The 57,671-nt window shown below is 69.9% G+C and carries 47 protein-coding genes (1 of these 47 running past the window's edge); 19 read left to right on the forward strand and 28 right to left on the reverse strand.

Annotated elements, in window-relative coordinates:
* A partial coding sequence (locus ACFVH0_RS08525; protein WP_385818837.1) for a hypothetical protein occupies nt 1–519 on the reverse strand: 519 nt, incomplete at its 3' end.
* 356 nt (nt 520–875) lie between these two features.
* Here ACFVH0_RS08525 and ACFVH0_RS08530 point away from each other — a divergent pair.
* From ACFVH0_RS08530 to ACFVH0_RS08540, 3 genes are all read left to right on the forward strand, one after another.
* A complete protein-coding gene (locus tag ACFVH0_RS08530; RefSeq protein WP_385818838.1) occupies nt 876–1,595 on the forward strand; it encodes a class F sortase in 720 nt (239 codons plus the stop codon).
* A gap of 124 nt (nt 1,596–1,719) precedes the next feature.
* Nucleotides 1,720–3,213 (forward strand): VCBS repeat-containing protein, encoded by a 1,494-nt coding sequence (locus tag ACFVH0_RS08535; RefSeq protein WP_385818839.1) that lies wholly within the window; start codon nt 1,720–1,722, stop codon nt 3,211–3,213.
* Nucleotides 3,214–3,503: 290 nt separating this feature from the next.
* Nucleotides 3,504–5,276, forward strand: coding sequence for a coagulation factor 5/8 type domain-containing protein (locus tag ACFVH0_RS08540; protein ID WP_385818840.1), 1,773 nt, complete (start codon nt 3,504–3,506; stop codon nt 5,274–5,276).
* A 163-nt stretch (nt 5,277–5,439) separates the two neighbouring features.
* Here ACFVH0_RS08540 and ACFVH0_RS08545 read toward each other — a convergent pair whose 3' ends face one another.
* A complete protein-coding gene (locus ACFVH0_RS08545) occupies nt 5,440–5,988 on the reverse strand; it encodes a DUF3558 family protein (protein WP_385818841.1) in 549 nt (182 codons plus the stop codon).
* A gap of 168 nt (nt 5,989–6,156) precedes the next feature.
* Here ACFVH0_RS08545 and ACFVH0_RS08550 point away from each other — a divergent pair, with 168 nt between their 5' ends.
* A complete protein-coding gene (locus tag ACFVH0_RS08550; protein WP_385818842.1) occupies nt 6,157–6,765 on the forward strand; it encodes a TetR/AcrR family transcriptional regulator in 609 nt (202 codons plus the stop codon).
* Nucleotides 6,766–6,854: 89 nt separating this feature from the next.
* Here ACFVH0_RS08550 and ACFVH0_RS08555 read toward each other — a convergent pair whose 3' ends face one another.
* A complete protein-coding gene (locus tag ACFVH0_RS08555; RefSeq protein ID WP_385818843.1) occupies nt 6,855–7,610 on the reverse strand; it encodes an SDR family NAD(P)-dependent oxidoreductase in 756 nt (251 codons plus the stop codon).
* Nucleotides 7,611–7,911: 301 nt separating this feature from the next.
* Here ACFVH0_RS08555 and ACFVH0_RS08560 point away from each other — a divergent pair, with 301 nt between their 5' ends.
* Nucleotides 7,912–8,217 (forward strand): hypothetical protein, encoded by a 306-nt coding sequence (locus ACFVH0_RS08560; RefSeq protein ID WP_385818844.1) that lies wholly within the window; start codon nt 7,912–7,914, stop codon nt 8,215–8,217.
* A 54-nt stretch (nt 8,218–8,271) separates the two neighbouring features.
* Here the strand turns inward: ACFVH0_RS08560 and ACFVH0_RS08565 are convergent, their stop codons facing one another.
* From ACFVH0_RS08565 to ACFVH0_RS08600, 8 genes are all read right to left on the reverse strand, one after another.
* Nucleotides 8,272–8,883 carry a response regulator gene (locus tag ACFVH0_RS08565; protein WP_385818845.1) on the reverse strand — a complete coding sequence of 204 codons (612 nt, stop codon included), beginning with the start codon at nt 8,881–8,883 and terminating at the stop codon, nt 8,272–8,274.
* Nucleotides 8,880–10,058, reverse strand: coding sequence for a sensor histidine kinase (locus ACFVH0_RS08570; protein WP_385818846.1), 1,179 nt, complete (start codon nt 10,056–10,058; stop codon nt 8,880–8,882). The genes ACFVH0_RS08565 and ACFVH0_RS08570 overlap by 4 nt, the downstream gene beginning before the upstream one ends.
* A complete protein-coding gene (locus ACFVH0_RS08575) occupies nt 10,055–10,795 on the reverse strand; it encodes an ABC transporter permease (RefSeq protein WP_385818847.1) in 741 nt (246 codons plus the stop codon). Before ACFVH0_RS08575 ends, ACFVH0_RS08570 begins: the two co-directional genes overlap by 4 nt.
* Entirely contained in the window at nt 10,792–11,727 is a 936-nt protein-coding gene (locus tag ACFVH0_RS08580) for an ABC transporter ATP-binding protein (RefSeq protein ID WP_385818848.1), read from the reverse strand. The genes ACFVH0_RS08575 and ACFVH0_RS08580 overlap by 4 nt, the downstream gene beginning before the upstream one ends.
* 179 nt (nt 11,728–11,906) lie before the next feature.
* Nucleotides 11,907–13,793 (reverse strand): peptidoglycan binding domain-containing protein, encoded by a 1,887-nt coding sequence (locus ACFVH0_RS08585; protein ID WP_385818849.1) that lies wholly within the window; start codon nt 13,791–13,793, stop codon nt 11,907–11,909.
* 418 nt (nt 13,794–14,211) lie between these two features.
* Nucleotides 14,212–14,658: a DUF6113 family protein gene (locus ACFVH0_RS08590; RefSeq protein WP_385818850.1), complete on the reverse strand. Its 447-nt coding sequence runs from the start codon at nt 14,656–14,658 to the stop codon at nt 14,212–14,214.
* Entirely contained in the window at nt 14,655–15,554 is a 900-nt protein-coding gene (gene mshB, locus ACFVH0_RS08595; RefSeq protein WP_385818851.1) for an N-acetyl-1-D-myo-inositol-2-amino-2-deoxy-alpha-D-glucopyranoside deacetylase, read from the reverse strand. Before mshB ends, ACFVH0_RS08590 begins: the two co-directional genes overlap by 4 nt.
* Before the next feature lie 77 nt (nt 15,555–15,631).
* Nucleotides 15,632–15,826 carry a hypothetical protein gene (locus ACFVH0_RS08600; RefSeq protein ID WP_093896879.1) on the reverse strand — a complete coding sequence of 65 codons (195 nt, stop codon included), beginning with the start codon at nt 15,824–15,826 and terminating at the stop codon, nt 15,632–15,634.
* A gap of 223 nt (nt 15,827–16,049) precedes the next feature.
* On the opposite strand from ACFVH0_RS08600, the gene ACFVH0_RS08605 reads away from it, so the two are divergent.
* Nucleotides 16,050–18,182, forward strand: a complete 2,133-nt coding sequence (locus tag ACFVH0_RS08605) for a prolyl oligopeptidase family serine peptidase (protein ID WP_385818852.1) — start codon at nt 16,050–16,052, stop codon at nt 18,180–18,182.
* 24 nt (nt 18,183–18,206) lie between these two features.
* On the opposite strand, the gene ACFVH0_RS08610 is transcribed toward ACFVH0_RS08605, so the two are convergent.
* The 6 genes from ACFVH0_RS08610 to ACFVH0_RS08635 form a co-directional block, all read right to left on the reverse strand.
* Entirely contained in the window at nt 18,207–19,208 is a 1,002-nt protein-coding gene (locus ACFVH0_RS08610) for a hypothetical protein (RefSeq protein ID WP_385818853.1), read from the reverse strand.
* A gap of 197 nt (nt 19,209–19,405) precedes the next feature.
* Entirely contained in the window at nt 19,406–20,725 is a 1,320-nt protein-coding gene (locus ACFVH0_RS08615) for an ABC transporter ATP-binding protein (RefSeq protein ID WP_385818854.1), read from the reverse strand.
* Nucleotides 20,715–21,692, reverse strand: a complete 978-nt coding sequence (locus tag ACFVH0_RS08620; RefSeq protein ID WP_385818855.1) for an ABC transporter ATP-binding protein — start codon at nt 21,690–21,692, stop codon at nt 20,715–20,717. The genes ACFVH0_RS08615 and ACFVH0_RS08620 overlap by 11 nt, the downstream gene beginning before the upstream one ends.
* A gap of 13 nt (nt 21,693–21,705) precedes the next feature.
* Nucleotides 21,706–22,680 carry an ABC transporter permease gene (locus tag ACFVH0_RS08625; protein ID WP_385818856.1) on the reverse strand — a complete coding sequence of 325 codons (975 nt, stop codon included), beginning with the start codon at nt 22,678–22,680 and terminating at the stop codon, nt 21,706–21,708.
* Nucleotides 22,673–23,596, reverse strand: coding sequence for an ABC transporter permease (locus ACFVH0_RS08630; RefSeq protein WP_384755033.1), 924 nt, complete (start codon nt 23,594–23,596; stop codon nt 22,673–22,675). Before ACFVH0_RS08630 ends, ACFVH0_RS08625 begins: the two co-directional genes overlap by 8 nt.
* A gap of 126 nt (nt 23,597–23,722) precedes the next feature.
* Nucleotides 23,723–25,354 carry an ABC transporter substrate-binding protein gene (locus ACFVH0_RS08635; protein WP_385818857.1) on the reverse strand — a complete coding sequence of 544 codons (1,632 nt, stop codon included), beginning with the start codon at nt 25,352–25,354 and terminating at the stop codon, nt 23,723–23,725.
* 472 nt (nt 25,355–25,826) lie between these two features.
* Between ACFVH0_RS08635 and ACFVH0_RS08640 the strand changes: the two genes are divergently transcribed.
* The 5 genes from ACFVH0_RS08640 to ACFVH0_RS08660 all read left to right on the forward strand — a co-directional run bounded on the left by ACFVH0_RS08640 (nt 25,827) and on the right by ACFVH0_RS08660 (nt 31,931).
* Complete coding sequence (locus ACFVH0_RS08640; RefSeq protein WP_385818858.1) at nt 25,827–26,855, forward strand: ABC transporter permease; 1,029 nt, start codon at nt 25,827–25,829, stop codon at nt 26,853–26,855.
* A 74-nt stretch (nt 26,856–26,929) separates the two neighbouring features.
* On the forward strand, nt 26,930–28,711 hold the full coding sequence (locus ACFVH0_RS08645; protein ID WP_385818859.1) for an ABC transporter substrate-binding protein: 1,782 nt from the start codon (nt 26,930–26,932) through the stop codon (nt 28,709–28,711).
* A gap of 87 nt (nt 28,712–28,798) precedes the next feature.
* A complete protein-coding gene (locus tag ACFVH0_RS08650) occupies nt 28,799–29,779 on the forward strand; it encodes an ABC transporter permease (protein ID WP_385818860.1) in 981 nt (326 codons plus the stop codon).
* 71 nt (nt 29,780–29,850) lie between these two features.
* A complete protein-coding gene (locus ACFVH0_RS08655) occupies nt 29,851–30,816 on the forward strand; it encodes an ABC transporter ATP-binding protein (RefSeq protein WP_385819014.1) in 966 nt (321 codons plus the stop codon).
* A 26-nt stretch (nt 30,817–30,842) separates the two neighbouring features.
* Nucleotides 30,843–31,931 (forward strand): ABC transporter ATP-binding protein, encoded by a 1,089-nt coding sequence (locus ACFVH0_RS08660; RefSeq protein ID WP_385818861.1) that lies wholly within the window; start codon nt 30,843–30,845, stop codon nt 31,929–31,931.
* A 223-nt stretch (nt 31,932–32,154) separates the two neighbouring features.
* On the opposite strand, the gene ACFVH0_RS08665 is transcribed toward ACFVH0_RS08660, so the two are convergent.
* From ACFVH0_RS08665 to ACFVH0_RS08705, 9 genes are all read right to left on the reverse strand, one after another.
* Nucleotides 32,155–33,306 (reverse strand): ABC transporter ATP-binding protein, encoded by a 1,152-nt coding sequence (locus tag ACFVH0_RS08665; RefSeq protein WP_385818862.1) that lies wholly within the window; start codon nt 33,304–33,306, stop codon nt 32,155–32,157.
* Nucleotides 33,299–34,357, reverse strand: a complete 1,059-nt coding sequence (locus ACFVH0_RS08670) for an ABC transporter ATP-binding protein (protein ID WP_385818863.1) — start codon at nt 34,355–34,357, stop codon at nt 33,299–33,301. Before ACFVH0_RS08670 ends, ACFVH0_RS08665 begins: the two co-directional genes overlap by 8 nt.
* Nucleotides 34,358–34,371: 14 nt before the next feature.
* The gene (locus ACFVH0_RS08675; RefSeq protein ID WP_385818864.1) at nt 34,372–35,319 is read right to left on the reverse strand and encodes an ABC transporter permease; all 948 of its coding nucleotides are present in this window, start codon (nt 35,317–35,319) and stop codon (nt 34,372–34,374) included.
* Nucleotides 35,312–36,238, reverse strand: a complete 927-nt coding sequence (locus ACFVH0_RS08680) for an ABC transporter permease (RefSeq protein ID WP_366110449.1) — start codon at nt 36,236–36,238, stop codon at nt 35,312–35,314. The genes ACFVH0_RS08675 and ACFVH0_RS08680 overlap by 8 nt, the downstream gene beginning before the upstream one ends.
* A 149-nt stretch (nt 36,239–36,387) precedes the next feature.
* The gene (locus ACFVH0_RS08685) at nt 36,388–38,031 is read right to left on the reverse strand and encodes an ABC transporter substrate-binding protein (RefSeq protein ID WP_385818865.1); all 1,644 of its coding nucleotides are present in this window, start codon (nt 38,029–38,031) and stop codon (nt 36,388–36,390) included.
* 518 nt (nt 38,032–38,549) lie between these two features.
* Nucleotides 38,550–40,421 (reverse strand): translational GTPase TypA, encoded by a 1,872-nt coding sequence (gene typA, locus ACFVH0_RS08690; RefSeq protein WP_385818866.1) that lies wholly within the window; start codon nt 40,419–40,421, stop codon nt 38,550–38,552.
* Between the two features lie 546 nt (nt 40,422–40,967).
* Nucleotides 40,968–43,415: an ABC transporter substrate-binding protein gene (locus ACFVH0_RS08695; protein ID WP_385818867.1), complete on the reverse strand. Its 2,448-nt coding sequence runs from the start codon at nt 43,413–43,415 to the stop codon at nt 40,968–40,970.
* Nucleotides 43,416–43,705: 290 nt separating this feature from the next.
* A complete protein-coding gene (locus ACFVH0_RS08700; RefSeq protein WP_385818868.1) occupies nt 43,706–44,257 on the reverse strand; it encodes an isochorismatase family protein in 552 nt (183 codons plus the stop codon).
* A 357-nt stretch (nt 44,258–44,614) separates the two neighbouring features.
* Nucleotides 44,615–45,094, reverse strand: a complete 480-nt coding sequence (locus ACFVH0_RS08705; protein WP_385818869.1) for a MarR family winged helix-turn-helix transcriptional regulator — start codon at nt 45,092–45,094, stop codon at nt 44,615–44,617.
* 171 nt (nt 45,095–45,265) lie between these two features.
* Here ACFVH0_RS08705 and ACFVH0_RS08710 point away from each other — a divergent pair, with 171 nt between their 5' ends.
* Nucleotides 45,266–46,321 carry a LacI family DNA-binding transcriptional regulator gene (locus tag ACFVH0_RS08710; protein WP_385818870.1) on the forward strand — a complete coding sequence of 352 codons (1,056 nt, stop codon included), beginning with the start codon at nt 45,266–45,268 and terminating at the stop codon, nt 46,319–46,321.
* Nucleotides 46,322–46,358: 37 nt separating this feature from the next.
* Here ACFVH0_RS08710 and ACFVH0_RS08715 read toward each other — a convergent pair whose 3' ends face one another.
* Complete coding sequence (locus ACFVH0_RS08715) at nt 46,359–47,354, reverse strand: acetylxylan esterase (protein ID WP_385818871.1); 996 nt, start codon at nt 47,352–47,354, stop codon at nt 46,359–46,361.
* A gap of 253 nt (nt 47,355–47,607) precedes the next feature.
* Between ACFVH0_RS08715 and ACFVH0_RS08720 the strand changes: the two genes are divergently transcribed.
* The 5 genes from ACFVH0_RS08720 to ACFVH0_RS08740 all read left to right on the forward strand — a co-directional run bounded on the left by ACFVH0_RS08720 (nt 47,608) and on the right by ACFVH0_RS08740 (nt 53,832).
* The gene (locus tag ACFVH0_RS08720) at nt 47,608–48,855 is read left to right on the forward strand and encodes a sugar ABC transporter substrate-binding protein (protein ID WP_385818872.1); all 1,248 of its coding nucleotides are present in this window, start codon (nt 47,608–47,610) and stop codon (nt 48,853–48,855) included.
* Between the two features lie 25 nt (nt 48,856–48,880).
* Entirely contained in the window at nt 48,881–49,873 is a 993-nt protein-coding gene (locus ACFVH0_RS08725) for a carbohydrate ABC transporter permease (protein ID WP_385818873.1), read from the forward strand.
* Nucleotides 49,870–50,778, forward strand: a complete 909-nt coding sequence (locus ACFVH0_RS08730; RefSeq protein WP_385818874.1) for a carbohydrate ABC transporter permease — start codon at nt 49,870–49,872, stop codon at nt 50,776–50,778. Before ACFVH0_RS08725 ends, ACFVH0_RS08730 begins: the two co-directional genes overlap by 4 nt.
* An 87-nt stretch (nt 50,779–50,865) precedes the next feature.
* Entirely contained in the window at nt 50,866–52,068 is a 1,203-nt protein-coding gene (locus tag ACFVH0_RS08735; protein WP_385818875.1) for a glycoside hydrolase family 1 protein, read from the forward strand.
* A 288-nt stretch (nt 52,069–52,356) separates the two neighbouring features.
* Entirely contained in the window at nt 52,357–53,832 is a 1,476-nt protein-coding gene (locus ACFVH0_RS08740; protein WP_385818876.1) for a glucoamylase family protein, read from the forward strand.
* A 76-nt stretch (nt 53,833–53,908) separates the two neighbouring features.
* Here the strand turns inward: ACFVH0_RS08740 and ACFVH0_RS08745 are convergent, their stop codons facing one another.
* Entirely contained in the window at nt 53,909–55,015 is a 1,107-nt protein-coding gene (locus ACFVH0_RS08745) for a hypothetical protein (RefSeq protein ID WP_385819015.1), read from the reverse strand.
* A gap of 92 nt (nt 55,016–55,107) precedes the next feature.
* On the opposite strand from ACFVH0_RS08745, the gene ACFVH0_RS08750 reads away from it, so the two are divergent.
* Complete coding sequence (locus tag ACFVH0_RS08750) at nt 55,108–57,390, forward strand: TPM domain-containing protein (RefSeq protein ID WP_385819016.1); 2,283 nt, start codon at nt 55,108–55,110, stop codon at nt 57,388–57,390.
* Nucleotides 57,391–57,491: 101 nt separating this feature from the next.
* Nucleotides 57,492–57,671, forward strand: the start of a protein-coding gene (locus tag ACFVH0_RS08755) for a PspA/IM30 family protein (RefSeq protein WP_385818877.1). Its footprint extends 531 nt past the window's final position; only the first 180 of its 711 coding nucleotides appear in the window; the start codon lies at nt 57,492–57,494; its stop codon lies beyond the right edge, outside the window.

Consider the following 57,671-nt stretch of genomic DNA (forward strand, 5'->3'; position numbering starts at 1 on the left):
GGCCGCGGCGGCGACGACGGCGGTCGTGGCGGTGGCCGCGGTGGAGACGAGGGTGGCCGTGGCGGCGACCGCGGCGGCTACGGCCGTCCCAACGGTGGCGTCCACGCCGGCGGCGGCTTCATGGCCACTGTGATCACCGGTGGTGACACGGGCGGCGGCGACAAGGGCGGCGAGGGCGACCGCGGCGGCTACGGCGAGGGCCGTGGCGGCCGTGGCAACCACGGCGGTCCCTACGGCGGCGTCCACACCGGCGGCGGCTTCATGGCCTCCGTGATCACCAGTGACGACGAGGGCGGTCGCGGTGGCGACCGTGGCGGCGACGAGGGCGGCCGCGGCGGCGACGAAGGTGGCCGTGGCGGTGGCCGTGGCGGAGACGAAGGTGGCCGCGGTGGCGACCGTGGCGGCGACCGCGGTGGCTACGGCGACCGTGGCGGCGACCGCGGTGGCTACGGCGACCGTGGCGGCGACCGCGGTGGCTACGGCGACCGTGGCGGTGACCGACCCCGTGGTGGTGTGCACGCCGGTGGTGGCGGCATGGCGATGACCGGTGGCGGTCTGGCCGCCGGCTCGGCGCTGCTGCTCGGTGGTGTCGGCGTCGGCGCGTACAAGCTGCGCCGCCGCCAGTCGACGGGTGGCGCGATGGCCTGACCAGGCCGAACCACCGGCCGGTCGTTTCGTTGTCGCGGCCGCTGCCCCTCGGGGTGGCGGCCGCGGCGGCTGCTTTTCCTCCCTGATAAGCCCCGGATAAGCCCGGACCTCACCCGGGCCCCGCCGCTCCCCCCTCGGCTTCCCCCGCTCCTCCCGCTTTCCCCCGCTTTCCCTCTCCCCTCCCCCGTTCTCCTCCTCAACACCGCACAACCGAAAGGCACGTTCCCATGGCCGCCCCGCAGTCGACCGGCTCCACCCCCACCCGGACTGCCCCCCGAACCACACTGGGCCGCGCCCTGATGTGGCCCGCCGTGACAGCCGGGCTCGGCATGATCCTGATCTACAACTCCTTCGGCACCTCGGTCGACGACAAGCCTCCGGCCCGGCCCGCCGCCGTCTCGTCCGCCGCCCCCGAGGTCCTCGGCTCCCATGCCGCGCCGGCCCCCGTCACTTCGTCCAAGGCCACCCTCGGCCCGGCGATGGAGCGTTCCGTGCCGAAGCGTCTGCGGATCGCGGACATCGGCGTGGACGCACCGTTCACCGATCTCTCCATCGGCGCCACCGGGCAGCTGGACGCGCCGCCACCCAACGACAACAACCTGGTCGGCTGGTACAAGGACGGCGCCACCCCCGGCGAGCGCGGTGCCGCGATCGTGGCCGGCCACGTCGACACGATGACCGGCCCCGCCGTCTTCCTCCAGCTCCAGTACCTCCAGCCCGGCGCCAAGGTCGACATCACTCGCGCGGACGGCTCGGTCGCCACGTTCAAGGTCGACTCCGTCGAGCAGTTCAGCAAGGCGAAGTTCCCCGACGACCGGGTCTACGCCGACACCGACTCCGCGCAGCTCCGCCTGATCACCTGCGGCGGCGCGTACAACAAGACCGCGAAGGACTACGAGGACAACGTGGTGGCCTTCGCCCACCTCGACAGCTTCGAGAAGGGCTGACCGACGACGGCCGCCCGTGGCGGTGCGGCACAACCATCCGCCGGACCGCGAGGTCGTACGGGGCAGTACGGAGCTCATTTCCGTACTGCCCCGACTCACGTTCCGAGCACCGGAGTTGACCGACATGCCCGCTCCCTCCCACCGCCGCCGCCTGGCCGTAGCGACCGGCATCGTCCTGATCGCCGGGGCCGTCGCGGCCCCCGTGGGCCACGCCACCACGAAGTCCTCCGCCCCCGCGGCGAGCGCCCCCAGCCCGAAGCGGCTGCACGACGACTTCAATGGCGACGGCTATTCCGACGTCGCGGTGGGCGCCCCCATGGCCGTCCTCGGCGACCCGGAGGGCGGCGCGGGCGCCGTGAGCGTCCTCTTCGGCGGCCCCGGCGGCCTCTCCTCCGCCCACAAACAAGTGCTGACCTGGCCGGACCGCCCGGGCATCAGCAACCCCGGGGACGCCCGCTACGGAACGGAACTGCGCAGCGGCGACCTGGACGGCGACGGTTACGCGGATCTCGTCAGCCGCCCCTGGGCGTACCGGGCCAACGGTGACAAGGGCACGGTGCTGACCGTCAACTGGGGTGGCCCGTCCGGCCTTTCGAAGAACGCGATGCTCCTGAAGCCCATCCCCGGTGACCAGGCCTACGGCTTCGGCGACCTGGACGTGGGCGATGTCGACGGTGACGGCATCGCCGACATCGCGGTGGACGACGCGCGACTCGGTGGCCACATCCTGCACGGCCCGATCGACCGCACCGGCAAGTGGAGCAGGCTCGGTTCGTTCTCGGTCGAGGGCACCGACCTGCTCGACATCTCGGAGATCGCCACCGGCGAGGTGACCGGCGACGGCGTGGGCGATCTGGTGATCCTCGGCTTCGGCCCGGACGACCCGTGGCAGCAGCACACGTACCTGCTGAAGGGCAGCCGCACCGGGTTCTCCGCCCCGGTCGAGATCAAGGACGCGGACGGCGCCGGTGTCGGCGGCACCTCCGTGGGCATCGCCGACCTGGACAAGGACGGCCACGGGGACATCGTCATCGGGCACGGCGACGGATCGACGCACCTGAACAACCCGGCACAGAAGGGCGGTGCGCTGTTCATCTCGTACGGCGGACCGAAGGGACAGAGCACCGCCCGCAAGCCCGTCTGGATCAACCAGGACTCCGAAGGCATCTCGGGCACGGCCGAGGCCCACGACCTGATGGGCTACAGCCTGGCACTGGGCGACACGGACGGCGACGGCTACCCCGACATCGCCACGGGCCTGCCGGGCGAGGGGATCAACGGCATCCGCGAGGCCGGCCGGGTCCTGGTCCTCAAGGGCGGTCCGAAGGGCGTGAGCGGTGCGGGTTCCAAGGAGTTCGGCCAGTACACGGCCGGGGTTCCGGGGGTCGCCGAGGCGGGCGACCGGTTCGGCGCGGCCCTCGCGCTGGCCGACTACGACGGCAGGGGCCGCACGGAAATGGTGGTCGGCGACCCGACGGAGAACGGCGGCAGGGGCGCCCTGTGGATCTTCGGTACGGATGCCACCGGCATCATCGCCAAGGGTTCCGTCTCGTTCGGCGCGGCCACGATCGGCGCCCCGGCCGGCCCGTCCCATTTCAGCGAGACGCTGACGGACTGACCGCATGGGGAAGGGGCGGCCGTACGAGGACGGCCGCCCCCGTCCCGGGGCCGGCCGGTCGTCATCCTCTGAATCCACGTTCCCGGTGAACTGACCGCAGAACGGGTCAATTGCCTTTCTCCTGACGTCAGTTGTTGCGCACAGGCCGATCCGGCACCGCCACCGGTGCACACCTCTTGACGTTCCCCGCACGGCGGCGGAACCATCGAATCCCGCTGGGAGAGCGCTCTCAGAGCGCTCTCTCCGCAGTTCGTCGTGCACTCGAACCACGACTCAGGAGAAGTGTCCTCATGCATGCTCCCCCCACGTCACCCCCACGCCGCCGGCACCGGATCCTCGGATTCGCCGCGTTCGCCGCCGCACTGCTCATCTCCGCCCCCACCGCCCCGACCGCCTACGGTCAGGATGCGCGGGAGATCGTCGGCGGTGGCGATCTGGGCCCCAACGTCATGGTCTTCGACCCCTCCACACCCGACATCCAGGGCAAGGTCGACGAAGTCTTCAAGAGGCAGGAGCCGGCGCAGTTCGGTGACGGCCGCTACGCGTTGTTCTTCAAGCCGGGCACGTACGACAACATCAACGCGCAGATCGGCTTCTACACCTCGATCGCCGGTCTGGGACTGAATCCGGACGACACCACGTTCAACGGCGATGTGACGGTCGACGCCGGCTGGTTCGACGGGAACGCCACCCAGAACTTCTGGCGGTCGGCGGAGAACCTGGCGCTCAACCCGGTGAACGGCACGGACCGTTGGGCGGTGTCGCAGGCCGCGCCGTTCCGCCGGATGCACGTCAGGGGCGGGCTGAACCTCGCGCCCGACGGCTACGGCTGGGCCAGTGGCGGTTATATAGCCGACAGCAGGATCGACGGCCAGGTCGGGCCGTACTCGCAGCAGCAGTGGTACACCCGGGACAGTTCGGTCGGCGGCTGGAACAACGGCGTCTGGAACATGACGTTCTCCGGCGTCGAGGGTGCGCCCGCGCAGAGCTTCCCGGAGCCCCCGTACACCACGCTCGACACCACCCCCGTCTCGCGCGAGAAGCCGTTCCTCCACCTCGACGGGAACACGTACAAGGTGTTCGTGCCCGCCAAGCGCACAAACGCACGCGGCACTTCATGGGGCAACGGCACACCGCAGGGCGAGTCGATACCGCTGGACCGGTTCTACGTGGTGAAGCCCGGCGCGAGCGCGGAGACGATCAACGCCGCGGTGGAGCAGGGCCTGCACCTGCTGTTCACGCCCGGTGTCTACCACGTGGACCGGACCATCGAGATCAACCGCGCCGACACCGTGGTGCTCGGCCTGGGGCTCGCCACGATCGTCCCGGACAACGGGGTCACGGCCATCAGGGTCGGTGACGTGGACGGCGTGAAGCTCGCCGGTCTGCTCGTCGACGCCGGTTCCACGAACTCGGACACGCTGATCGAGGTCGGCCCGGAGGGCGCGTCGGCGCGCCACGCGGACAACCCGACATCGCTCCAGGACGTGTTCGTGCGGGTCGGCGGCGCGGGCGCCGGCAGGGCCACCACCGGCATGGTGATCAACAGCAACGACACGATCATCGACCACACCTGGCTCTGGCGGGCCGACCACGGCGAGGGCGTCGGCTGGGAGACCAACCGGGCCGACTACGGCCTCCAGGTCAATGGTGACAACGTCCTGGCGACCGGCCTGTTCGTGGAGCACTTCAACAAGTACGACGTCCGCTGGTCCGGCGAGAACGGCCGGACGATCTTCTTCCAGAACGAGAAGGCGTACGACGCCCCCAACCAGGCCGCCATTCAGAACGGCGACACCAAGGGGTTCGCGGCCTACAAGGTCGACGACTCGGTGAACAGCCACGAGGGCTGGGGGCTGGGCAGCTACTGCTACTTCAACGTGGACCCGACGATCCGTCAGGACCACGGCTTCCAGGCACCGGTGAAGCCCGGCGTGAAGTTCCACGACCTGCTCGTGGTCTCGCTCGGCGGCAAGGGGCAGTACGAGCACGTCATCAACGGCACGGGCTCGCCCACCTCGGGGTCGGACACCGTCCCGTCGCAGGTGGTGTCGTTCCCGTAGCACCGTTCCGTAGCACCGGGAGTACGGGGTGGGGTCCGGTCGCCACGGCCGGGCCCCGCCGGAGTGCCGGTTCCCCTTCGCCGTCCCCCGCTGGTGACGGTCGGCCGCCTCCGCGAGCAGCCGTTCCAGGTGTTCGGCGTCGGCCCGCACACAGGGCTCTCCGTCAGCCCCGGACGGCGGGCAGCTTCCCCTCGACCCGTGGGGCGAGTTCGTCCAGGCCCTTGCAGAGGTCCTGCTGGGTGGGTTCGACGTCGGAGACACCCAGGAATTCCGAGAGCTTCAGCTCGGCGGACGACGAGCCGTCGATCTCGAAGAGCAGCCCGCAGGAGACGTCCTCGCCGGGCGTGGTGTTCCGCCAGACCCGGCGGCCGTCGACCGCGGGCCGCTCGGAGAACTTCTCCTTGGCGGAAGTGCCGAGGGCCTCCAGCTCCTGGTCGGCGGACCGGTTCCGGAGCGTCAGGACCAGGGCCGTACTCGCGTCCTCGAAGAACTTCGAGCCCTGCCACATGCAGTCGGCCGAAGAGGTGAGCTGCGCGGCGTCATGGAGCTGGTACTCGTCGAGTTCGTCCTCGGTGAAGAAGTCGCACGCCTTGATGTCCGCGATGCCGGAGGGGCGCGGCGCGGGCTCCGGCGGTTCGGACGAACAGGCGGTGAGCGCTCCGCCCACGGTCATCAGCGATATGCAGGCGATCAGCAGATCCCGACCCCTCATCCACCCACTCCTCATGGTTCGTCGTGTCCCGCGCCGAGGTTGCGTCCCGCATCGGCAAGGAGGCGGTCGGCGGGTTCACCGTAGCGACTCCGTCGTTGCCGCATCGGGGAGTTGGACCTACCGGCGCGACTACAGTGGACCACACAGTCCATTCGAGGGAGGCGGATCATGCGCGGGGAGCTGACGGCGAAGGGGAGGGCGACCCGGAGCCGGATCGTCGAGGGGGCTGCGGCGGTGCTGCGGGAGAAGGGGGTCGCTTCGGCGACGCTGGACGACATCATGGCGCGGACCAACACCAGCAAGAGTCAGCTGTTCCACTACTTTCCGGCCGGAAAGGACGAACTGCTCGTCGCGGTCGCGCAGTTCGAGGCGGACCACGTCCTGGAGGACCAGCAGCCGTATCTGGGCCGCCTTGACTCGTGGGAGGCCTGGGAGCAGTGGCGGGATGTGGTGATCGAGCGTTACGAGGCACAGGGCGACAAGTGTCCGCTCGGATCGCTGTTCCTCCAGATCGGGCGCTCGACGCCCGGGGCGCGGGCGATCGCGATCGAGCTGATGCGCCGCTGGCAGGAGAGCCTGGCGGCGGGCATCCGCTCGCTCCAGGCGACCGGCCGGCTTCCCGCCGGGCTCGACGTCGATGCCAGGGCCGCCGCGCTGCTGGCCGCGATCCAGGGGGGCGTGTCGATCCTGCTGTCGACGGGCCGGTCCACCCATCTGCGGGCCGCCCTCGACCAGGGGATCGCGGACCTGCGCCGGGCGGGCGACGCGGTGGTGTGACCCGGCGCCCGGCCGGTTCGCGCGATGTGGTGGTGCGACCCGGCGCCGGCCGGTTCGCGCGGCGGCCCCGGCCGGAGCGACGAAGCGGGTCAGCCGGCGACGCCGGTGCGACCGCCGTCGACGTCGAGCACGATGCCGTGCACGAAGGACGACTCGTCGCCGGCCAGGTAGACGGCGGCGTTCGCGATGGCGTCGGGGGTGCCCGTCCGGCCCGCGGGGGTGCCCTTCATCATGACCTCGCCGGGGTGGATCTCACCGGGGGCGGGGGTCAGCACGACGCCCGGCGAGATCGCGTTCACGCGCACGCCCTGCGGCCCGAACTCCGCCGCCCAGGCCCGGGTCAGGGTTTCCACGGCGCCCTTGGTGGAGCTGTAGAGGGCGCCGACCGGAACGCCCAGGCGCGCGATCCAGGAGCCCAGGTTGATGATCGCCCCGCCGCCCGCCTCCACCATGGCGGGCGCGACGGACGCGGTGAGGAAGAACGGGGCCTTCACATTGACCGCGTAGACCTGGTCGAAGGTCTTCTCGTCGGTGGCCGCCGTGGTGTCTCCGGGGTAGATGCCCGCGTTGTTGACCAGGACGTCGATGCGGCCGCCGAGGACCCGTGACGCCTCCCGGGCCAGCGCCTGCGAGGCGGCGGCGCTGCCGTCCAGGGCGGCCTGCACGAAGTCGGCGCGGCCACCGCGGGCGCGGATGCCGTCGACGACCTCCTTGCCGCGTCCGGCGCTGCGGCCCGAGACGGCGACGTGCGCCCCCTCGGCGGCGAACGCCTCCGCGATGGCCCGTCCGATGTTGCTGGTCGCTCCGGTCACCAGGGCGGTCTTGCCCTCAAGGCGCGTCGACATGGTCCACTCCGTTGCTCGGTCCTCCGACATGAACCCGCACGGCCGAACCGCCTACCGCGTTCGACCGGCCGGGGCCCTGGAAAGCCAGGGCGGAGTGCCACTGTGCGACGACAGAATTGGACCTGCAAGTCCAAAATCCGGCCCCACGGCCCACGGACCCCTCAGCGGCGGCGTCGAGGTCAATCGCTGCTCCAGCCACGGGATCCACTCCCGCGGCAAGTGCTGTGACCGGCAACGCCGGTCACGCACCGGGCCCGTGCGGCCCGGCGCCCCCATGCGGTCATGGCACTAGCATCCACGCATGGGCGTCAACATCATGTTCAATTTCGAGGTGACCGGGCTGGCCGACGAGGCACAGACCAGGTCCGTCCTGAGCGCGCTCGCCGAGCTGGTCGCCGAGGAGGGCCTGCAGGAGCACGAGGTCGCCCTGGGCTGGAGCCTCCAGGACGGGCAGCACTGGATCGCCGGCGAGACCGACCACCCCATCGGCATCAGCCGCTTCTACGCCTGGCGCCCGCACTTCGAGGCCGCCTTCCACGAACGCGTCCGCGCGCTCGCACCCGCCGCCACGGCCTCGGTCAACTGGCAGTACCCGGACGAAGACTGACCGCACCCGGCACGGCCGGCCCGGCGAGTTCACCGCCCGAGCCGTCCCGGCGGGCTACAGCCAGCCCTTCTCGCGGGCGATGCGGACCGCCTCGGCGCGGTTGCGGGCCGCCATTTTCTGGATGGCCATGGAGAGGTAGTTGCGGACCGTCCCCTGCGAGAGGTGGAGGGCGGCCGCGATCTCCGCATTGGTGGAGCCGTCCGCCGCCGTGCGCAGCACATCGCGTTCGCGGTCGGTGAGCGGGCTCGCCCCGTCGGCCAGTGCCGCCGCCGCGAGCGTGGGGTCGATGACGCGTTCCCCGGCGAGCACCTTGCGTACCGCAGCGGCCAGTTGGGAGGCCGGGGCGTCCTTCACCAGGAAGGCATCGGCGCCCGACTCCATCGCCCGGCGCAGATAGCCGGGGCGGCCGAAGGTGGTGACGACGACGACCTTCACGGCCGGGAGTTCGCGCTGCAGGGCGGCGGCCGCGTCGATGCCGGTCATGCCCGGCATCTCGATGTCCAGGAGCGCCACGTCGATGTCGTGCTCGTGGGCGGCGGCCAGCACCTCGTCCCCGCGGGCGACCTGGGCCACCACCTCGATGTCGGGTTCCAGGCCGAGGAGCGCGGCGAGGGCCTCGCGCACCATGGACTGGTCCTCGGCCAGGAGGAGTCTGATCATGCTCATTCCGTGGATCCTAGGCCGGAATCCAGCGGAACACTCAGGGTCAGGGTGAAGCCCTTGCCGGAACCGGAGCTGCCGGCCGAGGTGATCAGCGTGCCGTCGACCGTGGCGAGGCGTTCGCCGATGCCGGTGAGGCCGTTGCCCGGCTTCGTGCCGGAGGGGCCGACGCCGTCGTCGGAGACGGTGAGTTCGAGGAGCCTGCCGTCCAGGGTCTGGCGCGGGGCGAGGGTGACCGTGCAGTGCCGGGCCCCGCTGTGCCGTACGACGTTGGTGACGGCTTCCCGCAGCGCCCAGGCGAGGACCTCCTCCGGCTTCTCGGGGAGGTCGTCGGGGGCCTCGGCCGGGACGTCGGCGGTGATGCCCGCGGCGGCGAGTGCGGTGCGGGCGCCCGCGAGTTCGCCGGGGAGGGTCGGACGGCGGTAGCCGGTGACCGCGCTGCGTACGTCGATCAGGGCCTGGCGGCTGACCTGTTCGATGTCCGCGACCTGGGCTGCCGCCTGCTCCGGGTGGTCCGGGAGCATCCGCCCGGCCAGCTCGCTCTTGAGGGTGATCAGGGAGAGCGAGTGGCCGAGCAGGTCGTGCAGATCGCGGGCGAGCCTGAGCCGTTCCTCGTTGGCGGCGAGCTGGGCGACGGTGGCGCGGGCCTCGCGCAGTTCGATGGTGGTACGGATCAGCTGCCGTACGCCGGTCATCGAGAAGCCGCCGAGCAGCGCCGGGAAGACCAGGGCGGTGATGACCTCGCGGGGGTGGTCGTCGGTCAGGCCGATGCCGACCAGGACGGCCGTGACGACGGGGATGAGCCAACGGGACGTCCGCAGCGGCAGGGTGGCGCCGACGGAGACCGCCACGTACACGAAGAGGACCAGCCACGCGGTGCCGAGCGTCAGCGTGAGGACGACCGACAGGACGCCGAGGAAGGCGATCAGGGAGTGGACGAGACGGTGGTCCAGGGGCTTGGCCGTGTGGCGGAAGACCAGGAGCAGATAGACCCCGACGAAGATCAGCAGGCCGAGCGCGCCGAGCGCCGTCGCCCAGGGGGTGTGGTTGCCGTCGATCAGGTCCTTGACCGGGGCGCTCATGAACGCGAGCCAGATGCCGACCCAGAACAGCTTGATCCAGCCCTGCCGGCGGCTCGTGGGCGGGCGCCCGAGGCCCACGGACGTCTCGTCGTCGTTCACGCCTTCAGGGTGTCCTTCCGGTAGAGCCAGGCCGCGCCGCCCGCGAAGATCAGGAAGTAGGCGCAGAGGATGGCGACGTCCTTGGCGTGCGGCGATCCGCCCATCTCGATCGCCTGGCCGAGAGAAGCGTAAGCGTGCGTGGGCAGCCACTCGGAAATGTTCTGGAGCCACTGCGGGAAGGTCGCGCTGGGCATCCACAGGCCGCCGAGGATGGAGAGCCCGAAGTAGATGATCATGGTGAGCGGGCGGACCGCGTCCCCGCTGGCGAGGTATCCGATGGCGACGCCGAGCGCGGCGAAGACCAGCGATCCGGCCCAGATGACCCCGGCCAGCGCGAACCACTGCCAGGTCTCCACCCGTACGTGCTTGACGGCGGCGGCGACCAGGAAGACCACCACGATGCACGGCAGGGTGACCATCGCCGCGCTGGCGATCTTCGCCAGGACGTAGCCGCGGCTGGGCAGTGCGGTGAGCCGCAGCTGGCGGACCCAGCCCTTCTCGCGCTCCTTGGCGATGCGTTCGCTGTTGCCCATGAGGACGGCGGTCAGCGCCCCGAAGGAGGCCATCGAGACCATGAAGAAGGCCTGGAAGGTGAGTTCGGTGTGCGGGATCCGGTCGGTGGTGTTCTGGGTGCTGGAGATGAGGAGGTAGATCACCGAGGGGTAGATGACCGAGAAGAACATGAACTTCTTGTTCCGCAGGGTGCGGGTCACTTCGAGCCTGATCAACGTGTTCATGCGGTCCTGGCCTCCTCGGCCTCGGTGATGGCTACGAAGGCCTGCTCCAGGCCGAGTCCGGCGACTTCGAGTTCGCGCGGGTAGAGGCCGAGTCCGTACACGGCGTGGACGGTCGCGTCGGCGTCGCGGGACTGGATCCGGACCCGGTTGCCGGTGACGTCGAGCGCGGCGAGGAACGGCAGCCCGCGCAGGGCCGCTTCGTCGATCGGGCCCTCCAGCTCGAAGGAGATCCGGCGGGCTCCGGCCTTCGCCTTGATCTCGGCCGCGGTGCCGTCGGCGAGCAGCCGGCCCTTGTGGAGGACGAGGACGCGGTCGGCGATCGCGTCGGCCTCTTCGAGGTAGTGGGTGGCGAACAGGACGGTACGGCCCTGCCCGGCCTGCTCGCGCATGGTGGCCCAGAATGCCTGCCGGGCGGTGACGTCCATGCCGGTGGTCGGCTCGTCGAGGACGATCAGGTCGTTGGCACCGGCGGTGGCGAGCGCGAAGCGGACACGCTGTTCCTGGCCGCCGGAGAGCTTGTTGACCATCCGGTCGGCGATCTGCACGATGCCGGCGCGGGAGAGCACCTCCGCCACCGGGAACGGCTCGGGGTGCAGGTCGCAGGCGAGGCCGACCAGTTCCTTGACCGTGACGTCCTCCATCAGGCCGCCGGTCTGGAGCATCGCGCCGACCCGGCCCGCGGCGATGGCGTTCTGCGGGGTGGTGCCGAACACCTGGACCGAACCGGAGTCGGCGGTGCGCAGGCCCAGCAGCAGATCCAGGGTGGAGGACTTCCCTGCGCCGTTGGGGCCGAGGAGCGCCACGGTCTCGCCGGGGTGCAGGTCGAGGGTGAGCCCGTCGACGGCGCGTACCGCTCCGTACGCCTTGCTGACCTGGTCGAAGCGGACCGCGGCGGTCTTCGCCCCGGTGGCCTCGGCGGTTGTCGTTGTCATGCGTCAAGCGTGGCGGAGGAGGGGGTGGCCGCGGCAGGGCCGCCGGTCGTGGAAACGGGATGACAGATGTCATGCGGTGCGTATGACTCCGCTGCCCCGGGCGTGGTCCGGACACGGCGCCGCCCCCGGCCGGGGTCCGGCCGGGGGCGGGCGTGCGGTGCGTTCGCCGGGGGCGGCGGTCAGCCGTTGCCGTCGAGGTTGATGACGACGGTCCGCTCGGCGGGGGTCTTGCCGAGCAGTGCGGTCTGCATGGCGTGTGCCACGTCGTCCGCGCCGAGCTGGTGCTTCTTGCCGTCGCCCTTGGTGATCATGATGCCGTCGAAGACGCCGTCGCAGAGGGTGTCGATGGCCTTCTTGTCGTAGTGCTCGACCAGCCGTCCCTTGACCGGCACCATCGAGAGGATCTGCGGCAGCGACCTGGCCGGGCCGAACTGGATCTGCTTGGGGCCCGCCTTGATGGTGATCAGACCGGACATCGCGGGCTTCGCGAACTCCTTCATCGCCCGGTCCAGTTCGGCCTGGCCGATGGTGGGTTCGCTGGTGGTGACGGGCAGTTGGACGACCTTCGTCCGGCCGGTCTGCACCTGGGCGCGGTACGCGTCGCGCACCGAGGTCATCGACTGGTTGACGTCCAGCGCCTTGCCCGACTTCCCGGGTACGGCAACGGCCTTGCCCGGCTCGAACTTGATCGTGCCGTCGTTGGCCGAGCCGGAGACACCCGCCAGGTCCGTCAGCGCGACGCCGAGCTTCTCCTTGTCGACCGGGATCACCGGGTCGACGACGCGCTTGCCGCCGAAGAGCGAGCCGATGACGGAGACCGGGTTGTAGTCGCTGCCGGCCGCCGAGCGCACGGTCTCCTGGCTGTCCAGAGCGAGTCCGGCCTTGTCGGGCGCGAGCTGGGTCTTGCGGCCGTCCACCGACAGCTGGAGGGGGGCCACGGCACGCTTGCCGAGGGCAGCGTCCAGCTTGGTGACGCCCTCTTCCTTCGTGCCGCCGCCGATGTCGACACCGAGGACGGTGGTGCCCTTGGGTACGTCGGAGTGGTTCATCAGCAGCCCGGCGCCGTACGCGACACCTAGCAGCGCGACGACGCCGGCGCCGAGGAGGACCAGCTTGGAGCGGCCCTGCTTCTTCGCGGGCGCGGGCGCCGGTTCGGGACGCGGGACGGGCGACGCGGCGGCGGGACCGCCGGGGCCCGCCGGCCCGGTGCCCATCGGGTCGTCCGGGACACGGGGCGCCGCTTCGGGGCCGCCGGCCCCGGGCTTGCCCGGGAACAGGGACGGTGCCCGGCGCTCCGGCGGAACGACGGGGATGCCGCTGGTGAGCGTGTCACCGGAGACGTTGCCGCCGGGAACGGAGGGGGCCGGGGCCGCGAACTGCGGCGTGAGCACCGCGGTGTCGTCGGACATCCGCGGCGGGCCGCCGGGGGCGCCGGGCCCCTGCGGGCCCGCCGGACCGCCCGGGCCCACCGGGCCGGGGCCGGAGCCCATGGGACCGGAACCCGTGGGTCCGGAGCCGACCGGGCCGGGGCCGGTGCCCATGGGGCCCTGGCCGCCCGGTCCGCCGAGGTTCGGCGTGAGGGACGAAGTCCCGGTGACCGGGCCCGTGGTGGGTCCGGTGGGGCCGGGGGTGCGTACACCGAGGTTCGGCGTCGGGCGCGGGCCGCCGGACGCGGACCCACCGGTCCCGAAGTCGTCGGGGCGGGGCGCGCCCTGGTCGCCGGTGCTCTGCGGACCGTCCGAGAAGTACGGCAGATCGGCGCGGGGCGGCGTGGGTGCGGCACCTCTGATGCCTTCGGCGCCACCGGCCGTACCGCCGCCGGAGGTACCGCCCGCGACCGAGGTGTTCGTGGGGGGCTTGCGCGGGGCGAACCAGTCGCTGCCGCTCTTCTCCCTGGCAGGCTTCTCGGCGGCCGGTTCCGCGCTCGCGGAATCGGTCCGGGCCTCGGCGGCCGGCCCGGCGTCGGAAGCGTCCGGGGCACCGTCGGCCGCGGGCGAACCGGGGCGCGGGATGCTGCCGGTGCGCTCGACGTCGGCGTTGTCGGCGTCGCCCACGGGCGTACGCATGACGACGGGCGGGATCGGACGCGAGCCCGGAATGTTGATCCGGATACGCGTCGTCAGCGTCGTCTCGGTCCTCGGCTCCTCGGACCGGGACGGGTCCGCAGGCTCCGGGGCCCCCTCCGGGGCATCCTGCGAAGGGTGCAGCGACGGATACTGGCGGGATCCGTACGGCGGCGTCCCCGAGGGGTACGCGGCTCCTCCGCGCCCCTGGGGCCCGGAGGACGAACTGTCAGTTTCACGACTCAAAGCAGGTTCTCCCGATTGGCTCCGCCGCCCGTACTTCCCCCATGCCGCAGGCCAGGGGACGGCTCGGCGCGCGAACCACCATACTGGCCGCCGCCGACGGACACCCCGCGACCGGGGGAAACGGCCGCGCGGACGCCGGACGGACAGGGGGCATTACGGGATCGGACGTGGCACATTACTTGCCAGGTCGGCCGTTGTCGGCGCCCTGTTGGGGCGACCGCGACATGGTGGCACAGATCACAGCGACGGCCATCCCGCCCAGCATGAAGAGAGTGAGGCCGAGTTCGTCGCCGAAGACATAGTCGCCTTCCGGGCGCCCACCCAGCAGAACGACGATCGAAATCAGCCATCCCGCAGCGGGTGCCAGGGCTCCGAGCTGGGTGCCGAAGAGCCGGCGGCCCCCGTGGAAGAGGCCGGCGGCGGCCAGCAGCGCGAGCAGCAAACCGGCGGGGAACCAGGCGGCTTGGACGAGCGCCCCCGCGATCCCGACGAGGGCGCCCAGCACGGCGAGGCCCACATAGGCGGCGATCCGCCCGGGGTTGAGGGGGGCGGCGAGGCCGGTGGCCGCGGTGCCGCCGGAGGGGGGCGAGGGGCGCGGTGCGCGCTGCTTGCCGCCGCTCATCGTTCCGCTCCCGCGACGCCCGCGAACAGGTCGTCCTCCCGGCTCCCCCGGGGGGCTCCGGAGTCGCCGCGCACCAACTCGTAGCACTCGGTGGTGAAGACGGGCTGGCCGAGGTCGTTGGAGAGGGCGAAGAAGGGGCCGTCCACGACGATCTGGGTGGCGTGCGCCCGCATCGCGGCGCTCTTGGCGTCGGCGTGGGCCGAGCCGTCGATCCGCGCGGTGATCCTGGAGTCGTCGACCACGCCCGGTACGTCGTCGATGCCGGCGATGCCCGGGAAGGCGTCCGGCGCCGTCTCCCGGAGGCGGGCGAAGCCCTCCTCGGCGACCGAGCGGGGCACCCGGTTCCAGTAGATCTTGGCGATGGTGTGCGGGGCGCCGGACCCGGTGCGGTGGCCGGGGTCTGCGGCGAGGTCGGCGGCGCGCATCGCGACGCGGTGCGCCTGGATGTGGTCGGGGTGTCCGTAGCCGCCGTCGGGGTCGTAGGTGACGAGGACCTGCGGGCGCACCGAGCGGATCACCTCCACCAGGTGTCCGGCGGCCTCGTCCACGTCGGCGGCCCAGAAGGCGCCGGGGCGGTGGTTCTGCTCGGCTCCCATCATTCCGGAGTCGCGGAAGCGTCCGGGGCCGCCCAGGAGCCGGTGGTCGGTGACCCCCAGCTCCCTCATCGCCGCGTCGAGCTCACCCTGGCGGAACGGGCCCAGGGTGTCGTCCCGGTCGGCCGCGAGATGGGCGAGAGAGGGCGGGATGACCTCGCCCTCCTCACCGAGCGTGCAGGTCACCAGGGTGACCTGGGCACCCTCGGCCGCGTACTTGGCCATGGTGGCGCCGTTGTTGATCGACTCGTCGTCGGGGTGCGCGTGCACCAGGAGGAGGCGCCGGGCGGGATGGTCCGTCATGGAGACCACCCTACGAGCCGGGCGCACCGATCACCGCCCGCGTCACCACCGCGCACCTGCCGCCGACGAGCCGGGCCTCAGAACTTGAGGCTTCCGATCATGCCCGCCACATTCGTGGTCAGGTTCGAGATGCTCGGCGCGATCGACGAGCTGGCGAGATAGAAACCGAGCAGTGCGCAGACCACCGCATGTCCGCCCTTCAGTCCGGATTTCCGGATCAGCAGGAAGACGACGATCGCCAGCAGCACCACCGCCGAAATCGAGAGTGCCACGGCGGTTCACCTCCATCAGTACGGTCGGGACGGGCAGCACACATGGAGCCAGCAGGTTCATACCCACCGAGCGCTACGGATCATAACTATCCGTCCTAACGCATTGATCGGGGCACAGCAGCACGAGGGGCGCACGACCGGGCGGTCGGGGACCGTTGCCGCTCGTCCGGATCAGGCCCTGTGGCCCCGTCCCGATGCAGACGAAAGGGACTAGGTTCGGCACATGACTTCGCAGCAGATCTCGTTTCCCCGTCAGCACGCCAGGACCATGCGATTCACCCTCGGCGCCCCGAGGTCGTTCACCGTTTCGCCCGACGGTGAGCGGGTGATCTTCCTGCGGTCGGCCTCCGGAACGGACCGGTCGGGCCGGTTGTGGGTGCTGGATCTGCCGAAGGACGGAGCCCCGGAGGAGCGCGTGGTCGCCGACCCCGAGGCCCTGCTGGGCGGTTCGGCGGAGCGGCTGTCGGCGCAGGAGCGGGCCCGGCGCGAGCGCAGCCGCGAGGGCTCCTCGGGGATCGTCGGCTATGCGGTGGACGCGGCCGTCGAGTTGGCCGCTTTCGCACTCTCCGGGAAGGTGTACGTCGCCGAACTGCGGGCGGGGACGGCCCGTGCGCTGCCGGTTCCGGGCCCGGTGATCGACCCGCGACCGTCACCGGACGGACGACACATCGCATATGTGTCCAAGGGTGCGTTGCGCGTCGTGGGCGCGGAGGGCGACGGCGACCGGGCGCTCGCCGAGCCGGACGGGGACGATGTCTCGTACGGTCTCGCGGAGTTCATCGCCGCCGAGGAGATGCAGCGTTCGCGGGGCTTCTGGTGGTCGCCGGAGTCGGACCGGCTGCTGGTGGCCCGGGTCGACAACGGCCCCGTGCAGCGGTGGTGGATCGCGGACCCCGCGCACCCGGACCGCAGGCCCACCGAGGTCGCCTACCCGGCGGCGGGAACGCCCAACGCCGATGTGCGGCTCTTCGTGCTGGGCCTGGACGGCGCCCGTACCGAAGTGGTCTGGGACCGGGCACGTCACCCCTATCTGGCGCAGGTGCACTGGTCGTCGGACGGGGCGCCGCTGCTGCTGGTGCAGTCCCGTGACCAGCAGAGCCACCTCTTCCTCGCGGTGGACCCGGAGACCGGTTCGACGCGTACGGTGCATGCCGACGAGGACCCGGTATGGCTGGAAATCTTCCCCGGCGTGCCCGCCTGGGCGCCGGACGGCCGGCTGGTACGGATCGCGGACGAGGGCGGGGCGCGGGTGCTCGCGGTCGGCGACCGGCTGCTGACCGGGGCGCAGTTGCACCTCAAGGCGGTCCTGGACATCGGGGACTCGGACATCCTGGTCTCGGCCTCCGCCGGTGAGGAGGCGGCCGAACCGGAGATCGGCGAGACCCATGTCTACCGGGTCAACGAACTGGGTGTCGAGCGGGTCTCCGAGGGGGCCGGGGTGCACTCGGCGGTCCGCGCGGGCGGGGTCACGGTGCTGGTCAGCCACTGCCTCGACCGCTCCGGGGCCCGGGTCGAGGTGGTCCGGGACGGCAAGCGGATCGCGACCGTGGCGAGCCACGCCGAGGAGCCGGTCCTCTCCGCCCGGGTGCAACTCACCGAGGGGGGCGCACGGCGAATTCCGTGCGCCGTGCTGCTCCCCGAGGGGTACGAAGAGTCGGACGGACCGCTTCCGGTGCTGATGGACCCGTACGGCGGACCGCACGGCCGCCGGGTGGTCGCCGCCCGCAATCCGCATCTGACGTCGCAGTGGTTCGCGAACCAGGGCTTCGCGGTCGTGGTCGCGGACGGCCGGGGCATGCAGGGACGTTCACCGGGCTGGGAGAAGGCGGTCAAGAACAATCTGGTGCTCTCCGTCGACGACCAGGTCGAGGCGTTGCAGGCGCTGGCCGGCCGGTTCCCGCTGGACCTCGGCAAGGTCGCGATCCGCGGCTGGTCGTTCGGCGGATACCTGGCGGCGCTGGCCGTGACGCGCCGGCCCGATGTCTTCCACGCGGCGGTGGTCGGCGCCCCGGTGACCGACCAGCGGCTGTACGACACCCACTACACCGAGCGCTATCTCGGCGACCCGGCGAAGCAGCCCGAGGTGTACGCGCACAACTCGGTGATCACCGACGAAGGGCTCTCGGAGGCCGCCGAGCAGGTGCGGCCGATGATGATCGTCCACGGTCTCGCGGACGACAACGTGGTGGTCGCGCACTCGCTCAAGCTCTCGTCCGCGCTGCTCTCGGCCGGGCGCCCGCACGAGGTGCTGCCGCTCAGCGGGGTGACGCACATGACCCCGCAGGAGCAGGTCGCGGAGAATCTGCTGCTGCTCCAGGTCGACTTCCTGAAGCGGTCGCTGGGGCTGCTCGGCTGAGAACCCGCCGGGTGCCCCTCCCCGTCACCAGCCGGGCGGCGGCTGGGACGGGGGCGGCGGCCCGAAGACGCCGGGGCGCGGATAGCCGTACCCCTGTCCGTAGCCCTGGTCGGGCAGGGGCGGGGGTGCGGCCGGGCCCGGCAGGGCCAGCGCCAGCAGCACCACGGCTCCGGCGAACACCTCGAAGAACCCGGTCACCACGGTGAGCTGGCTCTCGACCGGCAGATCGACGAAGTGCTCCAGCAGTTCGTAGTGCACCGAGCGGGCCACGCCCAGCGCTCCGCCGCCCAGCAGCAGAGCGGCGGCGATCAGGCCGAACGGCCGCGCGTGCACGGCGCGGAACAGCGCGCTCGCCGCCGCGAACAGGCAGAGCAGCGCCAGGACGGCCGTGAACCAGCCGGGCGGCGGGTCGGTCAGCCCCTGGAAGATCCGGTCCCCGCCGACGAACCAGTCGGGGTAGATGTCGGGAATCCGCATCGCCTGGCGGATCTCCCAGGCGATCGTGACCGCTCCCGCCGCGCCGAGGCAGAGGAAGGCGATCACCCCCGCGCCCGGCCCCGGCCGGGCCGGGACGGTTTCGGAGAAGTCGTGCGGGGCCCGGCGTCCCGCCGCCGCGGTGATGATCAGCGCGATGCCCGCCGCGAGCGACGCGAAGACACTGAGCAGGGCGCGGGTGCGCAGGTCGTCGGCGAACCGGGCGTCCATCCGGGGCTCGCCGATGTTCCAGAGTCCGGGGAGCCGCACCACGAGCGTGATCACACCGGTGGCGACCAGCGTGGCACCGGCCACCGAGGACCGCAGGGACGCGACGGCGGCGGCGAGATACACCACGAGCAGCACCACGTCGTACGCCGATGTGGCCGGCAGCAATGGGTTCCGCATGTCGTAGTAGCCGGCCCATTGGCGCCACAGCTGTCCGATGTCGTCGGCCGCCCTGACGTCCCGTACGACCCAGCCCGCGACGATCAGCGCGAGCGCGGCGCAGAGAACGGCACCTGTGACCCTTGCCCCCCGAGTGAGTATCACCCGAGCGATACTCCACCGTCCCCGCCCACCGGACAAGGGGTTCACCGGCGTGGTGCGCCGACGGGCAACCGGCCGGGGGGACTTGGCGTCCTCCCGGCCGGTACACGGCACCCGCACGGCCGTACGCCGACCATGCTGGCCGGTCCGTGTCTCGGCCGCGAGACGGACGGATTGCCCACGCGTTAACGTGCCCGCGGTCAGCCGGCCCGCGTGCCCCCGGACGACGCGGCCCCGCCTTCCCCGTCCGGTGCCCCGCCCTCCCCGTCCGCGGCCCCGCCCTCCCCGTCCGCGGCCCCGCCTTCCCCGTCCGGTGCCCCGCCCTGCCCTTGCGCGCTGTCCGCGCCGTCCGACGGGCCGTCCTCGGCGGCCGTCTCCCCCGGCGCCTCCAGCAGCCCCTCCGGCGGCACCACCTGCTTCTCCTCCGCGAAGTGGCAGGCCGAGTCGTGGCCGGCCGGTGTCCGAGCCGGCCGGAAGACGGCCGGGACGGCCAGCAGCGGCACCTCCAGTTCGCACCGCTCCTGCGCCTTCCAGCACCGGGTGCGGAAGGGGCAGCCGGAAGGCGGGTTGGCGGGCGACGGGACATCGCCGTGCAGGATGATCCGCTCCCGGTGCTCCCGGGCCGCCGGGTCCGGCACCGGGACCGCGGAGAGCAGCGCCTGGGTGTACGGATGCGTGGGGTGGTCGTAGATCTGCTCGTCGGAGCCGATCTCGACGATCCGGCCGAGGTACATCACGCCGACCCGGTCGGAGATGTGCCGGACGATCGACAGGTCGTGCGCGATGAAGACGTAACTGAGCCCGAACTCCGCCTGGAGCCGGTCCAGCAGGTTGACGACCTGCGCCTGCACGGAGACGTCGAGGGCGGAGACGGGTTCGTCGGCGACGATGATCTCGGGGTTCAGGGCCAGGCCGCGGGCGATGCCGATGCGCTGGCGCTGGCCGCCGGAGAACTGGTGCGGATAGCGGTTGATGTACTCCGGGTTGAGCCCGACGACGTCCAGCAGGTCCTGGACCTTCCGGCGCCGCTCCCCCTTCGGGGCCACCTCGGGATGGATCTCGTACGGCTCCCCGATGATGTCGCCGACCGTCATGCGCGGGTTCAGCGAGGTGTACGGGTCCTGGAACACCATCTGGATGTTGCGGCGCACCGCCTTCAGGGCGCGCCCCGACAGCTTGGTGATGTCCTCGCCCTTGTACTTGATCGCGCCGGCCGTCGGCTGTTCCAGATGGACCAGCATCTTCGCCACCGTCGACTTGCCGCAGCCGGACTCCCCCACGATGCCGAGCGTCTCGCCCGCGGCGAGGTCGAAGGAGACCCCGTCGACCGCCTTGACGGCGCCGATCTGCTTCTTGATCAGGATGCCCTGGGTCAGCGGGTAGTGCTTGACCAGGTCACGGACCTCCAGGATCGGTTCGCCGCCCGCCGCGGCGGACCCGGCGCGTGACCTGGCGAGCAGCGCCCGGGCCTTCTCGCCCTCCTCGCGCGCTTCCCTGCGCCCCGAGTGGTCAGCGTGCATCGAGCGTCTCCTTCCAGAAGTAGCAGGCGCTCTCACGGTGCTCGGCCACCTCGAACAGCGGCGGCACCTCGCCCCGGCAGATCTCCTGGGCCATCGGGCAGCGCGGGTTGAAGGCGCAGCCGGGCGGGATGTGCAGCAGGTTGGGCGGCAGGCCCTTGATCGCGTACAGCTCCCGGCCCTTCTGGTCCAGGCGCGGGATCGACCGGAGCAGACCCTTGGTGTACGGGTGGGCGGGTGCCCGGTAGATCTCGTGGACCGGGGCGGCCTCGACGATCCGGCCCGCGTACATCACGGCGATCTTGTCGGCGACGTCCGCGACGACGCCCAGGTCGTGGGTGATCAGGATCAGGCCCATGTTCAGCTCGCGCTGGAGCTCGGCGAGCAGGTCCATCACCTGGGCCTGGACGGTCACGTCGAGTGCGGTGGTGGGTTCGTCCGCGATGATCAGCGACGGCTCCAGCGCCATCGCCATGGCGATCATGATGCGCTGGCGCATGCCGCCGGAGAACTGGTGCGGGAAGTTCCCGACGCGTTCCTTGGCCGCCGGGATGCGGACCCGGTCCATCAGCTCGACGGCCTTCAGCTTCGCGTCCTTGCGGGACATCCCCCGGTGCACGACGAACATCTCACCGAGCTGCTCCCCCACGCTGAGCACGGGATTGAGGGAGGAGAGCGCGTCCTGGAAGATCATGGCCATCTCCTGGCCGCGGATCTTCCGGCGCTCGTCCTTCTTCATCTTCAGCAGGTCGTGGTCCTTGAAGAGGATCTCGCCGCCGCTGATCTTTCCCGGGGGCATGTCGAGGATGCCCATGATGGCCTGCGCGGTGACCGACTTGCCGGAGCCGGACTCGCCGAGGACGGCGAGCGTCTCGCCCTCGGCCACCGAGTAGTTGACCCCGTTGACGGCCTTGGCGACGCCGTCGCGGGTGTGGAACTCCACGTGCAGATCGCGCACTTCGAGCAACATGGCAGCGGGCTCCTCAGCGCAGCTTGGGGTCGAGGGCGTCGCGCACCGCGTCGCCGAGCATGATGAAGGCGAGCACGGTGACCGCCAGCGCTCCGGCGGGCCAGAGCAGCATGTGCGGGGCGTTGCGGATGTACTGGGAGGCGGCGGAGATGTCGATGCCCCAGGAGACGGCCGGTGGTTTCAGGCCGACGCCGAGGAACGAGAGGGTCGCCTCCAGCGAGATGTACGTACCGAGCGCGATGGTCGCGACGACGATGACCGGCGCGATGGCGTTCGGGGTGATGTGGCGCAGCATCATCCGGGTGTTGGAGGCGCCGAGCGCCCGTGCCGCCTGTACGTAGTCGTTCTGTTTGGCGGTGATCACGGAGCCGCGGGCGATGCGGGCGATCTGCGGCCAGCCCAGCAGCACGATGAAGCCGATCACCGGCCAGACGGTGGAGCTGGTGACCACGGAGAGGAAGACCAGGCCGCCGAGGACCACGGGGATGCCGAAGAAGACGTCGGTGACGCGGGAGAGGATCGAGTCCGACAGGCCGCCGAAGAACCCGGCCAGGCCGCCGAGCAGGCCGCCGAGCAGGGTGACGCCGAGGGTGGAACAGACGCCCACGGTCACCGAGTTCCTGGCCCCGTAGACGGTACGGGTGTACACGTCGCAGCCCTGTCCGTCGAAGCCGAAGGGGTGTCCGGGCTGGGAGCTCTGCTGGGCCTTGGCCAGGTCGCAGTTGAGCGGGTCCTGGTCGGCGATCAGCGAGGGCCAGATCGAGATGATCACCAGGAAGAGGATGATCAGGGCGGAGATGATGAAGACCGGGTTGCGGCGCAGGTCCCGCCAGGCGTCGGACCACAGGCTGTGCGGCTTCTCGGCGGGGCCGGTGCCCTCGGGGCCGCCGGGTGTCCTTTCGAGGGTCGTGCCCTCCTCCAGGGCGAGATCCATCACGCCTCCCGCTCCGGCCGACGAGATCGCCTCGTCCGGTGTCTGCTCAGGCATAGCGGATCCTCGGGTCGAGTACGGCGTACAGCAGGTCGACGATCAGGTTCGCCGCCAGGAAGACGAGGACGAGGATGGTGACGAAGCCGACGACGGTCTGGGAGTTCTGGCGCAGGATGCCCTGGTAGAGCTGGAAGCCGACGCCGTGGATGTTGAAGATCCGCTCCGTGACGATCGCCCCGCCCATCAGGGCGCCCACGTCGGTGCCGATGAAGGTGACGACCGGGATCAGTGAGTTGCGCAGCAGGTGCCGGATGACGACGCGGCGTCCGGGCAGGCCCTTGGCGACGGCGGTGCGGACGTAGTCGGCGCGGGCGTTCTCCGCGATGGAGGTCCGGGTGAGCCGGGTGACGTACGCCAGGGAGACCGAGGCGAGCACGAGTCCGGGCACGAGCAGCTCGTTGAAGGGGGCCTCCGAGGAGACGGAGGGTTTGATGATGCCCCACTCGACTCCGAGGAGGAGCTGGAGCAGCAGGCCGGTGACGAAGGTCGGGATGGAGATGACGACCAGGGTCAGGATGAGCACGGTGGTGTCGACGGGGCGGCCGCGGCGCAGGCCGGTGACGACTCCGAGGCTGATGCCGATGACGATCTCGAAGACGATCGCGACGACGGTGAGCCGGATGGTGATGGGGAAGGCGGTGGCCATCAGCTCGGTGACCTTCTGACCGTTGAACGCGGTGCCGAAGTCGCCGGTGAAGACATTGCCCATGTAGGTGAGGTATTGCTGCCAGACGGGCTTGTCGAGGCCGAACTCCGAGCGGAGCTGGGCCGCGGTCGCGGGGTCGCACTGGCGGTCGCCGCAGAGACCCGCGATGGGGTCGCCCATCACATTCACCATGAGGAAGATCAACAGCGTGGTGCCGAAGAAGACCGGGATCATCTGCAGCAGCCGCCGGATCACATAACGTCCCATGAAGGGGCTCCGGGGGTCGCGGGGGTCAGAGGCTCGGGGCTGGGGAGTGACGCGTCCGGGGGACGGGGAGGCCGGGCGGCCGGTGCGCTCCTGGCACCGGCCACCCGGCCGCAGGGCCTCAACGGGTCACTTGACCTTGATCTGCGCGTAGACCGGGACGCTGAACTGGTTCAGCGACACGTCGGAGATGTTCTCCGAGTAGCCGGCGCTGCCGTTCTGGTACCAGAGCGGGATGACGGGCATCTGCGCGACCAGGACCTTCTCCGCGTCCTGGAAGGTGGAGACGGCCTTGGCCTTGTCGGACTCGGCGTTGGCCTTGTCGACGAGCCCGTCGAACTGCTTGTTGCTCCACTTGCCGTCGTTGGACGAGGCGTCGGTGTAGTAGACGGGCTGAAGGAAGTTCTGGATGAGCGGGTAGTCCATCTGCCAGCCGGCCCGCCAGGCACCGGTCAGCTTCTGCTGGGAGACCTGGCTGCGGAAGTCGGCGAAGGTGCCGACCGGGGCGCCGACGCACGCCTTGTTGTTGCCCATCACCTTGTTGATGCTGTTGCAGACGGCGTCGACCCACTCCTTGTGGGAGCCGGTGTCACCGTTGTACGAGATCTTGAGCTGGCCGCCGGGGATGCCGCCGCCCTCCTGGATCAGCTTCTTGGCGTTGGCCGCGTTGTACTCGCAGGGCGCGCCGCACAGCCCCTTCTTGAAGCCGCCCTCCTCGCCGAGGACCGGGGAGGTCCAGTCGGAGGCGGGGGTGCGGGTCTTCTGGAAGATCTGATCGGTGATCTGCTGCCGGTTGATCGCCATCGACAGGCCCTGGCGGACCTTGATGCCGCCGGGGGTGTCCCACTTCTTGTCGTAGAAGGGGAAGGCGAGGGTCTGGATGATGCCGGCCGGGGTGTTGATGTACCGGTCGCCGAGGTCCGCCTTGACGTTCTTCAGCTGCGAGGCGGGCACGTCGTCGACGAGGTCGAGGTTGCCGGCCGTCAGGTCGGTGTAGGCGGTGTTGTTGTCGGTGTAGACCTTGAGGTCGATGCCGCCGTTCTGCGCCTTGTCGTCGCCGGGGTACTTGTCCCACTTGCGCAGGTTCATCGACGAGCCCTTGGTGTACTTGTCGACGGTGTACGGCCCGTTGCCGATCGGCTTGGCCACCCAGGCGGCGTGGTCGGTGAAGAACGCCTTGGGCAGCGGGGCGAAGGCCGGGTAGCCGAGGGTGTCCGGCCACAGGGAGAACTTCTGCGACAGCTTGACGGTGAACGTCTTGTCGTCGAGGACCTTGAGGCCGGAGAGCGTGGCGGCCGAGGCGGTGCCGGAGTCGGGGTGGACCTTGTCGTAGCCGTCGATGTAACCGAAGAAGTAGGCGTTCTTCTGATTGTTCTTCAGCAGCGCCCCGTAGTTCCAGGCGTCCACGAACGACTTGGCGGTGATCTTCTCGCCGTTGCTGAAGGTCCAGCCGTCCTTCACGGTGACCGTGAAGTTCTGGTTGTCCTTGGTCTCGATCTTCTCGGCGAGCATGTCGGTGGCCGCGCCGGTCTTCGGGTCGTACCTCTTGAGCCCCCGGAAGATCATGTCGAGGACCTTGCCGCCCTGCACCTCGTTGGTGTTCGCGGGTTCGAGCGGGTTCTGCGGGTCACCCCACGAAGAGCTCACGATGCCGTTCGCCCCACCGCCGCCACTGCTGCTGCCCCCGCCGCCACATGCCGTCGCCGCCAGGGCGACGACCACCGCACATGCGGCCCACCTGGCCTGTGTGGCTCCGCGCATGGAGTGCCTCCTCGTAGTGCTCCGTCTTACGTACGGTCAAATATCACCGCATCACGGACATCGCGCACATTTACTCCACCCATTCGGGCGTGCCGGAGCCCACCCGAGTGGCATCCCGCGGCCGGAGGAGCTGCGGGTGTGACCCCCGGCAGACACCGGAGCGATAACGGCCGCGCATCGAATGCGCATCGACCGCGAGTACGGCCGGTCGACCGTACGAATTCCGAGACAACCGCGCCCGCATATCGGACTCATTGCCGGACTTCACCCGTTAAGTCGCGAACACGCCTTCGAAAAAGCCAAACGGAAGCAAAGCCACACCCTTGACTTGGTCATGGATTGGTCAAATTTCCAAAGAGCGTGCCAAGGGCGTCGGACATTCATTGACCCTGCATGAATTGCGTTGAAAAAGTCCGGGTAGCCCGTAGGTGTTGCCCTGCGGAGTCCTTCGACCCTCCGGGCCAGGAGCACCATGACGATTCCAACCCCGCAAGCCACCACCCCCGTTGAGGTGGAGGACGCGAAGCCGCAGTCGACAGCGGGACCGTCCGCGCCCAAGGGCGGCGACGGCCGCTCGCCGGGCAGGATGGCCTGGCTGCGCTTCAAGCGCGACCGTACCGGCGTGATTTCGGCCTATGTAGTCATTTTCTTCTTCGTGATCGCCATCTGCGCGCCGCTGATCGCGAAGCTGTACGGCAAGGACCCGTACACGACGTACGGGCAGAACGACACGAGCCTGCTGGACGACTTCGGTTCGCCGGTACTGCCCAACGGCGGGATCAGCAGCGACTTCTGGTTCGGCATCGAGCCCGGCCTCGGCCGGGACGTCTTCACCTTCCTGCTCTACGGCATACGCAACTCCCTGCTCATCGCCGCGGCAACCACCCTGCTGGTGACGGTGATCGGCATCGCCGTCGGCATCACCGCGGGCTACCTGGGCGGGAAGACCGACTACCTCGTGGGCCGGGTCATCGACATCCTGCTGGCCTTCCCCTCCACGCTCTTCTTCATCGCCTTCTGGCCGGTTCTGATCTCGATCCTGGTCTCCCCGGAGGAGAACACCCCGGTCTGGCTGACCGTGGTCAGCCTCATCTCGGTCATGACGGCCTTCGGCTGGGCCTCCATCGCACGTCTGCTGCGCGGCGAGGTACTCGCCCTGCGCGAGCGCGAGTTCGTCGAGGCCGCCAGGGTGACCGGCGCCTCCCCGGCGCGGATCATCTTCAAGGAACTGCTGCCCAATCTCTGGACGCCGATCCTGATCCAGGCCACGCTCGCGCTGCCCGCGTACGTCACCGCGGAGGCGGGCCTCGCCTTCCTCGGCGTCGGGCTCACTTCCCCGACCCCCGACTGGGGCGTGATGATCCAGCGCGGATCGGACGTCTACCAGAGCGACATCACGTTCATGCTCTTCCCCGGCGTCTCGATGGTGATCTTCGTCATCGCCTTCAACCTGCTGGGCGACTCGGTGCGTGACGCACTGGACCCGAAGACCAAGCGCTGAACCGCACTTCCTCCGGCCGGGCGACGGGGCCCACCGGAAAGATCGTTTCTCTCCATCGACCAGAGCAGGAAACCATGTCCCTTTCCCGCAGAAACTTCGTCATCGCAACGTCGGTCGCGGCCGGCGGTTCGATGGTCCTCTCCGCGTGCAGCAGCGGCAGCACGACCAAGAAGGGCGGCAGCGCCGGACACGGCGGTACCGACAAGTACACCGGCGCGGTCGTGGTCGGCACGAAGGCCGACTCCACCGGTCCGGCCGCCGAGATACCGGGCGCGAAGAAGGGCGGCACGATCCGCGGGATCGCCCCGGACGACTTCTCGCACCTGGACCCGCAGCGCATCTACTTCTCGTGGAACTCCGCGGTCGGTGACCTCTTCATCCGTGGCCTGACCGGCTACAAGATCGCGGCTGACGGCTCGATGACGCTGGTCGGCGACCTCGCCACCGACGCGGGCACCATGTCCGACGGCGGCAAGACCTGGACCTTCACCCTGAAGGACGGTCTGAAGTGGGAGGACGGCAAGGAACTCACCATCGATGACGTCCGCCACGGCATCGAGCGAGGCTTCGCCAGCTTCACCACCGAAGGTGCGGGCTACGTCCAGAACGCGCTGGTCGGCCCGGGTGACTTCCGCTCGAAGTACAAGGGTCCGTTCGGCGGCAAGCACCTCGACGCGCTCGTCACCGACACCAAGGCGAAGACGATCACCTTCAAGCTGGCCGAGCCCCGCCTGGACCTCAACTTCACCCTGGCGATGAACTCCTACGCCGCCGTCCCGGTCAAGGGCGACACCAAGGAGAAGTACGACAAGGACCCGATGAGCTGCGGTCCGTACCGCATCAAGGCCCACGCCATCGACAAGTCGATGACGCTGGTGCGCAACCCGCACTGGGATCCCAACACGGACGCGATCCGCAACGCATACCCGGACAGCTTCGTCTACGAGTTCGGCCCCGAGTCCCTCCAGGCCACCGACCGGATGATCGCCGACGACGGCGACGACCAGTACGCGGTCATGGCGTACAGCGGCGTCCCGGCCGAGCGCATCCAGAAGGTCCTCACCGACCCCGAGCTGAAGAAGCGGACCTTCAACGGCCTGCTGACCGGCATCTACTACTACGCGATCAACACCAAGCGGATCACGGACCTGAAGGTTCGTCAGGCCCTCATCCACGCCTGGCCGCTGGAGCAGATCCGCAAGATCTACGGTGGCCCGTCGGCCGGTGACTACGCGACCTCCATCCTGAGCCCCGACATCCTGGGCTACGCCAAGGACGACGTCTACGGCAAGCTGAAGAAGCCGCAGGGCGACCCGGAGGCGGCGAAGAAGCTGCTCAAGGAGGCCGGCAAGGAAGGCCAGAAGGTCGTCTACGCCTTCCCGCAGAGCAACACCTACGACAAGACCAAGGTCGTCATCGAGAACGCCCTCAAGGCGGCCGGCTTCGACCCGGTCATCAAGCAGCTGGACTCCACCAGCTACTACGACCAGATCCAGCAGATCGACAACAAGTTCGACGTGATGTGGTTCGGCTGGTCCCCGGACTGGCCGACCGGCTACACCCTGATTCAGCCGCTCTTCGACGGCGGCACGATCGCCAACGGCGCGAACAACATCTCGCAGCTGAACGTCGACTGGGTCAACGAGGCCATCAAGAAGAACAACCTCGTCGCCGACCCCACGGAGGCCGGCAAGGCCTGGGCCGCGCTGGACAAGCGGATCATGACGGAGGAGGCGCCGATCATCCCCGAGACGTTCCAGCGCCGTTTCTACCTCTTCGGCACGAAGGTCGGCGGCGCCATGTTCCACCCGCAGTTCTCCTCGGCCATCTTCTACAAGCTGTTCGTGAAGGCCTGACGCCGACACTCCTGAGGCGGGGCGCCCGTGCGGCGCCCCGCCCGCTCCCCTCCCCCTCGTCGGCGTCTGCCAGGGAAATCCATCGCCATGTTCCGCTTCCTCATCCGCCGGGCAATCGGCGCACTGGTCATCCTGCTGATCATCAGTGCCATCACTTTCGTCCTCTTCTACGTCGCGCCCCGCGACCCAGCTCGTGTGGCCTGCGGCAAGGTGTGCACACCCGAGACGCTGGCGCTGGTCAAACGCAACCTCGGCATAGCCGACCCGCTGCCCGTGCAGTACTGGCACTGGCTCCAGGCCGTTTTCGTCGGCCGGGACTACACCTCCTTCGGGCACTGCCCCGCCCCGTGCCTGGGTTACTCGTTCCACAACCGTGAGCCGGTCCTCGGCACCATCCTGGACCGCCTCCCCACGACGCTCTCCCTCTCGATCGGCAGCGCGGTCGTCTTCGTGGTCTTCGGTGTCGGCACCGGCATGCTCGCCGCGGTCAAGCAGGGCAAGGCGCTGGACAAGGTGGCGTCCTCGGCGTCGCTGATCGGGTCCTCGATGCAGATCTACATCGTCGGCGTGGTCGCCATGTACTACCTCGCGGACCAGTGGCACATCCTGAGCCGGCCCAAGGACGTCCCCTTCACCGAGAGCGTGTCCGGCTGGTTCTCCGGGCTGCTGCTGCCCTGGCTGGTACTGGCGCTGATCTTCACCGCCAACTACACCCGCATGGCCCGCTCCCAGCTCGTCGAGACGCTGAACGAGGACTATGTGCGCACCGCGCGCGCCAAGGGCCTGTCCCGACGGACGGTGTTCTTCCGGTTCGCCTGGCGCGGTGCCATGGGCCCGATCGTCACCATCTTCGGCCTCGACATCGGCCTGCTCCTGGGCGGTGCGATCATCACCGAGAAGACCTTCGGTCTGCACGGCATCGGCGCCCTCTCGGTCAAGGCCGTCGGCGACAACGACCTGCCGCTGATCCTCGGTGTCGTCCTGGTCGCGGCGGCGGCGATCGTCATCTTCAACATCATCGTCGACGCCGTCTACGCCCTCATCGACCCGCGCGTCCGCCTCGCCTAGGGAGAGATCCAGTGAGCACCCCCTTCCTCTCCGTACGCGATCTGCGCGTGCACTTCTCGACCGAGGACGGCATGGTCAAAGCCGTCGACGGGCTGTCCTTCGACATCGAGAAGGGCAAGACGCTCGGCATCGTCGGTGAGTCCGGTTCCGGCAAGTCCGTCACCAACCTGACCATCCTCGGCCTGCACCACCCCGACCACACCGAGATCGAGGGCGAGATCCTCCTCGACGGGCAGGACCTGCTGACCGCGTCGGAGCGCGAGCTGGAGCGGCTGCGCGGCAACAAGATGGCCATGATCTTCCAGGACTCGCTGGCCTCTCTGTCGCCGTACCACACCATCGGCAAGCAGATCGGCGAGACGTACCGCAAGCACACCGGCGCCTCCAAGCGGGAGGCCAGGGCGCGGGCCGTCGAGATGCTCACCAAGGTGGGCATCCCGCAGCCCGATCTGCGGGTGGACGACTATCCGCACCAGTTCTCCGGCGGTATGCGTCAGCGCGCCATGATCGCCATGTCGCTGGTCTGCGACCCGGAGCTGCTGATCGCGGACGAGCCGACCACGGCGCTGGACGTCACCGTGCAGGCCCAGATCATGGACCTGCTGAAGGAACTCCAGCAGGAGACCGGCACCTCGATCATCTTCATCACCCACGACCTCGGCGTCATCGCCGACATCGCGGACGACGTGCTGGTGATGTACGGCGGGCGCTGCGTCGAGCGCGGTACGAAGCGCGAGGTGCTGCAGAAGCCCCAGCACCCGTACACCTGGGGCCTGCTGGGTTCCATGCCGACCCTCGAAGGGCCGGTCGACGTACCGCTGTCGCCGATCCCCGGCTCCCCGCCGAGCCTCCTCAACCCGCCGACCGGCTGCCGCTTCCACCCCCGGTGCACGTTCACCGAGCAGGTCGGCGGCAAGCGCTGCGCGACCGACCAGCCGCCGCTGGAGCTCACCGCCGGGCGCGGCGCCGCCTGCCACCTCTCCGCGGAGCAGCGCACCGAGTTCTTCGCAGACTTCGCCGGCACCCGGCCCAACTGACGTACAAGAGACGGGACTTCCCCACCATGAGCAGCACAGATCCCCTCCTGGACGTCTCCGGACTCACCAAGCACTTCCCGATCAAGGGCGGCTTCCCGATCCGGCGGACGGTCGGTGCCGTCCAGGCCGTGGACGGGCTGGACTTCACCGTCGGCGAGGGCGAGAGCCTGGGCCTGGTCGGCGAGTCCGGCTGCGGCAAGTCGACCACCGGCCGGCTGATCACCCGGCTGCTGGAGCCGACCTCCGGCCGGATCTCCTACCGCGGCCAGGACATCAGCCACGCCTCGCGCAAGGAGCTGGCCCCGGTCCGCTCCGAGATCCAGATGATCTTCCAGGACCCGTACGCCTCGCTGAACCCGCGGCAGACCGTCGGCAAGATCATCACCGCCCCGATGGAGATCAACGACATCAACCCGGCGGGCGGCCGCGAGGCGCGCGTACGGGAGCTGCTGGAGACCGTCGGGCTCAACCCGGAGCACTACAACCGCTTCCCGCACGAGTTCTCCGGCGGCCAGCGCCAGCGCATCGGGGTGGCCCGCGCCCTGGCCCTGGAGCCGAAGCTGATCGTGGCCGACGAGCCGGTCTCGGCGCTGGACGTGTCGATCCAGGCGCAGGTGGTGAACCTGCTGCAGAAGCTGCAGAAGGAACTCGGCATCGCGTTCCTGTTCATCGCCCACGACCTGGCGATCGTGCGCCACTTCTCGCAGCGCGTGGCGGTCATGTACCTCGGCAGGATCGTGGAGATCGCCGACCGCGAGGACCTGTACGGCAACCCGCGCCACCCGTACACCAGGGCGCTGCTCTCGGCGGTGCCCGAGGCGACCGTCGACGAGACGCCGGCCCGTGAGCGCATCCGCCTGGTCGGTGACGTCCCCTCCCCGGTCAATCCGCCGTCGGGCTGCCGCTTCCGTACCCGTTGCTGGAAGGCGACGGACAAGTGCGCGAGCGAGGCCCCGCCCCTGGTGCGGGTCGAGGGCAGCCGGGAAGGCCATCTGACGGCCTGCCACTACCCCGAGGACTCCCGGTCGGCCGGGGCCGTCCCGAAGGCCCGTGCGGCCTCCTCCGCGCCGAAGCTCGGCAAGAAGACCACCGAAGACCCCGAGGCCGGGGCCTGACACCCCTGACCCGGCCCCGGGGAACCCCGCGGACAAGGACCCGATCGGTCCAAGGACGCGGGGCTTCCCCGGCCCCGCGGAACCGAGCACGTGAGCCCATTGACCCGAGCCACCTGCGCGCCCGGTTCCGGGAAAAGGAAGAAGCGCCCGGAACCGATCGGTTCCGGGCGCTTCCGCGTCACGCGGGACGGGTCATACGGGACGGGTCACACGCGACGTACTGCTAGGAGGCCGCGCCGACGACGTCCTTCTCCTCGGCGAAGTGGCAGGCCGACTCGTGCGCCGCGGGGCTGTCCGAGCCCTTGAAGCGCTCGGGGACGGCCAGCAGCGGCATTTCCGTGGAGCACTTGTCCTGGGCCTTCCAGCACCGGGTGCGGAAGCGGCAGCCCGACGGCGGGTTCGCCGGCGACGGGACGTCACCGGTGAGGATGATCCGCTCGCCGCGCTCACGGGCCTCGGGGTCCGGGACCGGGACCGCCGACAGCAGCGCCTGGGTGTAGGGGTGCGTCGGGTGGTCGTAGATCTCCGCGTCCGTACCGATCTCGGCCATCTTGCCGAGGTACATCACGCCGACCCGGTCGGAGATGTGCCGGACGATCGACAGGTCGTGCGCGATGAAGACGTAGGAGAGGTTGAACTCGTCCTGGAGCTTCTCCATCAGGTTGATGACCTGTGCCTGCACCGACACGTCGAGCGCGGAGACCGGCTCGTCGCAGATGATGATCTCCGGGTTGAGCGCGAGGCCGCGGGCGATGCCGATGCGCTGGCGCTGGCCGCCGGAGAACTGGTGCGGATAGCGGTTGATGTACTCCGGGTTGAGGCCGACGACGTCCAGCAGCTCCTGGACCTTGGCCCGCCGGTCGCCCTTGGGGGCCACCTCGGGGTGGATGTCGAAGGGCTCGCCGATGATGTCGCCGACCGTCATGCGCGGGTTCAGCGAGGTGTACGGGTCCTGGAACACCATCTGGATGTTCCGGCGGACCGCCTTCAGCGCGCGGCCGGACAGCCGGGTGATGTCCTGGCCCTTGTAGAAGACCTCGCCGGACGTGGCCGTCTCCAGCGCCATCAGCAGCCGGGCGACCGTGGACTTGCCACAGCCCGACTCGCCGACGATGCCGAGCGTCTCGCCCTGGTAGAGGTCGAAGGAGACCCCGTCCACGGCCTTGACCGCACCGACCTGGCGCTTGAACAGGATGCCCTGGCTCAGCGGGAAGTGCTTGACCAGATTGCGCACCTGGAGGATCGGCTCACCGCGCTCCACCGGGGCTTCGATGGCCGCGACCGCCGCCGTCTCGTCGACGGCGTCGACCGCCACGACCTCGGTGACGTTCGGGGTGGCGTCCATGGAACCGTCCGTCTTGTCGAGCTCAGCCATGGATCGTCTCCTTCCAGAAGTGGCAGGCGCTGCCGCGTCCGGGCAGCTCGCTGCCGTCCTGCTCGGAGACCGGCACCAGGGCCGGAATCTCCGTGCGGCAGATGTCCTCCGCCTTGGGGCAGCGGGGGTTGAAGGCGCAGCCGGACGGGATCTTGAGCAGGTTGGGCGGCAGGCCCTTGATCGCGTAGAGCTCCTGGCCCTTCTGGTCGAGCCTCGGGATCGAGTCGAGCAGACCGCGGGTGTACGGGTGCGCGGGCCGCTTGTACAGCTCGTGCACCGGTGCCGTCTCGACGATCCGGCCCGCGTACATGACCGCGATCTTGTCCGCGACGTCGGCGACGACGCCGAGGTCGTGGGTGATCAGGATCAGACCCATGTTGAACTCGGTCTGGAGCTCCTTGAGCAGGTCCATGACCTGGGCCTGGACCGTCACGTCGAGCGCGGTGGTCGGCTCGTCCGCGATGATCAGGTCCGGCTCCAGCGCCAGTGCCATGGCGATCATGATGCGCTGGCGCATACCGCCGGAGAACTGGTGCGGATAGTCGCTGACCCGCTGCTTGGCGGCGGGGATCTTGACCCGCTCCATCAGCTCGATGGCCTTGAGCTTGGCCTGCTTGCGGGAGAGTCCCTGGTGGACCCGGAACATCTCGCCGAGCTGGTAGCCGACCGAGAGCACGGGGTTGAGCGAGGAGAGCGCGTCCTGGAAGATCATCGCGATCTTCTGGCCGCGGATCTTCCGCCGCTCCTCGTTGCTCATGGTGAGCATGTCCTGACCCCGGTACAGGATCTGGCCCTGCGGGATCTTGCCGGGCGGCATGTCGAGAATGCCCATGATCGCCTGGGCGGTCACGGACTTGCCGGAACCTGACTCACCGAGCACGGCCAGGGTCTCGCCCGAGTCCACGCTGTAGTTCACACCGTTGACGGCCTTGGCGATGCCGTCCCGGGTGTGGAACTCCACGTGCAGGTCGCGCACTTCGAGGAGTCGGGCGTCGTCCGGCCCCCCGGAGCGGGGCGCCGGGATGTCTGCTGTCTTGTCCATGATGGTCACGTCTTACGCCCTCCTCAGCGCAGCTTCGGGTCGAGGGCGTCGCGCACCGCGTCGCCCAGCATGATGAACGCGAAGACCGTGAGGCTGAGCATTCCTGCCGGGAACAGCAGCGCATGCGGGTTGTCGCGGATGGCCTTGCTGCCCTCCGCGATGTCGATGCCCCACGAGATCGTCGGGTCCGCGAGCCCGAGCCCGAGGAACGAGAGCGTCGCCTCGGCCGAGATGTACCCGCCGAGCGCGATGGTGGCCACGACGATGGTCGGGGCGAGCGCGTTGGGAAGGACGTGCCGGAAGAGGATCCGCGAGGTGCCGGCGCCGAGGGCGCGGGCCGCCGTCACGTAGTCCGCCTGCTTCGCGGTGATCACCGAGGCACGCATGACGCGGCAGATCGAGGTCCAGCCCAGGAAGGCGAGGGCCAGGATCACCACGTACACCTTGCGCTCGGTGAAGGCGTTCAGCACGACCATCGCGCCGAGCAGGAAGGGGATGCCGAAGAAGATGTCGGTGACCCGGGAGATGACGGAGTCGAGCCAGCCGCCGAAGTATCCGGCGAGCATGCCCAGCAGGCCGCCGACCAGGGTGACCGCGGCGGTGACGCCGACACCCACCAGGATCGAGGCGCGGGTGCCGTAGATGACACGCGCGTAGATCGACCGTCCCTGACCGTCGTAACCGAACCAGTCGGCCTGGAAGAAGTGTCCCAGCTCCGGCTTGGTCAGGAAGTGGTTGGTCAGGTCGCCGTCGCGCGGGTCGGCGCCGGTGAAGAGCCCCGGGAACGCCGCGACGACGAGCAGGAGCAGCAGCAGGATCGAGGAGATCCAGAACATCGGGCGGTGGCGCAGGTCGAACCAGGCATCGCCCCAGAGGCTGCGCGGCTTGTCCTTGCTCTTGCCGTCCGCGGCCGAGGGAGCGGCGACGGCGTCCACCGCCGCTTCGGTCTTGGTCTCGGTGACGTCAGGCATACCGGATCCTCGGGTCCAGGACCGCGTACAGCAGGTCGACGAGCAGGTTGATCACAAGGATGACGAGGACGAAGACCGTGACAACGCCGACGATCGTCGAACCCTCGCGCTGCTGCAGCCCCTTGAAGAGCAGGTTCCCGACACCCTGGACGTTGAAGATGCCCTCGGTCACGACCGCGCCGCCGATGAAGCCGCCGACGTCCGTACCGAGGAAGGTGACGACCGGGATCAGCGAGTTGCGCAGCAGGTGGACGCCGACGATGCGGCGTCGCGGCAGGCCCTTGGCCATCGCGGTACGCATGTAGTCGGCGCGCAGGTTCTCCGCGAACGTGGTGCGCGTCAGCCGTGCCACGTACGCCATGGAGAGCATGGCGAGCACGAAGCCCGGTAGGAACAACTGCGCGTAGTCCGTGGAGTCCTGGACGTTCGGTGCCACCCAGCCGAGCTGGTCCGCGAGGACGAAGCGGGCGAGGTAACCGAGCACGAACACCGGGATCGAGATGACGATCAGGGTGAAGATCAGGACGCCGGTGTCGGCGGCCTTGCCGGCCCGCAGACCCGCCCAGGCGCCGAGCCCGATGCCGACGACGATCTCGATGAGCATCGCCACCGCGGTCAGCCGCAGCGTCACCGGGAAGGACTCGGTCATCTCGTCGATGACTTCGCGACCACCGAAGGTCTTGCCGAAGTCGCCCTGGAAGAGATTGCCCATGTAGTCGACGTACTGCTTCCACAGGGGCTGGTCGAGCCCGAACTCATGGCGGAGCGACGCGACCTGTGCGGGGTCTGCCGCCTTGTCTCCCCACATCGCCCGGATTGGGTCACCGGGAAGGATGTGGACCATGAGGAAAATAATCAGAGTGGTCCCGATGAATACCGGGATCATCTGGAGCAGTCGCCTTGCGACGTAACGCCCCATCATGCCTCCATGCCGTGAGGGGTCGGCGATGGCCTTCTCAGAGTTGTCTCCGCCGCGGGGTGTGGGGGGAGAGCCCCGGGGCATCGCCTACGGGCCGGTTCCGCCGCCCCTGAAGAGGAGCGGCGAAACCGGCCTTCGGGTCCCGATGCTTACTTCTTGGCCTTGACCTGGACGTCGGTGAAGATCGGGTCGCCGTCCTGGCCGTACACGATCTTGCCGAACACGTTGTTGGACTGGCCCGAGTTGTTCTTGTAGAACCACAGCGGGATGGCCGGCATGTCGTTCTTCAGGAGCTGCTCGGCCTCCTGGTAGAGCTTGACGGTCTCGTCGAGCGTCTTGGCCTTGTCGGCCTTCGAGGCGAGAGCGTCGAACTCCTTGTTGGAGTAGCCCGAGGTGTTGCCCGCGGCGGTGGTGCCGTACAGGTCGCGCATGAAGTTCGAGTTGACCGGGTAGTCGAGCACCCAGCCACCGCGGTACATGGACTTGACCTGCTTGTTGTCACGGGCGTTCAGGTCGGCCTGGAAGTCCGGCTTGGAGTCACCGACGCACTCGACGCCGGTGGCCTTGCGGATGCTGTTGCAGACCGCGTCGACCCAGGGCTTGTGGTCCTGGTCGGCGTTGAACTGGATCGAGATCTTGTTGCCCGGGACGCCGCCGCCGTCCTTGATGAGCTTCTTCGCCTGGGCCGGGTCGAACTTCGTGATGTCACCGAGGGCGCCGGGCTTGTAGCCGAGCACACCGCGGGCGACGTACGAGTCGGCCGGGGTACGGGTGCCGTGCAGCACGGTCTTGGTGATCGTGTCACGGTCGATCGCCATGGACAGACCCTGGATGACCTTGGGGTTGATGTCCTTGAACTGCTTGGTGTAGAACGCCGGGACGATCGACTGCACCGCGGAGTACTCGGCGTCGATGGCGCGGTCGCCGAGGTCCTGCTTGTAGCTGGTGAGCGACGTCGTCGGGATCTGCTCGATCCAGTCGAGGTTGTCCGACCGCAGGTCCGAGTAGGCGGCGTCGGCGGTGGTGTAGTTCTTGAAGTCGATGCCACCGTTCTTGGCCTTGTTCGGGCCCTGGTAATCGTCGAACTTGCGAACCTTGATCAGCTTCTTGTGGTCCCACGAGACGAACTTGTAGGGACCGTTGCCGATCGGCTTCTGGCCGGCGGCGGCCGGGTCCTTGAAGAAGGACTCGGGCAGCGGCGCCCAGACGTCGTAACCCAGCTTGTACGCGAAGTACGAGACCGAGCTGGTCAGGCTGATCGTGAAGGTGTTGTCATCGACGATCTTCAGACCGGACATCTTGTCCGACTTCGGCGCACCCTTGGCCGGGTGGACGTCGTCGTAACCCTTGATGTCCTGGAACCAGCTGGAGTTGGTCTGGTTGTTCTTGACGTTGGCCGACCAGTTCCAGGAGTCCACGAAGGACTTGGAGGTGACCGTGGTGCCGTCGTGGAACTTCCAGCCCGGCTTGAGCTTGACGGTCCACACGGACGAGTCGGCGTTGGGCGTCACGGACTCGGCGTTGACGTACACAAGCTTGCCGGTGCCGGGCTCGTAGTCGACCAGGCCGGAGAAGATGGCGCGCAGGACACGGCTGCCCTGGCTCTCCTTGGCGTTCGCCGGCTGCAGCGGGTTCTGCGGCTCTCCGAGCTGGGCGGTCAGGATCCCGTTCGGGTCCGCCTTCCCGGAGTTCAGGCCGCTGTCGCTGTCCTTGTCGTTCCCACCACAAGCGGTCGCGGCCAGGGCGATGATGGCCGCTCCCGCGACCCACTTGGCGCTCTTGGCACCACGCATGGGTTTCCTCCTCATGAGTCCACTTTTGACTACAAGAAGGGCACTGGAGTCGATACACCGACACCCCTGACGGTGATCGTTTCAGTGCCCCTAGTGTGCTCGTGAGTCGGCACTCCCCACAGTGCGTGACCCATTGACCCGAGCTCAATGGAGCCAACTATTAAGTACGACCGGGCTGTAAACCACACTTAAGGGGTCTCGTTTTGACAACATCAAGGAATCGCGATTGCCCAAAATCCGGACAAAGTGATCCCAGACAGACACGCTCGAAACGGACCGTTAACGCAGCTTTCGGAGAGCGACGATCGATATGCGGACGGATGGCCGGAGAAAACCACTGGACAACGGCGTGATGAGCCTGCCGGACGGCGCTCTTCCGCGTCCATCCGGTTGCTGATGCACACCGATGCGCTCCGACGCGCCCCCGGACAGACGCACGGCGGGGCCCGGCCCCCCGTCAACTGACGGAAGACCGGGCCCCGTTGTACGTACCGGCGCTCAGTGCGCCCGGCGTCGGATCAGCGCTTGGCGCGCGACGCGGCGCGGCCGCGCTCCTTCTGGTCGAGGACGACCTTGCGGATACGGACCGTCTCCGGGGTCACCTCGATGCACTCGTCCTCGCGGCAGAACTCCAGGGACTGCTCCAGCGAGAGCTTGCGGGCCGGCACCACGTTCTCCGTGGTGTCGGCGGAAGCCGCACGCATGTTGGTGAGCTTCTTCTCCTTGGTGATGTTCACGTCCATGTCGTCGGCGCGGGAGTTCTCGCCGACGATCATGCCCTCGTAGACCTCGGTGCCGGCCTCGGTGAAGATGACACCGCGCTCCTGGAGGTTGACCATGGCGAACGGCGTCACGGAGCCCGCGCGGTCGGCGACCAGCGAGCCGTTGTGACGGGTGCGCAGCTCGCCGAACCACGGCTCGTGGCCCTCGAAGATGGAGTGAGCGATGCCCGTGCCGCGGGTCTGCGTCAGGAACTCCGTACGGAAGCCGATGAGGCCGCGGGACGGGACGATCCACTCCATGCGGACCCAGCCCGAACCGTGGTTCGTCATCGTCTCCATGCGGCCCTTGCGGGTCGCCATCAGCTGGGTGATCGCGCCGAGGTGCTCCTCGGGGGAGTCGATCGTCATGCGCTCGATCGGCTCGTGGGTCTTGCCGTCGACCTGCTTGGTGACGACCTCCGGCTTGCCGACCGTGAGCTCGAAGCCCTCACGGCGCATCTGCTCGACGAGGATGGCCAGCGCGAGCTCACCGCGGCCCTGGACCTCCCAGGCGTCGGGGCGCTCGGTGTCCAGGACACGGAGCGAGACGTTACCGATCAGCTCGCGGTCCAGGCGGTCCTTCACCTGGCGGGCGGTGACCTTGTGGCCCTTGCCGCCCTTGCCGACCAGCGGCGAGGTGTTCGTACCGATGGTCATCGAGATGGCCGGCTCGTCGACCGTGATCAGCGGCAGCGCGATCGGGTTCTCGGGGTCGGCCAGGGTCTCGCCGATCATGATGTCCGGGATACCGGCGATGGCGCAGATGTCGCCCGGGCCCGCCACCTCGGCCGGCTTGCGGGTGAGCGCCTCGGTCATCAGCAGCTCGGTGATGCGGACGTTGGACATCGTGCCGTCGCGCTTGATCCAGGTGACGGTCTGGCCCTTGCGCAGCTCGCCCTGCTCGACGCGGCAGAGCGCGATACGGCCGAGGAAGTTGTCGGCGTCCAGGTTGGTGACGTGGGCCTGGAGCGGGGCGTCCTCGTCGTACTCGGGGGCCGGGACGTGCGCCAGGATCGTGGAGAAGAACGGCTCCAGGTTGTCGCTGTCGGCCGGGACGGTGCCGTCCTCCGGCTTGGTCAGCGAGGCGACGCCGTCACGGGCGCAGGCGTAGACGATCGGGAACTCGATCTGGTCCTCGTCCGCGTCCAGGTCCAGGAACAGGTCGTACGTCTCGTCGACGACCTCGGCGATCCGGGAGTCGGGGCGGTCGGTCTTGTTGATGCAGAGGATGACCGGCATCTTCGCGGAGAGCGCCTTGCGCAGCACGAAGCGGGTCTGCGGGAGCGGGCCCTCGGAGGCGTCGACCAGCAGCACGACCGCGTCCACCATCGACAGACCGCGCTCGACCTCACCACCGAAGTCGGCGTGGCCGGGGGTGTCGATGATGTTGATCGTGATCGGGTCCCCGCCGTCCTTGGGGTGATACTTCACCGCCGTGTTCTTGGCGAGGATCGTGATGCCCTTCTCACGCTCCAGGTCGTTCGAGTCCATCATGCGGTCGTCGAGGTGCTCGGCGGCGTGCGCGGCGAAGGCGCCGGCCTGCTTGAGCATGGCGTCGACCAGCGTGGTCTTGCCGTGGTCGACGTGGGCGACGATGGCTACGTTACGGATGTCGTGGCGCGTGGGCATGGGTGGCTTGCGCTTCTCTCGGATCGTGGGATCAGGCGTCTAAGTCGGTCTCAAGTCCTCGTACGCCCGCCGGGCGGACACGCCACGGCTCGTCCAATGGTACGGGGCTGGCGCCGCCGCGGCTTCCCGGGCAAGTCCCGCCGGCCTCGGAACGGGCCTCCGGGCGGTTCCGAGGGCCTGCGCGGACGACGGACGCGCGGGGTGCGGACGAGTGCCGCACGGCTGGTGAAGGCCCGTGTCCGCCTCCTGTTTCCGCCTCCGCGGCCGGTTCTTCCGGAGAATTTCACCGGGTGCCACGGCAGCGGTCCCGCGGGCGGAGAAGGCGGAGCAGACGGAGGCGGACACGGGACTTGCACGGCTTCGGAGGTGGGGCTCCGAAGCGGAATCTCCGAGAGGCCGGAGTAGGGGCTCCGGGGTGGGGGGTCTCGGAGGTGGGGGGATCGAGCGGCTACCCGGGTCGACGGGTAGCGACGACCTTGCCCGCCGGGCAAGCCGGCGGGCAAGGGATTTGAGCCAGTTCTGAGCTTCCGGCCCTCTTCTGACCTGCTACTTCTTCTTGTTCGCCGGGGCTCCGGCGGCCTGTGGCTTCTTGAAACCGATGTCCTGGTAGCGCGGTGCCCCGAAGCCGAAGGCGCCGACGTTCACCAGTTTTCGGTCGACCGCCACGAGCTGCGGGCGCTGATAGAGCGGAATCGATGCGGCGGCGGCCCAGATCCGGGCGTCGGCCTGCTTCATCAGGTCCCGGGCGGCGTCCTCGTCCAGCTCCGAGACCGCCTGGTCGAAGAGCTGGTCGATGTGGTCGGTGCCGACCCGGGTGTAGTTCTGCTCGACCAGCAGCGAGCCGTCGGTGGCGGGCACCGGCTTGGCGAAGATCGGGCGGTCGTCGGTGGCCGGGTAGGCGGTCGCGGGCCAGGAGTACAGGGCCATGTCGTAGTCGCCGGAGGCGATGTGGTCCTGGAAGTAGCTCTCGTCGGAGACCTTGGTGATCTCCGTACGGATACCGACCGATTCGAGCATCGCCGAGATCTTGTCCCCGACGCTGCGCAGCGGCTCCGAACCGGGACCGGACGGCAGGACGAAGCGCAAGGTCAGTTGCTCGCCGTCCTTGCCGAGCGGGCCGCGGCGCCCGTCGGACGCCCGCGCCGGGGCCGCGGTGCCGGCGGGGGCATACGCGCCTGCGGCGCCGCCCGGCCGCCTGTCCTGGGCGGTGACCTTGGAGGGGACGTCCTCGGAGGTGCCGGACTCGGAGAGGTGGCCGGCCTGGCGCAGCAGGGCGGAGCTGTGGAACGCGGCGGCGGGGGCGGGGGCCAGTACGTGGGTGGGTCCGTCCACCGGGTCGCCGTCGCCGGGCTTGTCGTCGCCGACGATGTACAGGCCGTCGTCGGGGGCGGGCTCGCGCCGGTCCGCGCCGTCGCCGGTCTTGCCGTCGGCACTGCCCGCCTTCCCGGCGGCCGCACCCGTTCCCTTCTTCTCCGCGTCCGTCTTCTCCGCGTCCGTCTTCTGCGCGTCCTTCTTCTCCGCGCCGGTCTTCTGCGCGTCCTTCTTCTGCGCGTCCTTCTTCTGCGCGTCCTTCTTCTGCGCGTCCTTCTTGCCGGCCTCGCTGCCCGCCTTGGTGCCGTCCGACTTCTTGACCGCGCCCTCCGGCGTCCAGCCCGCGTCGGCCAGCAGCGCCTGCGCCTCCTCGGTGTCCTGGCCGCCGAGCGCGTCGCTGCTGTCCTTGTACGCGGGCTGCCCGGCCAGCGCCAGATGGCTGCCGAGCGGCTGCGCGGGCAGGCCGAGCGGCCCCAGCACGGTGTCGACGAGCTCCTGGCGGTTCAGGGCGCGGGCGACCGCCCGGCGCACCCGGTCGTCGGCGAGCGGTCCGGACTCGCCGTTCAGCGCGAGCTGGGTGTAGGCGGGATCCAGCGACTTGCGCACCACATAGGCGCGCAGCCCGGCCTGCTCGGTGGCGAGCGCCTCGGCGGCGGCCCGGTTCTTCTCCCTGGCGGCCCGCGCGGCGGCCGCCTCCTTGGCGTTCGAGCCGTGTGCCACCGCCCAGGAGCGCAGGGCCGCGGCCGGCCCCTCCCCCGCGCCGGGTCCTTGGGCGAGCGGCTGCCCGGCGGCGCCCCCGCCGCCGGCCGCCCGGGCGATCAGGTGGGCCGAGGCGGCGTCCACGTCGGCCACGTCGACCCTGCCCGCGGCCAGGGCCCCGGTCCGGTCCTTCGGGGCGACGGCCCGGAAGACCAGCGAGTCGAGCTTGGCCGAGCTCCCCCACCAGCGCGGGTTGCGGACCAGGGTGACCTCGCCCGACGCCCTGTCCACGCCGCGCAGCCGGAACGGTCCGGAGGTGGCCTTGAGGGTGGTCCGGGCCCCGTCGTTGAAGGCGCCCGGGGAACCGGTCACGTCCCTCGGGTAGAGCGGGGAGAACAGCGAGCGCCAGTCCGCGTACGGCTTGGCGAAGGTGACCCGTACCTCAAGGTCGTCGGCGCCGCGCTCGATCTTCTCGATGCGCTCGTAGCCGGCGTTGCGGGCGGTCCAGAACGCCGAGTCCTTGCCGCTCAGCGCCCGCCACTGGGCGACGAAGTCGGGCGCCCCGATCTCCCGGCCGTCGGTCCACACCGCCTGCTGGTTGAGCCGGTAGAGCACCACCTGCCTGGGCTCGCTCTCGACCACCTTCGCGGACTCCAGATAGTCCGGGTTGAGCTGCGGCCGGCCCTTGGCGTCCAGCGGGAAGAGCGTCGGCAGCAGGGCGCCGGTGATCCGGGTGGTGGTGCTGTCGGCATCCGCCTGGAAGGCGTTGAGGGTGGTGGGCAGGGCGTCGACGGCCCAGTTGACCGTGCCGCCCTCGGCAACCAGGTTCCGGCCGGCGACCGCGACGTCCTGGGGGGCCGTCACACCCGTCGCGCCGTCGTCGGAGCAGCCGGCCAGCACGGGGAGCGCCAGCACGCCCGTCGTGAGGAGCGCGAGGGAGCGACGCTTTCGGGCCGTCCCGCGCGGGACGCCGACGTGGGACATGGCTGATACCTCCGGGGACGGCCCGACCCACCCGTCCACGGGTGTGCCGGAATATGCGTTTCTGGCGGCATATGCAGTTGATCACACTGATTCCTTCCGTCCACTGAAGGCGCCCCCGCGCGAGCGGGGGCGCAGACACGGCGCGACGGCGCCGAACCTCACCCGTGCGGCGGAGCGCCCCGGCCGCCGCGCCGCACGGGAGCCGGACGGGCCGGCCCGGAATCCGTTCCCCGGGAATCGTTCACCGGGAACCGTTCCCCGGGAATCGAGGGACCGGCCGGCCGCGGTGATCAGCCGAGCAGCGCGATGATCGCCTCCGTCGTGTCCGTCTCGCCCAGGCGCGGGAAGATCTTCGCGACGCTGTTGCGGTGCGCGTCGGCGTCCATGTCGGTGACCGCGTCCGCGGCGATCGTGACGTTGTAGCCGTGCTCGTGCGCCGCGCGGGCGGTGGACTCGACGCCGATGCTGGTCGCGATGCCGGCCAGGACGATCTGGGTGACGCCGGCGCGGCGCAGCCGGAGGTCCAGGTCGGTGCCGTGGAAGGCTCCCCAGGTGCGCTTGGTGACCACGATGTCGCCGTCGCGCGGGCCGAGCTCGGGCACGATGTCCGCCCAGTCGGCGGGCAGCCGTCCGCCCTCCATCGGGGTTTCGTTGCGGCCGGGGGCGCCGTCGACGACATGGACCAGGACGACCGGGAGGCCCTTGGCGCGGAAGGCGTCGGCGAGGGCGACGGAGTTGGCGACGATGCCGGCGGCGGGGTGGGCGGTCTCCCGGCCGACGATGCCCTTCTGGAGGTCGATGACGACCAGGGCGGTCCTAGGGTCCAGGGTGGTGGCGGTCATGGTGTTGCTCCTGTGCGGTGGGTGAAGGGTGGGAGTTCAGGTACGGGGCGGTGCTGCGGGCCCCGGGCGCGGGCTGCTGCCCGGCGAGGACTCACGAACGGGGTCACCACGGGCTGCCCGGCGAGGACTCACGGACGGGGTCACCACGGGCTGCTGCCCGGCGAGGACTCACGGACGGGGTCGGCACGGGCTGCTGCCCGGCGAGGACTCACGAACGGGGTCACCACGGGCTGCTGCCCGGCGGAACCCACGTACGAGATCTGGCGCGGGCGGCTGCCCGGCACGGGCTCACGTGCGAGATCGTCACGGGCGGCTGCCCGGTGCACCAGGCAGCCGCCCGGGCCGGGGCCGGGGACATCACTTCCCGGTCAGCCGGTCGATCAGCTCGGCGGCCTCGGCGACGGTGCGCCGCTCGTCCCCGTCGAGCCCGGCCGCGATGGCCTCGGCGAGCCAGTCGTGCTTCGCGGCCCGGACCTCGGCGAGCGAGGCGGCCCCGGCCGCCGTCAGCGACATCACCGCCTTGCGGCCGTCGGCCGGATCCGGCGCGCGCTCGACGAGCCCCTGGCTCTCCAGCGCGCCGAGGGTCAGCCGCATGGACTGCGGACGCACGTACTCCGCACGGGCCAGCGCGGCCGTGGTGGCCGGTCCCTCACGGTCCAGCCGGGCGAGCACCGAGCGCTGCGTCGGTGTGAGCAGACCGCCCGACGACGTACTGCGCAGCCGCCGCAGCAGCCTGCCGACCACGGCCGAGAGCCGGGTCGCCAGCTCCTCGGCACTCGGCTCGGCGGACGACGCGGCGCTGCGGCCCGAGGGGGCGGCTCCAGTGGGTTCCGGCATGCCTCCAACGTAAAAGGTGCACAGGACACCTTGCAAGGTTGCCTGTCTTCTTCCTGGGCGGTCTTGCCCGTCACGCGGCCCGCGATCTAGGGTGAATGCGCTTTCAGAAGAGGGTCGGTACATGCAACAGCAGGTGCTTCGGTACGGAACAAGAAGCGGACGGTCGGTCGAGTGAGCGCCCCAACGGTGTACGACGTCGCCGAGCGGTCGGGCGTCTCCATTGCCACGGTCTCGCGGGTCTACCGCACCCCCGATTCGGTACGCGCCCAGACCCGTGAGCGGGTTCTCGAAGCCGCCCGCCAGCTCGGTTACGTACCCAGCGGGAACGCCCGCGGCCTGGCCAGCCGGACCACCGGTGTGCTCGGTCTCTGCTTCCCCGACTACGCCGACCCCGACGCCGAGGCCGACGCGGAGGCGGACAGCGACGCCGACGACGCGGTGATGCTCTACTCCGACCAGATCATCCGCGGCATGGAGCGGGCGGCGCGGCGGCACGGTTACGCGCTGCTGATCGCCGCCTCGCTGGAGGGCGGCCCGGAGAGCCTCGTCGCGAAGGTCGCGGGACGGGTCGACGGCTTCGCCGTGCTGGCGCAGACCGTGCCGACCGAGGACCTCGAACTGATCTCCCGCCGGCTCCCGGTGGTGATGCTCGCCGGGCCCCGCGAGATCGACCACCTCGATCACATCGTCGTCGCGAACGCCGACGGTGAGCGCGAACTGACCCGCCATCTGATCGAGGACCACGGGCTGCGCAGGCTCGCCTTCGTCGGCGGCGAGGTGGAGTCACCGGACGCCGAGGCGCGGTTCCTCGGATTCCAGCAGGCGTGCCGCGACGCCGGGCTGCCGGTGCCGGACGCACCCGATCTGCGGGCCGAAATGATGACGCAGGCCGAGGGCGCGCGGGCCGCGGAGGCGCTGCTCGACCGGGACGGCGAACGGCCGCAGGGGGTGCTCTTCGCCAACGACCAGATGGCGGTGGGTGCGCTGCGCGCGCTGGAGCGGCGCGGGGTGCGGGTGCCCGAGGACATCGCGGTGACCGGCTTCGACGGGATTCCGCTGAGCCGGATCGTCCGGCCGCCGCTGACGACCGTACGCCAGCCGATCCGTCAACTCGGCGAGCAGGCGGTGGAGTTGCTGGTCGAGCGGCTGGGCGACAGCGGCAGGGAGCCGGTGTCGCTGATGCTTCCGGTATCCCTGATCCGCCGCGCCAGCTGCGGCTGCGGCTGACGGGAACCGGCCCGCTCGGGACCGGCCCCCGTACCGGCTATCGGGCCCGGCCCAGCCGCTCCCCGAAGAACCGCTGCCGGGCCGCCCGGAGCTCCGCCACCTCGGCCGCCTTGCCCTCGTACTCGAAGTGCCCCGCGTCCAGCACATGCAGCTCGTGCTCGCCGGCCAGCGCGTTGTGCACGGCGAACTGCCCCGGCGGCGGCACCGAGGGGTCGAAGAGCGCCGCGGCCACCAGGGTGGGCGTCTCCAGCCGCGTCGCGGCCGTGGCGGCGTCGAAGTACGGAAGCACGTCGGTGACCTCGGGGTGGCTCTGGCGGTGGGCCCGCACCGACTCGCCGCTGCCGATGCACTGCAGGGTGAGCCGCAGGGGGTGGTTGCCGAAGGTCGGCACGGTCAGCTGCGCGGCCCCGAAGCGGTCGTCCCAGGGCAGCGCGAGTGCGCCCAGCCCGCCGCCGAAGCTCTCCCCGAGGTAGCCCAGCCCGGGGCCGCCCTCCCCCGGCGCCAGCTCCGGCACCAGTTCGTGCAGCGCCGACGCCGCGCACCACAGGTCCGCCACGCAGTCGCCGATGACGTACGTGTCGCGCGAGCCGATGCCGTGCAGCACGTGCGCGCTGGACACGCCCGGGATGCCCGGGTGCACACCGCGCGTGGCCATGCCCCGTACGCACGGCAGGATCGCCGCGGCCCGGGGCAGCGGCAGCGGCACGTCGGGGCCCGGCTGATCCCGGCCGCCGTAGCCGTGTCCGATGACGAATCCGTACTCCGCGGCCCCCTCGACGGGCAGCGCCACCCAGCCGCCGATCCGCAACCCGCCCACCGAGGTGTACGTCACTCCGTGGATCCGCACCCCGTCGCGCTCCTCCTCCGCAGGCCCGAGCTCCGGCTCCGTGGCGACCTTGCGGGCCTCCTGGTAGCGGTCGCGCCAGAAGGCGTCGAAATCGTCCGGAGCGGCGGGAGCGGGGACGCGCAGCAGGTCCTGGAGCTCGTAGCCGTATGCCGGGTCGAAGGGGAAGTCATGTTCGAACGAAGCCATGAACACGACCGTAACGGCCACGGCCCGCGCGGCACAGCCCCTTGATCATCATCGGACCGACAGCGAAATCGGTCACATCACCCCCAATTTCTCATTTGGCGCGCATACCGTGCCAAGTTGAACATTCAGATGTCCAGCACGTTGCACGAGTGTGACCTAGCACCCTCTTGCGGATTCCCGAATGTCTGCCGCAGAGTGATGTATGCGCTTACAGGCAGCGCATACATCAGGATTGCTCAAGGAGGAGCCCTCCATGCCCCGCACCGCCAGAAACGCCTCGATCGGTATCGCAGTCGCCGCCGCGCTCACGCTCGGCCTGACCGCTTGCGGCAGTTCCGGTGACGATGTCGCCGCGGACAAGAAGCAGACGCTCACCGTCTGGGCCATGGGGGCCGAGGGCGAGAAGCTCGCGGATGTGGCCAAGGTCTACGAGAAGGCCAACCCGAACATCACCGTCAAGGTGACCCCGGTCGGCTGGGACGTCGCCCACCAGAAGCTGGTCTCCGCGGCCGCCGCCGGCACCCTGCCGGACGTGGCGCAGATGGGCGGCAGCTACATGGGCGAGTTCGCCGAGCTCGGTGTGCTGGAGCCGGTCGACACCAAGACCTTCGACGAGAAGGACTACTTCCCGTCCGGCTGGAAGCAGGGCGAGGTGGACGGCCAGGCGTACGGCGTGCCGTGGTACGTCGACACCCGCGTCCTCTACTACCGCACCGACCTGGCCGAGAAGGCCGGCGTCACCAAGGCTCCGACCGACTGGAAGGAGATGCAGGACCTCGCCTCGGCCTACCAGAAGAAGGCCGGGACCAAGTGGGGCCTGTCCATCCAGCCCAGCGGCCTGGACACGGTGCAGAACTTCTACTCCTTCCTGTACTCGGCCGGCGGCGAGATCGTCAACGACAAGGGCGAGGCCGTCATCGACAGCCCCGAGGCCGTCAAGGCGCTCAAGGAGTACGGCTCGTACTTCGACAAGGGGCTCTCCAACAAGTCCGTGCAGCCCGGCTACGACGTGGTCAAGGACTTCGGCAACGGCCGCGTCCCGATGTTCTTCGGCGGCCCCTGGCACGTCACCCTGCTGAACGAGGGCCAGCCGCAGATCAAGGGCAAGTGGGCGGTGGCCAATGTGCCCGCCGACAAGACCTCCGCCTCCATGGCCGGCGGCTCCTCCCTGGTGATCTCCAAGGACAGCGAGCACAAGGCCGCCGCCACCGAGTTCATCAAGTACCTGACGGACACCAAGGGCCAGGCCGACTGGTACAAGCGCACCAAGGACCTGCCGGCCAACACCTCCGCGTGGACCACCGGCACCCTCGCCGACGACGCCGACCTCCAGGTGTTCAAGAAGCAGATGGACACCGCCAAGGCATCCCCGTCGCTGTCCAACTGGACGGAGATCACCGACAAGGTCGACCAGGCCATCGCCAAGGTCACCCAGGGCAAGGCGTCCGCCGAGGACGCGCTCAAGACGGCCCAGTCCCAAATCGAAGGCCTTCTGAAGTAATCGAAGGCCGGACGAAGTAGGAGTCATGCGCACCATGACCGCAAAGGCCGCGGAGTCGGCCAAGGCGCAGGCCGGGCCGGGGGCCTCCGGGGCCCCGGCCACCGGGCCCGCGGGTCGCCGGCGCGGCAAGAAGGCCTCGATGGGCGTGCAGAACGTGGCCGGCTGGCTGTTCTCCACTCCCTTCCTCGTCCTCTTCCTCGTCTTCATGGCGTTCCCGATCATCGCCACGCTGGTGATGAGTTTCACCGACTTCGGGCTGCGCAATGTCACGCACCCGCTGGACGCGAACTTCATCGGCTTCGAGAACTACATCAAGCTGTTCAGCGACGAGAAGTTCCTCAAGTCGCTGTTCAACACGGCGTACTTCGTGGTGATCGGTGTCCCGCTGACGATCGGACTCGGTCTGGTCGTCGCCGTACTGCTGAACAACGGCATCGACCGGGCGCGGACCTTCTTCCGCGTCGGCTTCTACGCCCCGGTGGTCACCACCATCGTCGCGGTCGCCGTGGTCTGGCGGTTCGTGCTCGACCCGAGCGACGGGCTCATCGCGGGACTCTTCTCCGAAGTGGGGCTCACCTCGCCCGACTTCCTGGGCTCCGAGACGCTCGCCATGCCCTCGATGATCGCGATGGCGGTCTGGCGCAACCTCGGCACGGTCATGGTGCTCTTCATCGCCGGTCTGCAGGCCATTCCCACCGAAGTGCGGGAGGCCGCACGGCTGGACGGCGCCGGTGTCTGGCAGGAGTTCAGGGGAATCACCGTGCCGCTGCTGCGGCCCACGCTGCTCTACGCGACGGTGATCACGACCATCGGTTACCTCAACGTCTTCGAGGAGCCGTTCGTGATGACCCAGGGCGGTCCCTCGGACTCCACGCTCACCGTCTCGCTGAACATGTACCGCGAGGGCTTCAACTTCTTCCACATGGGCTATGCGAGCGCCATGGCGTATGTCCTCTTCGTGGTGATCATGGGCATCACGGTGCTCCAGCTCCGACTGCTGAAGGACAACACGAAATGAGCGCCACCAGTGCACCGGGCGCCGTCTCGACGGCGCCGTCGAAGCAGCCCGGCGAAACGCCGCAGCCCAGGATGAAGAAGGCCCGCAACCCGAGGCGCGTCCTCGTCTACGTCCTGCTGTCGGTCGGCCTGCTGATCATGTCGGCACCGTTCCTGTGGATGGCCCTGTCGGCCTTCAAGACACCGCAGGAGCTGACGGCCAGCCCGCCGGTGTGGATCCCGACCGAGTGGACCCTGGACAACTTCCGGGAGCTGCTCGACAAGCTCGATCTGCCGCTGTACTTCATGAACTCGGTGATCGTGGCGGTGCTGGTCACCGTCTCGAACCTGGTGTTCTGCTCGATGCTCGGGTACGCCCTGGCCAAGCTGAACTTCGCCGGCCGCAACAAGATCTTCGGCCTGGTTCTCGGCGCCCTGATGGTGCCCGGCAACCTGATGCTGCTGCCGCTGTTCGTGCTGATGAGCAAGTTGCAGCTGATCGACTCGTACGCCGGTCTGGTGCTGCCGTTCGCCGCCGGAGCCTTCGGGGTCTTCCTGATGCGGCAGTTCATGCAGTCGATTCCGGACGAGCTGCTGGAAGCGGCCCGGATGGACGGCGCCGGTGAGTGGTACATCTTCTGGCGGATCGTGATGCCGCTGGTGAAGCCCGCCCTGGCGACGCTCTCGATCTTCACGTTCCTGGGCTCCTGGAACAACTTCGTCTGGCCGCTCATCGCGACCAACGACCCCGACAAGTACACCCTCCCGGTCGCCCTGGCCACCTTCGCGACCGACCCCAACAAGGCGGGCGGGTCCAACGGCATGCTGATGGCCGGTTCTCTGCTGGTCGTCCTGCCCGTCGTGGTCCTGTTCATCGCGCTCCAGCGGCACTTCACCCAGGGCATCGCCACGGCGGGCATGAAGTAGCCCGCCCGGCAGCCCCACCGAAACGTACGGGGCCGCGGCCCCACACCCCGCGGCCACACCCCTTCATCACCAGAGAGACAGTTTGCGATGACGCACACCCAGGTCCCGTTCCCCGAAAACTTCCTGTGGGGCGCCTCCACGGCCGCCCACCAGATCGAGGGCAACAACACCAACAGCGACTGGTGGGTCAAGGAGCACGCCGCGGGCACCCACATCCAGGAGCCCAGCCTGGACGCCTGCGACAGCTACCACCGCTGGAACGAAGACATGGACACGCTGGCCGGTCTGGGCTTCACCGACTACCGGTTCTCCATCGAGTGGGCGCGCATCGAGCCGGCCGAGGGCCGCTTCTCCCGCGCCGAGCTCGCCCACTACCGCCGCATGGTCGAGGGCGCCATCGAGCGCGGCCTGCGCCCCATGATCACCCTGCACCACTTCACCGTGCCGCAGTGGTTCGAGGCGCGCGGCGGCTGGACCGCCGAGGGCGCGACCGAGCTCTTCGCCCGTTACGTCGCGGCCTGCGCGCCGGTGATCGCCGAGGGCGTCAGCCACGTCTGCACCATCAACGAGCCGAACATGATCGCCGTGATGGCCGGCCAGGCCAAGCGGGGCGACAACAGCTTCCCGCCGGCCGGACTGCCGACCCCCGACGACGAGACCACCGACGCCGTCATCGCCGCGCACCACGCGGCTGTCAAGGAGGTCAGGGCGATCAACCCCGGCATCCAGGTCGGCTGGACCATCGCCAACCAGGTCTACCAGGCCCTGCCCGGCGCCGAGGAGGTCACCGCGGCCTACCGTCACCCCCGCGAGGACGTCTTCATCGAGGCCGCCCGCGGCGACGACTGGATCGGTGTGCAGTCCTACACCCGGACCAAGATCGGCACCGACGGCCCGATACCCACCGCCGAGGGCGTCGAGCGCACCCTCACGCAGTGGGAGTACTACCCCTCCGCGGTCGGCTACGCACTGCGCCACACCGCCGAGGTCCTCGGTAACGACGTCCCGCTGATCGTCACCGAGAACGGCATCGCCACCGACGACGACACCCGCCGCGTCGACTACTACACCGGCGCCCTCAACGAGGTCGCGTCCGCGATCCAGGACGGCCTGAACATCCAGGGCTACCTGGCCTGGAGCGCGCTCGACAACTACGAGTGGGGCTCCTACAAGCCCACCTTCGGCCTGATCGGCTGGAACCCGGAGACCTTCGAGCGGCTGCCCAAGCCGTCCGCCGTCTGGCTGGGCGAGATGGGCCGCACCCGCGCCCTGCCGCGCATCGCCGACTGACGTCGGCCCCCCGGGCCGACCGATGTCGGCTCCCCCGACCGGGAGCTACCTGACAGCTCCCGCCCGTACGGGAACCGGCGACACCTGACGGACGCCGGTCCCCGTACAGCAGGGCCTTCCGGGCCCTGTGCCCGCGTGCGGCGCCGCTCGTGTCCAGCCCTGCTCACGTGCGGCGGCGCACGCGGGTGCCGTACGAGGCAACGGCGCCCCGCGCCCGCAAATCACGACCGACGAACGAAATCCGCCCACCGCCCACAGTCGGTGGCTCTTTCTCTTCGAGGGGTTCTGATGGACCGTCGTACGTTTCTCACCGCTGCGGGAACAGGGGCCGCCGCCCTGTCCCTGGGAGCCGTGGCCGCGCCCCCGGCGGGCGCCGCCGCCCAGCCCGCACGCGGCTCGCAGGCACCGCTGCTGCTGCGCTGGTTCCGCGACACGTATCGCTCGATCGAGGCCATGACGACCGACTTCGGTCTCGCCGTCGACAAGATCGACGTCAGCGGGCCCGGCGCCCCCGTCCAGTCGCGTCAGACCTCCCCCACCAACATCGGGTGCGGTCTCTGGTCGACCGTGGCCGCCGCCGGGCTCGGGGTGATCGACGACGACACCATGCGCCGCCGGCTGGAGCGCACCGTGCGGGCCGTCGAGAAGCTGGAGCGGCACCACGGCTTCTGGCTCAACTGGTACGACGCGCACGACGGTTCGGTCCTCACCGAGTGGCCGGGCACCGGCGACCCGGTCCGCCCGTTCCTCTCGTCCGTCGACAACGCCTGGCTGGTCACCGGCCTGCGCATCGCCGCCGACGCCTCGCCCGCGCTGCGCCCCCGGATCGCCCGCATCCTGGCGACCGCGGACTGGTCCTACTACTACACGCCGTACGACCCGGCCGACCCGGTCGCCGGTCCCGGCCAGCTGCGGGGCGGGTTCTGGCCCGACACCGAGGAGCCGACCGGCCACCACTACGGCGCGCTCAACACCGAGCCGCGGATGGCCAGTTACCTGGGGATCGCGGACGGCTCGCTGCCCGCCGACCACTACTGGCACCTGCTGCGCACAATGCTGCCCGAGCACGAGCAGGAGCAGCACCCGCAGGGGGGTTACGTCGCCATGGACGGCGTACGCGTCTGGCAGGGGCACTACACCCATCGCGGCCGGAAGATCGTGCCCACCTGGGGCGGGTCGATGTTCGAGGCCCTGATGGTGCCCTTGTTCGTGCCGGAGGCGGAGTGGTCGCCGAACTCCTGGGGCCTCACCCACCGCCGGTACGTCCGCAGCCAGATCGAGCACGGCATGGAAGAGGCGGGATACGGGTACTGGGGCTTCTCCCCCTCGAACATTCCCGAGGGCGGCTACCAGGAGTACGGCGTCGACGCGATCGGCATGCAGGTCGACGGCTACGCCTCCAACACCGACCGTACGTACACGAAGGACGGCGAACCGCTGCCGCCCGCCTCGGCGTTCACCAACGGTGTGGTCACCCCGCACGCCTCCTTCCTCGCCCTGCCGTACGCACCGGCCGAGGCGATCGCCAACCTGCGCGCGCTCGACCGCGACTTCGGCGCCTACCACCCGGGGTACGGCTTCCGGGACTCCGTCAATGTCGGCACCGGGCGGGTCAGCGACTATCTGCTCGCGCTGGACCAGGGCATGATCGCGGCGGCACTGGCCCAGGCGATCCGTCCGGGTCTGCTGCAACGGCCGTTCCGGACCGGTGGGTTCCGGTCGAAGGTTCGGCCGCTGCTCGCCAAGGAGCGGTTCTCGATCTGAGCCGCCTCGAAACGTGGTGGCGTACCGGTCCGGGGCGGAGCGCTCGGGGCCCGGCCCCGGCCCGGTACGCCACCGCTCAGTTCCAGCCCTGTCGGTACGCCGTCCAGTCGCCCTCCCGCGCGGCGAAGTCGACGTAGAGCGCGACCCCGAACCGTTCGCGGTCGCGGTCGGTGCGTCCCAGTCCCAGTCGGGTGCCCCGGACCGCGGCCGCGACCGTCTCGGCCGATTCATGGTGTCCGAGGTCGTTCTCGTGGAAGAACGGCACGCCCATCAGCAGATCGGTGTCGCGCGGTGTCACTTCGAGGGCGAGCGCCGTCTGCTGGGCGACATAGCCGCCGAACAGCCCCTCCAGGGGCATCCAGGTGTCGTACGACATGACGGCGATCTGGTCGACCCGGCGCGCGACCTGGCCGAAGAACTTCTGTGACCACCACTTCTGGCTGCCGCCGCTGAGCACCCCGACCACGCGGTGCGCCGAGGGCAGCGGGTCGATCTGGTGGGCGGCGACGGACAGCTGTGCCCGGCGGGCCCCGGTGAGCGCGCGCAGGTCGTCCAGGAGCGAGAGGTAGTTCCTGTCCCCGGAGTGCAGCGGCTCCAGGTCGAAGTGGACACCGTCGAACCCGGCGTCCAGGATCTGCCGGGCCGAGGCGACCACGGCGGTGCGCGACCCGGCCCGTTCCAGGCGCAGTCCGTCGGGCCCTTCGGTGGCGAGCACATCGCCGAGCCAGGCCTGGACCCGGATGCCGGGCAGGGTGCGGTGCACGGCGTCGATCAGCCACCGCGCCCTGGGGTAGCGGTCGGCGGGCAGGGTGCCGTCGTGCTCCAGCGGTCCGGCGTGGACGTACAGGTCCTTGATCCCCGTCCCCTCGATCCGGGTGGCGAACGCGGCGAGGTCGGCGTCGTTCTTGCGTCCGTCGACCCAGGCGTGGCCGAGCCAGATGGCGTCGCGGCCACGGGTGCGGGTGTGGTCGCCCGGGTCGCCGGAGTAGTTGAGCCGCAGGGCGGCGCCCGCGGTGAGGACCGGCACCACGATCACCAGGACCGCCACCAGGGCGATCCTTCTGGGCCAGGTCCACCTGAACCTGGCCGCCCGTTCGCGTATCCGCCCGGTCCCGCGTTTGATCCCTGTGAGCACGTCCGTCTCCCCCGGTGTTCCGGTGTGCCGTCGCCGTACGAAGGGCATCATGACGCACCGCACGGGTGCCGTTGGCGGGCCCGGTCGCCGGGTCGCGGGTGACGGAGGGTGGACATAGCCTCACAAATGTGACGCCGCCCGTGAGCCGTACCCGGATATCCATACCGGGCCGGGCCCTGCTCACCGTGCTGATGGCGGTGTGCTGGCCGGCCCTTCCCGCAGCGCCGGCCGCGAGGCCGTCCCCGCAGAGTCCCGCCTGGCTCGCGACACCCGGCACGCACGCCGACGGCGTTGTCGCAGTCGCCTTCGCACATCCGGTACGAGAGCGATCCTCCGCCTCGCGATCGCACGCACCGGACGCCGTGAGCCACGCCCTGCGGGCGTACGACGGGACTCTGCGGACACAGCTTCGCGCCGATGATCCCGTCACGCTGTCCCGGGACGGTCAGATCACCGACAAGGTGGGGGCGCTCGGGGACCGCAGGGAGCAGGTGCGCACGGCACTCGACCGGCTGTACGCGGACCGCCGCGTACAGCTCTTCGTCGTGTACGTACGGGACTTCTCCGGCCGGTCCGCGCAGAGCTGGGCCGATGCGACGGCCGACCGCAACGGTCTCGGCCGCGACGACATCCTGCTCGCGGTCGCCACCCACGACCGGCAGTACGCGTACACCGTCGAGCAGGGCTCACGTCTGACCGACTCCCAGCTCCAGGACGTGGCGAGGACCGCGATCGAGCCGGCGCTCCGGGAGAACGACTGGGCCGGCGCGGCGATCGGCGCCGCGGACGGGTACTCCGCCGTACTGGCGGACAAGCCCGTGCCCACTCCGGCCATCACCCCCGGTGCCGCCGATCCCGGCAGTGGCTCCGGCGGGACCAGCACCGGGGACCTGATTCTTCCGGTGGTCGTCGTCGGAGGTGCTGCGGCGGTGGCCGGCTACGCGTACACCCGGCGCAGGCGGCGCGCCACGACCCGCACCACGCCCGGCGCGAAGGGCTGGGGCCCGGCCCCGCCCGGCGGGGTGCCCGAGCCGACGCCGCTGCCGGAGCTCGACGCCCGCGCGAAGGAGGCGCTGGTGGACACCGACGACGCGGTGCGCACCAGCGAGGAGGAACTGGGTTTCGCCACCGCCCAGTTCGGCGAGGAGGCCGCGGCCCCGTTCGCCCAGGCCGTCGGTTTCGCGAAAGGTGAGCTGACGGCGGCGTTCCGGCTGCGGCAGCAGTTGGACGACGCCTTTCCCGAGGACGATCCGACCAGGCGCCGGATGCTGGACGAGATCATCAGCCGCTGCGCGGACGCCGGCGACCGGCTGGACGCCGTGTCCGAGGACTTCGACCGGCTGCGTGCCCTGGAGGCCGACGCCCCGCAGGCCCTGGCCACGGCCGAGACCGCGTTCCGGGCTCTCGCCGGGCGGATCGCCGCGGCCGAGGCCACCCTGACCACGATGCGCGAGGAGTACGCGGAGTCGGCCTTCGCGGCGGTCGCCGGTGACATCGAGCAGGCCAAGGACCGGCTGGTCTTCGCCACGTCGAGCCTCAACCGGGGCCGGCAGTCGGTGGACAGCGCCAACAACTCGGCGGCGGCGGTGTACATCCGGGCCACCGAGGGCGCCGTCGACCAGGCGACCACTCTCGTGGACGCGGTGGAGCGGCGCAGCCGGGAGCTCGCGGAGGCGGCGGGGCGGCTGCCCGCCGCCCTCACCGAGACGGAGACCGATCTGGCCGATGCGGGCGGGCTGCTGGAGGGCACCGGGGACGGTGCGCCGACCGCGGACCTGCAAGGCCGGATCGCCCGTGCGAAGTCGGTGCTCGGCGCTGTGCGGGCCCAGATGCTGGCCGGTCCGTACGACCCGATCGACGCGTTGCGCAGGGTGGAGGAGGCGGACGCGGCGCTCGACGAGGCGCTGGCCGGTGTCCGTGAGCGGGAGCAGGGCGACCGGCGGGCGCTGTCGCTCCTGGACGGTGCGGTGCTCACCGCGCGTTCGGCGATCGCCGCGGCGGCCGACTTCATCACCACGAACCGGGGGGCGGTGGGCAGCCAGGCCCGGACCCGGCTGGCGGAGGCCCAGCGGCGGCTGGACCGGTCCCGTGAACTGGCCGGGTCGAAGGATCCGCAGGGAGCGCTGGCCGAGGCGCAGCAGGCGGACTCGCTGGCGGGTCAGGCCCGGAGCCTGGCCGAACAGGACGTGCGCTCGTACGGGAACCGGAACGGTCCGGGCGGTGCGCGGGGAACGGGCGGCGGGGTCGGCGGGGCGGTGCTCGGCGGCATCATCCTCGGCGGCCTCCTGGGCGGCGGAGGGACACGCGGTGGTGGCGTGCACGGCGGCGGGTTCGGCGGCGGGGGGCACGGAGGGACCGCCGGGCCGGGCAGCTTCGGCGGCGGGGGCACCCGGGGCCGGCGCGGTGGCGGCGGCCGTTTCTGACCCGGCCGGGGGCGGCGGCACAAGACCTCGCCCGCGGCTTCACTCACAGCTTCATCAGCAGGGATTCACCCGGAGAACCGCACTCGCACAAGGAGAGGTCCATGACCAAGCAGACCATTCTCGGCCGCGTCACCCAGCTGGCTAAGGCCAACATCAACGCGCTGCTCGACCAGGCCGAGGATCCGCAGAAGATGCTGGACCAGCTGATCCGCGAGTACACGGCCAACATCTCGGAGGCCGAGCAGGCGGTCGCCACGACCATCGGCAATCTGCGGCTGATG

Origin of the sequence: Streptomyces sp. NPDC127117 (assembly GCF_042677325.1) — a bacterium.
Lineage (GTDB): Bacteria > Actinomycetota > Actinomycetes > Streptomycetales > Streptomycetaceae > Streptomyces.

Excerpts from the sequence above, each read along its gene's own strand:
- ACFVH0_RS08615 (WP_385818854.1), bottom strand. The coding sequence starts at position 20,725 with ATGCACGCTGACCACTCGGGGCGCAGGGAAGCGCGCGAGGAGGGCGAG.
- ACFVH0_RS08560 (WP_385818844.1), top strand. The coding sequence starts at position 7,912 with ATGGGCGTCAACATCATGTTCAATTTCGAGGTGACCGGGCTGGCCGAC.
- ACFVH0_RS08545 (WP_385818841.1), bottom strand. The coding sequence starts at position 5,988 with ATGAGGGGTCGGGATCTGCTGATCGCCTGCATATCGCTGATGACCGTG.
- ACFVH0_RS08645 (WP_385818859.1), top strand. The coding sequence starts at position 26,930 with ATGTCCCTTTCCCGCAGAAACTTCGTCATCGCAACGTCGGTCGCGGCC.
- ACFVH0_RS08655 (WP_385819014.1), top strand. The coding sequence starts at position 29,851 with ATGGTCAAAGCCGTCGACGGGCTGTCCTTCGACATCGAGAAGGGCAAG.
- ACFVH0_RS08565 (WP_385818845.1), bottom strand. The coding sequence starts at position 8,883 with ATGAGCATGATCAGACTCCTCCTGGCCGAGGACCAGTCCATGGTGCGC.
- ACFVH0_RS08675 (WP_385818864.1), bottom strand. The coding sequence starts at position 35,319 with ATGCCTGACGTCACCGAGACCAAGACCGAAGCGGCGGTGGACGCCGTC.
- ACFVH0_RS08590 (WP_385818850.1), bottom strand. The coding sequence starts at position 14,658 with ATGAGCGGCGGCAAGCAGCGCGCACCGCGCCCCTCGCCCCCCTCCGGC.
- ACFVH0_RS08665 (WP_385818862.1), bottom strand. The coding sequence starts at position 33,306 with ATGGCTGAGCTCGACAAGACGGACGGTTCCATGGACGCCACCCCGAAC.
- ACFVH0_RS08680 (WP_366110449.1), bottom strand. The coding sequence starts at position 36,238 with ATGGGGCGTTACGTCGCAAGGCGACTGCTCCAGATGATCCCGGTATTC.
- ACFVH0_RS08575 (WP_385818847.1), bottom strand. The coding sequence starts at position 10,795 with ATGAACACGTTGATCAGGCTCGAAGTGACCCGCACCCTGCGGAACAAG.
- ACFVH0_RS08555 (WP_385818843.1), bottom strand. The coding sequence starts at position 7,610 with ATGTCGACGCGCCTTGAGGGCAAGACCGCCCTGGTGACCGGAGCGACC.
- ACFVH0_RS08725 (WP_385818873.1), top strand. The coding sequence starts at position 48,881 with ATGCGCACCATGACCGCAAAGGCCGCGGAGTCGGCCAAGGCGCAGGCC.
- ACFVH0_RS08745 (WP_385819015.1), bottom strand. The coding sequence starts at position 55,015 with ATGCCCTTCGTACGGCGACGGCACACCGGAACACCGGGGGAGACGGAC.
- ACFVH0_RS08635 (WP_385818857.1), bottom strand. The coding sequence starts at position 25,354 with ATGCGCGGAGCCACACAGGCCAGGTGGGCCGCATGTGCGGTGGTCGTC.
- ACFVH0_RS08580 (WP_385818848.1), bottom strand. The coding sequence starts at position 11,727 with ATGACAACGACAACCGCCGAGGCCACCGGGGCGAAGACCGCCGCGGTC.
- typA (WP_385818866.1), bottom strand. The coding sequence starts at position 40,421 with ATGCCCACGCGCCACGACATCCGTAACGTAGCCATCGTCGCCCACGTC.
- ACFVH0_RS08540 (WP_385818840.1), top strand. The coding sequence starts at position 3,504 with ATGCATGCTCCCCCCACGTCACCCCCACGCCGCCGGCACCGGATCCTC.
- ACFVH0_RS08650 (WP_385818860.1), top strand. The coding sequence starts at position 28,799 with ATGTTCCGCTTCCTCATCCGCCGGGCAATCGGCGCACTGGTCATCCTG.
- ACFVH0_RS08740 (WP_385818876.1), top strand. The coding sequence starts at position 52,357 with ATGGACCGTCGTACGTTTCTCACCGCTGCGGGAACAGGGGCCGCCGCC.
- ACFVH0_RS08715 (WP_385818871.1), bottom strand. The coding sequence starts at position 47,354 with ATGGCTTCGTTCGAACATGACTTCCCCTTCGACCCGGCATACGGCTAC.
- ACFVH0_RS08685 (WP_385818865.1), bottom strand. The coding sequence starts at position 38,031 with ATGCGTGGTGCCAAGAGCGCCAAGTGGGTCGCGGGAGCGGCCATCATC.
- ACFVH0_RS08640 (WP_385818858.1), top strand. The coding sequence starts at position 25,827 with ATGACGATTCCAACCCCGCAAGCCACCACCCCCGTTGAGGTGGAGGAC.
- ACFVH0_RS08585 (WP_385818849.1), bottom strand. The coding sequence starts at position 13,793 with ATGCGTACGCCCGTGGGCGACGCCGACAACGCCGACGTCGAGCGCACC.
- ACFVH0_RS08695 (WP_385818867.1), bottom strand. The coding sequence starts at position 43,415 with ATGTCCCACGTCGGCGTCCCGCGCGGGACGGCCCGAAAGCGTCGCTCC.
- ACFVH0_RS08700 (WP_385818868.1), bottom strand. The coding sequence starts at position 44,257 with ATGACCGCCACCACCCTGGACCCTAGGACCGCCCTGGTCGTCATCGAC.
- ACFVH0_RS08625 (WP_385818856.1), bottom strand. The coding sequence starts at position 22,680 with ATGCCTGAGCAGACACCGGACGAGGCGATCTCGTCGGCCGGAGCGGGA.
- ACFVH0_RS08605 (WP_385818852.1), top strand. The coding sequence starts at position 16,050 with ATGACTTCGCAGCAGATCTCGTTTCCCCGTCAGCACGCCAGGACCATG.
- ACFVH0_RS08630 (WP_384755033.1), bottom strand. The coding sequence starts at position 23,596 with ATGGGACGTTATGTGATCCGGCGGCTGCTGCAGATGATCCCGGTCTTC.
- ACFVH0_RS08620 (WP_385818855.1), bottom strand. The coding sequence starts at position 21,692 with ATGTTGCTCGAAGTGCGCGATCTGCACGTGGAGTTCCACACCCGCGAC.
- ACFVH0_RS08730 (WP_385818874.1), top strand. The coding sequence starts at position 49,870 with ATGAGCGCCACCAGTGCACCGGGCGCCGTCTCGACGGCGCCGTCGAAG.
- mshB (WP_385818851.1), bottom strand. The coding sequence starts at position 15,554 with ATGACGGACCATCCCGCCCGGCGCCTCCTCCTGGTGCACGCGCACCCC.
- ACFVH0_RS08535 (WP_385818839.1), top strand. The coding sequence starts at position 1,720 with ATGCCCGCTCCCTCCCACCGCCGCCGCCTGGCCGTAGCGACCGGCATC.
- ACFVH0_RS08735 (WP_385818875.1), top strand. The coding sequence starts at position 50,866 with ATGACGCACACCCAGGTCCCGTTCCCCGAAAACTTCCTGTGGGGCGCC.
- ACFVH0_RS08720 (WP_385818872.1), top strand. The coding sequence starts at position 47,608 with ATGCCCCGCACCGCCAGAAACGCCTCGATCGGTATCGCAGTCGCCGCC.
- ACFVH0_RS08660 (WP_385818861.1), top strand. The coding sequence starts at position 30,843 with ATGAGCAGCACAGATCCCCTCCTGGACGTCTCCGGACTCACCAAGCAC.
- ACFVH0_RS08530 (WP_385818838.1), top strand. The coding sequence starts at position 876 with ATGGCCGCCCCGCAGTCGACCGGCTCCACCCCCACCCGGACTGCCCCC.
- ACFVH0_RS08705 (WP_385818869.1), bottom strand. The coding sequence starts at position 45,094 with ATGCCGGAACCCACTGGAGCCGCCCCCTCGGGCCGCAGCGCCGCGTCG.
- ACFVH0_RS08550 (WP_385818842.1), top strand. The coding sequence starts at position 6,157 with ATGCGCGGGGAGCTGACGGCGAAGGGGAGGGCGACCCGGAGCCGGATC.